The sequence below is a fragment of the Cedecea selenatireducens genome (assembly GCF_042138895.1).
Classification (GTDB): Bacteria; Pseudomonadota; Gammaproteobacteria; order Enterobacterales; family Enterobacteriaceae; genus Cedecea; species Cedecea selenatireducens.
Window position 1 is genome coordinate 1 of the sequence record NZ_JBHIKW010000011.1, and the last position, 54,069, is coordinate 54,069.

Below are 54,069 nucleotides of genomic sequence, written 5' to 3' on the forward strand. Positions count from 1 at the left end.
TTTTGTGGGCTTTTTATTTCCTTTAAATTAAAAAGAGTTCCGCTATACCCAAAAATAACGGTTTTGTTTATCGTTGATTAAGGTTTTCTTAATATTCCCGACATCAATAAATAGCCAAAATGATTACGTTTGAAATTAATTCCCGATTAATTATTTTGCTTTCAAAACAAGGATGTACAAACCGTTACACGAAAGTGCTGGGCATTATGTATGGGTAATCCGCTTTATTGAGGAAGCGTTTATTCTTACCCTTTTACTATGCTCGTGTTTTCACTCCTGAGGTTATAATAATGAATCATCTTTTGATTACCGGTGCGACAGGTTTCCTGGGCGGCGCGGTATTAGCTCGAGCCCTTTCCGAATCCTCTTTTAGTTCCGTATTGTTATTGGTGCGAGCGAACTCTCCTCAGGAGGGCGTGGCCAGAATCAGAAATAACCTTGCTAATTTTGGCTGTACTGATGCACAGATAGCCCAAATTAATCCGGAAAATATATTGCTGGGTGATTTAGCCGAGCCTGAACATTTTCTCGATGACGAAAGAATCTCCGGCGTTACGCACGTGATTAACTGTGCCGCGGTTGCGTCGTTTGGCGAGAATGCGCTGATCTGGAAGGTAAACGTTGAGGGAACCCTGCAGTTTGCGCGCCGCATGTCTCAGGTCAAAGGCCTGCAGCGTTTCCTGCACGTGGGCACCGCGATGTCCTGCGTGCCGGATGCGGGTACCCTGGTGACGGAAAGCATGTCCAGCAAGCCGGAAGAAGAGCACCTGGTGCAGTACACCTGGTCCAAATCGACCATCGAACGCATGATGTCCGAGCAGTTCCCGCAGCTGCCGCTGGTTATCGCTCGTCCGTCTATCGTGGTGGGCCATAGCGAGCAGGGCTGCCGCCCGTCCAGCAGCATTTTCTGGGTCTTCCGCATGGTGCTGATGCTCGGGAAATTCATGTGCTCGCTCGATGACAAAATCGACGTTATTCCGGTGGATTACTGTGCCGAAGCGCTGCTGCTGCTGGCGAAGAGCGACTCGCTGAAAGAGAAGATCTACCACATCTCTGCCGGGGACGTGAGCAGCATTCGCTTTGCTGATATCGACGAAGCGATGTCCAGCGCGCTGAACCAGACGCCTATCTTCTCCAATTACGAGCAGGTGGATTACAGCGAGCTGGTGAAGAGCCGCCGCAGCTTTAAGTCTATTTACGGGCCGTGCAATGAACGCCTGATGCTGCGTGCGATGCGCCTGTACGGAGAGTTCTCCATGCTGAACGTCCGCTTCTCTAACGAGAAGCTGTTAGATTTAGGCATGTCGCCGCCGCCGCGCTTTGTGGATTACATCAGCCGCTGCGTGGAAACCACCCGGGATTATTCAATTCCGGAGCTGATGAAGGTCGACTTCAAATAACAAAAAAGGGAGCTTAGGCTCCCTTTTTCACGTTTAGCGGATCACCACTTCATTTCGCCGGTATTCACTTTGGCGCTCATTTCCAGAGAGCTTTCATCGGCAAGGCCCGGATACTTTTGCTTCATCTCGGCAATGACCGGGGCACTTTTCCCTTTTTTCAGCGCCAGCTCGAAGTCGGCTAAATAGTCGCCGGTGAAGACCACCGGCGCCGCGCCTGGCTTAACTTCTCCGATGTAGTGCCCTGGGATCACGCGCTGCGGCTTGAGCGCGGCCATTTCATCCAGCACATCGCGCCATTCCTGACGCGCGGCTTTGGTCTGGGAATCGGCCGTCCAGATATGAATCCCTGAACTGACGCCTACGCCGCCGAGGATCGTTTTATTGGCCGGGATCCACAAATATGCCGCGTGTGAAGCCGGCTGGCGCAGCTCAATTTTTTCACCATCTACGGTGAAAGTGGTGTCGTGCGTAACCTGAGGCACGAAGACTTCCTTTGGCGCGCCATCTTTCAGAATCGGGCCCCAGTATTTGATCTTCTCTGCTTTGGTTTTGTTGATATGGTCGACGACCAGCGGCGTGGCCTCAATTTTTACCTGCGGATACGCCTTAACAATCGGCTCCAGGCCGAAGTAATAGTCCGGGTCACCGGCGGTGATGAGAATGCGGGTCAGCTTTTTGCCGCTGTGCTGGATCATCTTCACTAGCTCCTCACCGTCTTTGACGCTGAACTGGGCATCAACGAGCGTGGCTTCCGTCGGGCCGCTAATCAACGTTGAGGTGACCGGGAATACGCCTTTGTCCTGCGGGTTGTAGACGTCGAGCGTCAGTGGGGCAGCAAAGCTGGCGCTGCTGAACAAAAGGGTGGCGGTGGCCGCAGCCAGAGTATGTGTCTTCATCTTTTTCTATCCTGATCAACTGAATGAATAAGCCCGTTTGGGAATGAGAATCAGTGTAAATTGCATTTTGTGAATCGTAATGGCTTTATTAAGGTAAGATGAATTTCATAAATCGAGCAGATGGGCGAAGAAATGGACAGAATCATCGCGGCGAAAGTCTATATACGCATTTGTGAGCTGGGCAGCCTGAGCGCTGCGGCGCGGGCGCTGAATATGTCCCGCCCGATGGTCAGCCGTTACCTGGAGCAAATGGAACACTGGGCCGGAGAGCGCCTGCTGCATCGTTCCTCACGTAAGCTAACGTTAACGCCGACCGGTGAGCGGGTGCTGCAGCAGACCCGGGCGCTCAATGAGGTAGCAGAAAGCATAACCGCTCAGAATCAGCAGGATTTGCCCTCCGGCACCCTACGCGTAGCCTGTTCACAGTTTGGCGCCCGCTATTACATCGTGCCTTTTTTATCCGACTTCCTGCGTGAATACCCGGACCTCCGGGTTGAGCTGCACGTCAGCAGCCAGGCGGTGAACATGATTGAAGAGCGCATCGATCTGGCCATTCGCATCACTAACGATCTCGACCCGAATATTATTGCCCGCCGGTTAGGAGAGTGTGACTCCATGCTCTACGCTTCTCCTGCTTATATCGAGAAGCGGGGGATGCCGCGCTCGCCGGTCGACCTCGAACACCATAACTGCCTGCAGTACAGCTATTTTCTGCGTAACATCTGGCAAATGGTGGATGAGCAGGACGAGCCGCTAAACGTGGAGGTTGGCGGTAACTTTAGCGCCAATGATTCGGTGGTGCTGATGGATGCGGTAGCGGACGGCGTAGGGATTGCCATGCTGCCGGTAGAGGATGCGAAGTCGCGGTTTGAACGCGGGGATCTGGTTAAAGTGCTCGAGGATTATCCCCCCCGGTCGATGGGGATTTACGGCATTTATCGCAGCCGGAGCTATCTTCCCGCCGCGCTGAGGCTTTTTCTGGCGGCGCTGGCGAAAAGGCTCGCGAAATAAATTAAGAAAAATCTCAGTATCTGGCGGCTATACCGTTTACTTTTTGTGCCAGGAATGTTCTGATCTCGCGGCAAAAAAAGTGAGGGGAGCAGAGATGTTTCAATTAAAACCGGGCAGCCTGGCGATGGTCATCGGCGCCCGTACCGCAGCCGGGCGGGTGAATATTGGTAAGGCGGTCGAGCTGTTTGGTCTGTGCCAACCGGGCGAGCGTTTTGTTAACCCGGTGACGGGCGTGGTGACGCAGCTCCCGCTGGAGGCTAACTACCCGCTGTGGCTGGTGACCGGCGAAGTTATCGCCTTTGACGGCCGGCAGGGCTACGCATTTGTGCGCGCCGAGCATTTAATGCCGCTGGATAAAGATTTTTCCCCGCAGGAAGACGAGCTGCACCTCAGCTATTAATCCCGGCAGTGGCGTAAAAAGTCAGCCAGCACCAGCGCATGGTTCTGGTTGGTATTTTTTGAGCCGTATAGCAGCGTCAGGGTGCCGTCATCACCGTGTCGGGCAAGCGTTCTGGCGGCGTCCAGATTCTGTGCAAGCTCTTGCCTGTAGCTCTCGCTGAAGGCGGCGAAATCGATTGTTTCGCCGTGAAAGGCTTTACGCAGCTCATTTGAGGGCGCCAGTGCCTTCGGCCATTCGTCGTAGCGCAGGTCGCTTTTTTTCATCCCGCGCGGCCAAAGCCTGTCAACCAGCACCCGGTAGCCGTCATCCTTATCGGGGGCTTCATAAACTCGTTTACAGCGGATCATACCTGCTCCTTATCGACTTCCTCCAGCCGGCTCAACAGCAGCGGGATCTGATGCTCGGCAAAGACTTCGATACCGTGCTGACGCAACAGCGCTGCCGCTACCCCCTGACCCGGTATCGTTTTGCCTGCAAAGCGGCCATCGTAGATTTTCTGGCTGCCGCAGGTCGGGCTGCCGTCGGTAAGAATAGCAAAGCGACAGTTATTCTCCCTGGCGGTTTGCAGCGCGAGCCAGGCGGCAAGAAGATAAGGTTCGGTGACGTCTTTGCCGTCGCTTTCCAGAATGGCGGCACGGCCGAGAAATGCGGCTTCACCGTCGCCTCCGCTAAGCTCTGCGGGAAGACGCGGCGTTGGAAGCCCGGCCGCGAGTTCAGGGCAGTGGATAACCAGGCGGCCTTCATCCTGCAGGCGGGCGAGGGCCGCGACAGTCTGCGACTTTTCGCTGCCGTTATAGCGGACTTTGAACCCCATCAGGCAGGCGCTAACCAGTATTTTTGCTTTCATTGTTTTTTATCGACGAAGTGAACTCAACACGTTACTACATTGTTTGCCTTGCCGGATAGGGGCTAAGGCCTGCCAATTTTTGCGGTTGTCAGCGCGGAGTAAACAGCCTACTCTATCATTCCTTATGTTGTTCTCTCCCCTCAAACATAAGGCCAACCAAAGCATGTCAGACACACAGCTGAAGTCCACTTTACGTATTGCGCTTATCGGCGATTATAACCCGGCGGTGATTGCTCATCAGGCCATTCCTCAGGCGTTAGATAATGCGGCTGCTACCCTTGGCGTTAGCGCGGATTATGACTGGCTCTCCTCGCTGGAAGTGACCAGCGATGAAGATCTCGTGGGCTACGATGCTATCTGGTGCGTGCCGTCGAGCCCTTATCTGAATGAAGACGCGGCTTATCTTGCGATCCGCTTTGCGCGTGAAAACGGCGTGCCTTTCCTGGGCACCTGCGCCGGGTTCCAGTATGCGGTGGTTGAATATTCACGTAACGTACTGGGGTGGAAAGATGCGGGCCACGCGGAAACCGCCAGCGAAGGGCGCTTAGTGATTGGCCGCCTGAGCTGCTCGCTGGTGGAAGTTTCAGACAAGATCGCGCTGCTGGCCGACTCCATTGTCGGGCGTGCCTATGGTGAGACGGAAATTGAAGAGGGCTACCACTGCAATTACGGTATCGCGGAGCTGTTTGCCACCGCGCTTGCCGATGAGCCGCTGAAGCCGACCGGCTGGGATAAACAGGGCGAGATTCGCGCGGTTGAACTTCAGGGGCACCCGTTCTTTGTGGCCACGCTGTTCCAGCACGAACGCAATGCGCTCAAAGGTAAACCTTCCCCGCTGGTTGAGGCATTCCTCGCTGCTGCTGAGAGATAAAACAGAAAGGCCCCTCACCCCAACCCTCTCCCCAGAGGGGCGAGGGGGAAAACAAGAAGCTGCGGGTTAAGTCAGCGCCGGACATAAAGCGAGGCACGGTTCTGTCTTAAATCAGCACAGCGGGCCTTCTCTTTAACGAGGCTTTGTCGCCCGAAGAATTAAAAAGGCCGGGCGGCGCATCTCTTTTGCCAGCCGGGGATGCTGCGCCAGAGTTTCCTCTGTGGGCTTGGTTTCGAGCATTCGGGTGAGGGCAAACCCGCTGTCGAGCAGGGTATTCACATAGGTTTCCGTGGTGCGGTGATATTTCTGCACGTCCTCCACGAACCAGCTGGTATGCCGCAAACCTTGCTGATGGTAGTGGTTGACCGGCCAGATAACCTCTTCTTGATACGGCTGCCAGCCCACCGGGAAAGCGGTGCACATAGGGTGCTCAACGGAAAAGAGAAACTGCCCGCCGGGTTTTAAGGCGGCAAAGACACTGCTGCTCAGGCGGGCAAAATCTTCGATGTAGTGCAGCGCCAGCGACGAAATAGCCAGATCCGAGGATTCCTCAGCCGCCGTGAACTGCTCCAGCGGCAAGTGGTGGTAGCTAATGTTTTCGTCCTGGGTCGCGGCGCGCGCCTGCGCCAGCATCTTTTCCGAGATATCAAAACCGGTCACGCTTGCCGCGCCGTGCGTGCGCGCGAAGCGGGCAAAGTCGCCAAAGCCGCAGCCAAGGTCGAGGATCTTCAGGCCATCCAGCGCAGGCAGCAGGGAATATAGCTCGGGAATTTCCAGCAGCCCGTTAAGGCCTGAGTCCTGCTCGCGTAGCTGACGGTAATTTTCAAAGAATACCGGGTCATCAAAAATGTTCTGCGGTGCCGATGGTTTCATTCGATCCTCCCTTGTTTATCGCTTCAGGCGGGGGCTTTCTCCGCCACGCCAATCTCTTTCTGGCGACCAGCATAAGCCCCAAAGACGCCCATGACGACCGAAAGTAGCGCGCAGCCCAGCAGCGGGATCGCCCAACTGCCCGTAACATCATGGATTTTACCCATCACCGGCGGGCCGAAGGCGGCAAGAAGATAGCCCACGCACTGCGCCATACCGGACAGCGCCGCCGCCTGATGCGCGGAACCGGTGCGCATACCAATGAACGAGAGCCCCAGGATCATTGCCGCGCCGGAGCCAAAGCCGCCCAGCGACACCCAGAAGATAGAGAAGGCCGGCAGCAGCCACAGGCCGAGGGTGGCCATACACCAAAGCAGTGCCATCAGAGCGGCAATCCCACGCTGGTCTTTCAGGCGACTGAGGATCAGGCCGACAAACAGCCCCGGAATGGCGGTGGCGAGCTGCAAGATCCCGTGTATCGACCCGGCTTCGGCTTCGTTGTAGCCGTGGCTGATCAGAATTGAAGGCAGCCAGCCGATAATCACGTAATACACCAGCGAGTTAATGCCCAGATACAGCGTAACCTGCCAGGCCAGCGGCGAGGACCAGATGCCGCGGCTGTGCAGCGCGGGGTTGCCGGAAAGGTTCATCACGGTACTGCTGCCCAACTGAGGCAGCCAGACAATCAGCGCCAGCAGTGGGAAAACCATCAGCGACAGCATCGCGCCGGACCAGCCAAAACCGTGCAGGGCAATCGGCACCACCATCACGGAACCCAGCGCGGCGGCAACGCCCATCGTCAGCGAATAGGCGCCGGTGAGTTTGGCGACCTGGCCGGGGAAGTCGCGCTTAAGCAGGCTGGGCAGCAGCACGTTGCCCATGGCTATCCCGCAGCCGATGATGGCCGTGCCGATATACAGAAACGCGGCGTGGCCGGCGGAACGCAAAGCGATACCGGCGCAGATGATCAGCAACGCACCAAACAGGCTGCGCTCGGTGCCGAAGCGGCGGGCAATCCCGGCGGCAAGCGGGGAAACAACCGCAAAGGCCAGCAGGGGCAGAGTGGTCAGAATACCAATTTGCGCGGTGGACAGCGAAAGTGCATCTCGCACCATGTCCAGCAGAGGTGCTGCACCGGTAAAGGTTACGCGCAGGGTGGTGGCAATCATCAGAATGCCGAGCAGAAGCAGAATGCGGCTCTTCTTGCTCGCTGAAGTCGTGGAGGTCATATGTCTGTGTCCTGAAAAACGGTAAGGCAAAGATACACGCTTCTGCCTTTTTGCGAATCAAGCTAAAATGACAGATTATCGCTAAATTCGGACATGCTATGGAACGTGACCTGGATCTCGAAGGCTTTGACCCGGACAGCATCGTGACGCCCGCGCTGGCCTTTCGCATTCGCGCCGCGCAAACCTATGACGAAAAGCCCATCCATACCCACCGCAAAGGGCAGCTTATTCTGGCGCTGCACGGCGGCATTACCAGCGAAGTGACCAACTCAATGTGGATGGTGCCGCCGCAGTATGCGGTTTGGGTACCGGGGCAAATGCCGCACAGCAACCGGGTAACGGCGGACGCGCGGCTGTGCTTTTTATTTATTGAGCCGGACGCGGTCAAGATGCCGCAGGAGTGTTGCGCGCTGAAAATTTCCCCGCTGGTGCGGGAGCTTATCCTGCGCCTGTCCAACGTTCCTCACGAAAATCTCGGCTGCGCGGCTATTCAGCGTCTGGTTCAGGTGCTGTTCGATGAACTGCCTCATCAGCCGGTCGAGCAGCTGCAGCTGCCGATTTCTTCGCACCCGAAAATCCGCGCGATGGCGGACAGCATGGCGAAGGATATGAAGGAGAAAAAGACGCTTGCGCAGTGGGCCGGGGACATGGCGATGAGCGAGCGCAACCTCGCGAGGCTGGTGGTGAAAGAGACGGGGCTGAGTTTTTTACGCTGGCGGCAGCAGATGCAGCTTATCGTTGCCCTGCGCCTGTTAATTGGCGGAATGACGGTGCAAAACGTGGCGGAGTCGCTGGGCTATGACTCCACCACGGCGTTTATCACCATGTTTAAAAAGGCGCTCGGCACCACGCCAGGGCGCTATCTGAGCACCCTGGCCGGCGACGATTTTACAGACTAGCCAGCTTAAACTGGGAAACAGCTGTATTCAGTTCGTAGGTTTGTGCCAATAGCGACTCGGCGGCTTCTGAAGCCTGATTCACCATCGCCGCGTTTTGCTGGGTGGTGACATCCATCTGGCTGATGGCGGTGCTTACCTGCTCAATGCCGCTGCTTTGCTCGTCGCTGGCGTGGGTGATTTCGACCATCAGGGCCGCCACGCGCTTCACGTCCTGCACCACGGTATTGATGGTTTTGCCCGCCTCGTTGACTAGCTTACTGCCGCTGGCTACCTGATTCACCGAATCTTCAATCAGGCCTTTGATCTCTTTGGCCGCGCTGGCGCTACGCTGGGCGAGGCTACGAACCTCGCCTGCAACGACTGCAAAACCGCGTCCCTGGTCACCGGCTCTGGCGGCTTCCACCGCCGCGTTCAGCGCCAGGATGTTGGTCTGGAAGGCGATGCTGTCGATGACGCCAATAATGTCGGTTATCTTGTTGGCCGAGCTTGAAATGCCGTCCATGGTTTCTACTACCTGCGCCACAACCGCGCCGCCTTGTTCCGCGCTTCTTGAGGCGGTATTAGCCAGCTGGCTGGCGCTCTGGGCATTTTCGGCGTTCTGCTTAACCGTGGCGGTCATCTCTTCCATTGATGAAGCCGTTTGCTCCAGCGCGCTGGCCTGCTCTTCGGTGCGGGAGGCGAGGTCAATATTGCCGCTGGCGATTTCGCTGGAGCGGCTGGAGATCTGATTGCTGCTCTCGTGAACCAGGTGGATGACCATGGTTAACTGCTGGCACATGGTTTCCATCGCCGCCATCACGCTGGTTCTGTCGCCGTCGCGGACTTTCACTTCGCAGGTGAGATCCCCGCAGGCTACGGCATTGGCAATTTCGGCCACTTCACTCGGTTCTCCGCCGAGGGAACGGAAAATGGTGCGGTGTACCCACCAGCCGACAACCAGCAGCAGTAACACGGCGGTGCCTGAGCCAATCAGCTGCCATTGCGTCGAGTTGGCGCTGCTGTGCTGCGCTTTTTCGACCGCGTTATCGGCATACTCTGCGGAAGCTTTGACAAAGGATTCAATGCCTTTCTGATGGGCGAAGAAGTCTTTATCGGCCGCTTTCAGCTTTTCAAACAGCGGGGTCGGCGCGCCCGAGCGGATAAGCTCGACCAGGTCATTGGCATCTTTAATCATCGCCATACCCGCCTTGTACTGTTCTCCGAGCAGGTTAGCCTGAAGTTCTGGTGGCAGAGTGCTTTTCCAGTAATCGACACGCTGGTGCCATTGCGTGCTCAGGCGTTTGATCTCCGCATCGGCCTGGTCGACGCTGAGCGTGCCTTCTACCACGCGAGAGAGCACCAGGCGCAGCTCAATCAGGTAAACCGGCGCGGGCTTGATGTCAGACATCAAATCCTTTGCCAGCAGGCCGCTTTCGGTACTTTGGGCACTTCGGTGGCTGCCGTAGAGTGAAATGGCGGTGACCAGGGCGGACATCAAAATCGAACAGCAAATTAATAGCAACAAATTGTGAGCCAGTGATTTCATTTTGCCTCTCCTATTATTTGAAAAGCTTATCGGCGAGAGGGAGGGGAACTTTTCCACCGGATCTGAAAACTACCGCCTCAGTCACAAATTTATGCCTGAAACGGGTCATTTTTTATTTTTAAAATAATCACTTAACTTAATTATTTGTTAAATCTATAAGTAAAAGATTTAACCCTGTTTTAACTAATATGTTTTCTGCATATGCAATGCAGGATTAAGCATTGGCGAGGTGACGGCGCTTGTGCGAGCGTAAAGACATAGCTCGCTCACAGACGGGATAACAAGGAAAATCAATGGCACAGGTTAAGGCTTTCACGCACACAGCTTCACACAGTACAACGCAGCGTAAATTAACGCTCTCCGCTTTGGTTCTGGCCCTGTCCGGCCTGGCCTCCGCCGTGGTTCACGCAGACCAGCTGGCGGATATTCAAAAAGCCGGGGTCGTTAAAGTTGCCACTTTTGACGCTAATCCACCTTTTGGCTCCATAGATGCTAAAACGCACGATATCGTGGGCTATGACGTTGATTTCGCGAAAGCGCTGGCAAAATCCCTGGGCGTTAAGCTTGAGCTGGTGGCGACCAACCCGGCGAACCGCATTCCGCTGCTGCAGTCCGGGAAGGTCGATTTAATCGTCGCGGACATCACCATTACGCCGGAACGTGCCCAGGTGGTGGATTTCTCTACCCCGTATTTTGTGACCGGGCAGCAGTTCCTGGTCCCGGCTTCCGGGCCGGATAAGCTTGATGACTACGCGAAAGGACGCGTGGGTGCGGTAAAAGGCACCACCGGAGAACAGGCGCTGGTGCAGCGTTTCCCGTCAATTCGAGTGCTTTCTTATGATGATATTCCGCTGGCCTTTACCGCGCTGCGCAACGGTAACGTCCAGGCTATCACCCAGGACAGCACTATTCTTGCCGGGCTGCTGGCCGAAGCGCCGGATAAGGCGAAGTTTAAAATCCTGCCGGACTTGTTGAGTAAGGAAGAGATTGGCGTTGGCGTGAAAAAAGGGGAGGCTTCCCTTTTGAAAGCGGTTAACGACGAGCTGGTGAAGCTGGAGCAAAACGGCCAGGCGGAGCAAATTTATAACGCCTGGTTTGGCCCTGAGAGCAAAACCCCGCAGCCGCGCAGCTTTAAAATTGTAGCCAAATAATATGTTTAAAAGACCGCCTCATTTGTCCGCAGCTTCGGCTGCGGATTTTTTGCATCTGCAGTCCGCCAGCGTGGAATTTCGCAAAGCGAGCAAAAGCTACGCTGATACTTCCGTCCTGCACGACATCGACCTGACTATCCCGGCCGGGGAAGTGGTGGCGATTTGCGGCCCCTCCGGTTCGGGTAAGTCTACGTTAATAAGGTTAATCAACCAGCTCGAAACCCTCAGCGACGGCGATATTTATATCGACGGGAAACCCACCCGACGGTTAAGCAGCAGCGCACTTCGCCGCCTGCGAAGCCGGATCGGTTTTGTTTTCCAGCAGTTCAACCTTTACGCCCATTTGACGGCCGAGCAAAACATTACGCTGTCGCTTACCCACGTTCACGGCTGGAAGCGTGAGGAAGCACATCAGCAGGCTCTGGCGCTTCTGGCTCGGGTTGGCCTGGCTGAAAAAGCTCAGCATTATCCGGCGCAGCTTTCCGGCGGGCAGCAGCAGCGCGTCGCCATTGCCAGGGCGCTGGCATCTTCACCGCAAATAATCCTGTTTGATGAGCCGACCTCGGCGCTCGACCCGGAGATGATCGGCGAAGTTCTGCAGGTGATGAAGGATCTCGCCCACAGCGGTATTACCATGATTGTGGTGACGCATGAGATGCAGTTCGCGCGTGAAATAGCCGATCGCGTGGTGTTTATTGACGGCGGGGCCATTCTCGAACAGGCCCCGCCGGAGCAGTTTTTCCGCTCGCCGCAGCATCCGCGCGCGCGCCGTTTTCTGCAAAAGGTGCTCGACCCGCTGCATGCCGACGCCAGGGACGAGCCATGAACAGCTATTTTGACTGGGCGGGCGTGCTGACAGGTGCCCCGCGTGCATGGCTTATCTCCGGTTTACTCACAACCGCGTGGGTGACGCTTGCCGGGATAATTATCGCGACGCTGTTTGCCGTGCTGCTGCTGGGGCTGCGGCTTGCCGGTGGCCGGGCGGGGCGTTACATCACCGCAAGCTGGGTCTCAGTTTTTCGCAATACGCCTTTGCTGGTGCAACTGTTGTTCTGGTATTTCGCTGCCTGGAACGCGCTCCCGCAAAGCTGGCGCGGGTTTATTAACGACGATCACAGCTGGTCGCAGCTACCCGGCGGTGTCTGGTGGCTTACGCCGGAGTTTCTTTGTGCGGCGTGGGGGCTGGGGTTGTTCACCTCGGCCTTTTTAGTCGAAGAGATTCGCAGCGGGCTGCAGGCGGTGCCGAAAGGGCAAACCGAAGCGGCGCTTTCTCAGGGCTTTTCCGACTGGCAGCTTTTCCGCAGCGTGTTATTGCCGCAGGGGGTGGTTAACGCCTGGCAGCCGGTGGTCGGGCAGTATCTCAATCTAATGAAGCTCTCCTCGCTGGCAACGGGCATTGGCTTTGCCGAGCTCACCAGTCAGGTTCGCCGGATTGAAAGCTATAACGCGCATGCGCTGGCGGCTTTTGCCGTCGGTACGGTGCTTTATCTGCTGCTAGGTCTGGCGATGAGCGGGCTGTTTACGCTCTTTGCTCCGGGGCGGCGTGGGCAGCGAAAACCTGCGGGGATGAGGCAGGAGGCGCAGCATGATAGCTAACGTGACGGTGATTACGGATAACCTCGACTATTTGCTGTGGGGGAGAATGGCGCAGGGCGAACCGGGCGGGGTGCTGCTAACCCTGATGATGGCCGTGGGCGCCGGTGCCCTGGCGCTTGTACTTGGGTTAGGGCTGGCCTGTGTGGCATGGCGCTACGGCGGCATTGTGCGCCGCGTGCTTTTTATCTGGGCTGACCTGATACGCGGCATTCCGCTGATTTTTGTTATTTTCTGGCTCTATTTTCTGCTGCCCGCCGTGACCGGACGCGACCTGCCGGGGCCGCTGACCGTGACGCTGGCGCTGGCCTGGTTTACCTCGGCGGCGGTGATGTACACCACGCTGGCGGCGCTGAATTCGCTGGCGAAGGGGCAAAATGAAGCAGCGATTGCTGGCGGCTTTTCGCCGTGGCAAACGCTGAGGTTAGTGCTGCTGCCTCAGGCGCTGCGCAACGCTTTGCCGTCGTTTGCCGGGCTGTTTATTTCGCTTATCAAAGACACTTCGCTGGCGTTTATCGTCAACGTCCCGGAGCTGACGACCGTGGCCGGACAGGTCAACAGCCGGGTGCAAATTTACCCGGCGGCCATTTTTATCTTTACCGGCCTGGTGTATTACCTGCTGTGCAGCGCGCTGGCCTGGCGTATTCACCGCTGGCAGCGGCAGGGGGCTACTGCTTACCCACAATAAGGGAAACCAGGCCAGCAGCAATCAGCGGCCCAACGGGGACGCCACGGAACAGGGCGACGCCAATAACGGTGCCGACAAGCAGGCCGCCCACCAGGCCAGGCTGGCTTCCCATCAGCGTAACGCCGCGCCCGCCAAGCCACGAGACGGCAATACCGACGACGATCGCTACCAGCGATTTCCAGTGGGTGAAAGAGTGGATGAGGCTGCTGGCGGGCAGGGTGCCGCTGGCAATGGGAGCCATCACGCCGATGGTCAGAATGATGATCCCGACCGTCAGGCCCTGTTTTTCGATCCACGGAAAGAAGGTGCTAAGTGGGGTCACGCGCACAATTATCAGTACCAGGATTGAAACGGCGACGGTGGTGTTGTGACTGACAAAACCTAATCCAGCGAGGGCCAGAAGTATTAATAGCGTGGGGTCAAAAATCATGATATTTCCTTGCAAAACAAGAGGGAAGTAACTTTTTATTGTTGTTCTTGATCGCCGGCTAGCTGCGTTCATCATTCTGTCATTTATGCGGTCAATAATTAACCTTCATAACGGGCGCGCGATGGCTTGCAGGAGAGACGGATGAGCGATCCAGCATTATTCGATACGATGTGCATTACCGCAGTGTTCCTCGGCATAGCTTCGTTGCTGGTGCTGTCGGTCCTGTATCTCGAACGCCACGGTTAGCTACTCCGGGCGGTGGAAATTTACCAGCTCCGGGCGCGCAATGCGTAAATAATCCTGCGTATTCATCACCACCGACTTTTCCAGCAATCCCGCGTTAAACGCGATTTCCGAAAAACGTTCAAAAATACACGGATCTGCCACCAGCTTGAGCTGAGCATGAAAGCTAAAAGGTGGGATCGCGCCGAAGACACACCTCGTTAACTCATCGACTTCCGCCGGGCTTGCCAGCGAGGCTTTCAGGCCGCCAAGATGCTGCGCCAGCTGGCTCAGATCCGCCTGTTTGTCCGCCGCCAGAATCGCCAGCACGTGCAGCTTTACGCCGTTTCCTTTGACCTTGCAGACCAGCGCCTTTGCGCCCTGACCCAGTTCTGTCCCGCGAATGGCCGAAACCTCTTCACATTTCCCCGCCGCCACGTGGTTTACCACGCGGTAGCGAGCCTGCTGCTGCTCCAGTAACTCAATGAGTTGTTGATGGACGTCTTCGCCTTTTGCATGGGGTGTCATTGCGCTGCCTCTTGTCGCTTTTCTAAGTGTCCGTTTTGAATTTTTATCGTATCGCGATAATAGTTATCTGACATGCAAAAAAATCAGAGAATAAAATGGCGAATAACTTACTGACGCAGATGGGAAGCGCCAGCGTGCGCGAATGTTGTTTTCAGGATGAACTCGCCATTGAAAAGCAAAACGCCTCTGATGTTGAGCTCGTTTTTTATCAGCATCATGCTCCGGCACTGAGGGCGCAAGGGTTGGGTATTCCTGAAGTGTATATCCTCTGTCGACAGGAGCGACGGCTCGTTATCGAGTTCATTCCGCAGCACTTAACGCTGGAAGCACTACTTGCAGCAAGCGAACTTTGTGAAAAGCTGGCGATAATTCATCACAGCCCCCCGAAACCTTCTGCGGCATTCAGGCAGCATTCCTGGAGTGACGAGCAAACCGACCTGGCGCTTACCATGCTTCAGTTGCCAACAGATCAAGAAGCCGTATTGCTGAACTTCCAGACGTGCAGCGATGAGCTGTTTGAGCCGCAGCAACGTGTGTCGGGTGATACAAATGCGGGGAACTGGGGGCGTCGTGCAAAGGGGGAATTGGTCTTGTTTGACTGGGAGCGTTTTGGCTCCGGCAGCCCGGCAATAGACCTTGCACCGTTGATTAAAGGCATGGGCGATCCCGCCAGCATCAACCAGATGGTGGAGCGCTATCGACAAGCCGCACCTCAGTGGTCAGTACCTGTTCTGGTACGGCATGTCGTTGTGGCAAAAGCCTGGTTGATTACGGAGGTGCTGAGTATTTTGCACCATCGTCATCCGCAGTTATTACCCAAATATCTCAGCTGGTATCGAGCAACATTGCCAGGCTGGTTACCGATGGCGCAGCATCTGTGGGCACACCCTTAGGGATAGCGTCACCAGCCGTATTCGGAATAAATCTCGCCGTTGATAATAGCGCTGATGGCCTGCTTAACATAGGGCACGGTATTTTCCGGCAGCTGCCTGATATTGACCCATAGCAACTCAGAATGCTTATCTGGTTCGGCGACGTAAGGCTGCCCCAGCCAGTCTGAACAGAGAAAGAAGTGGCCCATCCACGAGCGATCTTCGGTTTTAACGTGCATCGAATGGCCGAGCTTTAACTGTTCGGTCTTGATAGTAACGCCCGTTTCCTCCTTTGCCTCTCTTGCCGCGGCGCTGAGCAGCGTTTCCCCACTCTCAAGCCCGCCCGCAGGCAGGCTATAGAAGCCATCCATCCAGCCGGTGTTCGCCCTGCGAATTATGCAAATTTCATCGTTGCGGCGCAGCACAACAAATACCGCGACGGAAAGCTGATAGCGTTCTCTTCTCATCATCTTTGCCCCTTGTTTTTTTGGTCTGTAAATATATACAGTGTTAGCGGCCGGGCTCAACGCAAAAATTGGTAGGGTGGCAAAGGGGAGAATCAGTGGAGAACGCAATGTCGGGTTTCAAACTAGAGATTTCTGATTACATCAGCGAGGAGCATTCGCTGCCGATCGAAGCGGGGCTTAGCGAGTTTAATGCCGCCATGAGCGGGCTAAACGATCGCCAGCCGCTGGCGGTTGTGGTGCGTAGTCCCGAGAGTGGGAAAGTCGTGGGTGGAATGCTGGGGCGTTCTTCATTGGGCGTGCTGTTTATCGATCTTTTTTACCTGCCGCCGGCGCTAAGAGCCCACGGGCTGGGAAGCGAGATCCTGAGGGTGTTTGAAGCGGAAGGGCGCAAGCGCGGCTGCGTGGCGGCCTTTTTATATACCATCAGTTTTCAGGCGCCGGATTTCTACCGGAAGCATGGTTGGGAAGAGTTTGGCAAAATCGACTGTTTGCCCGAAGGCACCAGCAGGTATTTTATGAAGAAGGCGCTTTAGGTTAACAATAATAAAGGCCGGTCAATGCCGGCCTCTTATGCGTTGTACGCTTTTTAAATATCGTCCATGGTGTGGCCGACAACAATTTCCAGCGCGTTGCGGTAGACATCGCACATTACCACATCGTCGGTGGTCTCCAGGGCGTCAACCAGCCAGAGAATAATGGCTTTGTTGGAGACGGATTTATTGGCAGACAGAATGGCCGTGATTGCCTGAGAAATGGCCGCGTTCTCTTCGGCATGCCTGTCTCCGGAGCTTCTGATGTAGTCGGATAATGCCTGGCTGGCATGCCCGGTATGTATTTCAGAGGTATTGGAAATTAGCTGTGTCATAGTCACTCACCGTTTTTCAGTTATTGGCCATGGGCCGCTAGTGGACGTTTTTTGCGTTACGCTGGTTAGTCTCTACCGCTTTTGTACGCGCTTCTTTTTCTGTCTTTCCCGCTGAGGCCTGGGAAATATTGCCCTCGATTTCACCGATAATTTTCTGCAGCACTCTACGCCGCCGTAAGTCCTGTTCTGTTATGAGCATCGCTTCTAATCTGGCCACTAAGGCGCGGGTGTTTATTGCGCTGTTGCCGTTGAGCAGCGATAGCGCTGCTTCACCGATAATCTCATCCGTTAATTGTTCATCGTCGCTTCTCTGCATGTCGTTACTCCTGATTTCCCCGCCAGTGTTTGAACAAGTGCTGGCATGAAGTCATTAGCCGGAGCCTGAGAATGAGGAAGGATTCAGCATTTACAACTCTGTGGCTTCACTCCCGAGAGGGAGCGCAGGCCGTTAATCTTCTGGCACTCCGGTTCGGCTATCACGTTAGCGGGCAAAAAGCATGCCCAGCAGCGCCTGATAATGTTTTTCCTCTTCTGGCTCGGAAACCCTGTCCAGACGAGAGAGCAATTTTGTACAGATCGCCTTTCGATTCAGGTTGCGGCCATCGCTAAGAATTTCGAGTACGATTTGCCCCATAGTTTCCTGCTGGGAGAGCGGTGTAGCGCCGCTGAAGTAGCGGGCAATATCGTTTTCTGCGGTGTTCTGGCCGGACGTAAAAGTGTTCTGTCGCATAAATCGCTCCTGTAAGTTCACACTTTGCAAGATGTTAACTAAGTTATGCAATTGCTATAAAAACTGTACATAAAGGTGTATTACTTCGCTTGCTATTTTTTGATTAAAAATGCTAATTGTTATTTATCAATAAGTTATATTTGTATGTTTTCAACTCGCTGATGCAGCAAGTTGTACATACGCATTCCGATGAAACGACGTCGAAAACGTCGGATGTTGTTCAGTTGTTTAGGTTTTGTTGAGTTTGTGGCGACGTCAGAGCGTCGATCTGTTAAGTTATGGCCTTAAACTTCCGCAGGGAACGACCATGCTCACCACTGTCATCTATCGCAGCCACATTCATACCGGCACTCCTTTTGAGGATTTGCAGGCAATGGTTTGCGCGGCAAACGCGAAAAATATTGCAGCGGATGTGACGGGAATACTGCTTTTCAACGGCACGCATTTCTTTCAGCTGCTGGAAGGCCCGGAAGAAGGCGTGCAGAAGATATATCGCGCTATCTGTAAAGACGACCGCCATTACAACATTGTTGAGCTGCTTTGTGATAACGCGCCGGCCCGCCGCTTCGGGCGGGTGGGAATGGAGCTTTTTGATTTAAGAGAGCACGATAAAAACGATGTATTACAGGTTGTGCTTGAGAAGGGCACCAGCCGTTATCAGCTGGCTTACGATGACCGCGCTTTAAGTTTTTTCCGTACTTTTATCGAGTCGACGGAAAAAGAGAACTATTTTGAAATCCCTCCGCGTGGTTCATGGGAATTTATCATCGATGCGCCGGCTCATCAGGCATCCGGCAAGCATGTTCCACGTGGACATATAACCTTTCAGCCTATTGTTGACCCGATGGCCTGTTCTGTCGCGGCTATCGAGGCGTTAGCAGCGGATCCTGTTTCAGCTGAAGTGCCGGATGGCGATGTTTACCAACTCGATCTGCTGCACGCGAAGGCGGCTTTTGCCGCCGCTCAGGCCGCTAACATTGGCCGGCAAACGCTATGCATCAATCTGCTGCCAATGACGCTGGTGATGATTCCTGGCGCCGTAGAACAACTGCTGGCGGATATTGAGACAAACAGACTTGTCCCAGAGCAGGTGGTGATTGAATTCACCGAAAGCGAGATCATTCCTCATATGGCGGCGTTTACCGACGCCATCAGGCAGCTTAAATCGGCAGGTATTAAGCTGGCGATTGACGATTTTGGCGCAGGGTTTGCGGGCCTGCAGCTGCTGGCGCAGTTTCAGCCTGAGAGACTCAAGATTAACCGTGAGCTGATTCGGGACATCCATAAAAGCGGGCCACGACAGGCCATTATTCTGGCGATCATCAGGTGCTGCGCCTCGCTTGAAATTGCGGTCTCAGCCACCGGTATTGAACAACCGGAAGAGTGGATGTGGCTGGAGGCGGCGGGTATCTCGCACTTCCAGGGCAACCTGTTCGCCAAACCCTGTGTGGGAGGCTCTTTTAGCATTGCCTGGCCAGAACGTAAGGCCGAACTGTAACTTCTGTGCTGGTGACCTCCCCAAAAGCTTTTAGGTTTCACTTGTACAACCCGGAAAAAAATTGTACACATTGAACAGATTGACTAGTGTTTTAATGGAAGCGTGAGATCTGTGTACGGGGAGGGACACTATGGCCTATTACACTATCGGTGATGTAGCAGAGCGATGTGGCATCAACCCGGTCACCCTGCGGGCATGGCAGCGCCGCTACGGTTTACTGAAACCTCAGCGCAGCGAGGGCGGCCATCGGCAGTTTGATGATGCGGACGTTCAGCGCATTGAAGAAATTAAGTACTGGATGAGCAAAGGCGTTTCCGTGGGCAAAGTAAAAGCCCTGCTGGAGCGTAGCCACGTGCCGGAAGAGCAGCTGTGGGTGACGTTGCAGGAAGAAATGATGCTTCTGCTCAGGAAGGTTAACCCTGCCAAGCTGCGCGAGAAAATTGTGGCCCTGAGCCGGGAACACAGCGCCGACCTGCTTATCGACAATCTCTTGTTACCCGTGAGAAACAAACTCGCTCAGGATGAATCTACGGCTTCGTTGATGCGTAGCTTGCTAGATGGCGTACTGATCCGCCACTGCGCTCAATGTCTGGCAGAAGCGCAGAGCCAAAGTGGGGAAGAGATCCTGCTTATTGGCTGGCAAACGGACGATCGAACAGCCTTGTGGCTGGAGGCGTGGCGTCTATCCCGCCGGGACAAGAATGTTAACGTGCTTGCCGAGCCGGTTGAAACGTTACGCCCGGAGCTTTTCCCCGGTCAGCATATTTTTTTATGGACGGGAACAGCGCTGTCGGAAGCGCAGCAAGAACAGCTTGCTCACTGGAAGCATTGGGGATACGACATTGAGCTTCATCGATAAGAGGGCGCAAGCCTGATTCACATTACTCTTTTGCTTTCTTTGCAATCGAGAAGAGAAAAAGCCGGTGAAGCACCGGCTTTTGATTTTACGTTACCCGTGGGTATCGCTGGTCTGCTTCTGAAACAGTTCCCGGAACACCGGATAAATATCATCCTGATCCCGAATGTGCTGTATCGCGAAGTTATCGAAGGTGGCCTGCAGGTTTTCGTATTCACGCCACAGGGTCTGGTGCGCCCTGCGGGTGATTTCGATGTAGCTGTAGTAGCGCACTACCGGCAGCAGTTTTTTCGCCAGAATGTCGTGGCACAGCGGGGAGTCGTCTGCCCAGTTGTCACCGTCCGAGGCCTGTGCGGCATAAATATTCCATTGCGCCGGATCGTAGCGTTCCTGCACCACCTCATCCATTAATTTCAGGGCGCTGGAGACAATAGTGCCGCCGGTTTCCTGCGAGTAGAAGAACTCGTGTTCGTCCACTTCTTTGGCCTGGGTGTGGTGACGAATATAAACCACTTCCACGTTTTTATAGGTCCGGCTCAGGAACAGATAGAGCAGAATATAAAAACGTTTTGCCATGTCTTTGGTGGCCTGGTCCATTGAACCGGAGACGTCCATCAGGCAGAACATCACCGCCTGGCTGGAAGGTTCCGGGCGCTTTTCGTAGTTCTTGTAGCGTAAATCGAAGGTGTCGATAAACGGCACGCGGGCGATTTTTTCCCGCAGCTCCGCTATCTCTTTGCGCAGGCGCTCCTCTTCCAGCAGCTGCGCGGGTTCGCTGCGGCTCACGGCCTCGAGGCTCTCTTCAAGTTCGTGCAGCAGGCGACGTTTACCGGCGCTCATTGCCGTGCGGCGCGCCAGCGAGTTTTGCAGCGAGCGAACAACGCTGATATTGGCCGGAACGCCGTTAGAGGTAAAACCCGCGCGGTGGGATTTAAACTCGGTTATCTGCCGGTGCTGGTTACGCTTCAGGTTAGGTAGCGCCAGATCCTCGAACAGTAAATCGAGGTATTCGTCTTTGGATATCTGGAACACGAACTCATCCTGGCCTTCGCCGTCCTGGCTCGCCTGACCCTGGCCGCTTCCGCCGCCACCGCCGCCGCCCTGAGGACGTTCGATGCGATCGTTTTGCACGAAGTGGTCGTTGCCGGGATGGACGCGGTGACGCAGGCCGCCGCGGCCCTGATGAAACATCGGCTCGTTGATATCCTCATTTGGGATGGAAACGGACTCGCCGCTGTCCACGTCGGTGACCGAACGCTTGTTAATGGCCCCGGATATCGACTGTTTTATTTGCGCCTTATAACGACGCAAGAAGCGCTGGCGGTTCACCGCGCTCTTGTTTTTGCCGTTAAGCCGCCTGTCTATGAAGTAGGCCATAGTTCCCCCAACTGCTTATGCCAGGTGCGCAAACGGGCCACGCCGCCCGGCGTGACCCGCAGGAAACTCCCTTAAGAAGACTTACGAACCCGCAGATACCATTCACACAGCAGGCGAACCTGCTTGCGGGTGTAGCCTTTCTCCATCATCCGATCGACAAAATCATCGTGTTTCTTCTGCTCGTCGGTGGAGGTTTTGGCGTTGAACGAGATAACGGGCAGCAGCTCTTCGGTGTTCGAGAACATTTTCTTCTCGATAACCGTGCGCAGCTTCTCGTAGCTGGTCCAGTTTGGGTTACGACCGTTATTATGGGCGCGGGCACGCAGCACGAAGTTGACGATTTCGTTACGGAAATCTTTCGGGTTACTGATGCCTGCCGGTTTTTCAATTTTCTCCAGTTCCGCGTTCAGGGATTCACGGTCAAACAGCTGGCCGGTGTCCGGATCGCGGTATTCCTGATCCTGAATCCAGAAGTCAGCGTAGGTGACATAACGGTCGAAAATGTTCTGCCCATATTCTGAATAAGATTCAAGGTAGGCCGTCTGGATCTCTTTCCCGATAAATTCCGCGTATTTAGGGATCAGGTAACCTTTCAGGTATTCCAGATATTTCTCTGACTGTTCCTGCGGGAACTGCTCGCGCTCGATTTGCTGTTCCAGCACGTAGAACAGGTGAACCGGGTTCGCAGCCACTTCAGCATGGTCAAAGTTGAACACGCGAGAAAGGATTTTAAAGGCGAAGCGCGTTGAGAGCCCGTTCATGCCTTCATCAACCCCGGCGTAGTCCCGGTACTCCTGGTAGGACTTGGCTTTCGGGTCGGTGTCTTTCAGGCTTTCACCATCATAGACGCGCATTTTTGAGTAGATGCTGGAGTTTTCCGGCTCTTTCAGGCGCGACAGGATAGAGAAGCGAGAAAGCGTTTCCAGGGTGCCGGGGGCACATGGCGCATGGGACAGTTCGCTGTGGTTAAGCAGCTTCTCGTAGATTTTCATCTCTTCCGAGATGCGCAGGCAGTAAGGCACCTTGACGATGTAAACGCGGTCAAGGAAGGCCTCGTTGTTTTTGTTATTGCGGAAGGTGACCCACTCGGATTCGTTTGAGTGCGCAAGGATAATGCCGTTAAACGGCAGGGCAGAGATGCCCTCGGTGCCGTTGTAGTTTCCTTCCTGAGTCGCGGTCAGCAGCGGGTGCAGCACCTTGATTGGCGCTTTAAACATCTCAACGAATTCCATGATGCCCTGGTTCGCGCGGCACAGTGCACCGGAATAGCCGTAAGCATCCGGGTCGTTTTGCGCGTGGTGTTCCAGTTTGCGGATGTCCACTTTACCGACCAGCGCGGAGATATCCTGGTTGTTCTCGTCACCCGGTTCGGTTTTCGCTATCGCGATTTGCGCCAGAATAGACGGCCAGACTTTCACCACGCGGAATTTGGTGATGTCGCCGCCAAACTCGTGCAGGCGTTTCGCCGCCCACGGCGACATGATCATGCCGAGATAGCGGTCAGGAATGCCATACTCTTTTTCCAGAATATTGGCGTCTTCCTGCGGGTTAAACAGGCACAGCGGATGATCGTTGACCGGGCTACGCTCGCCGTTGGCGCTCAGCGCATAAATAGGCACGCGCTGCATTAATGCTTTCAGGCGTTCTGCCAGCGACGATTTACCGCCGCCTACCGGGCCCAGCAGATAGAGGATTTGTTTCTTCTCTTCCAACCCTTGAGCAGCGTGTTTCAGGTAAGCCACGATCTGCTCGATAGCTTCTTCCATGCCATAAAACTCTTCAAACGCCGGGTAGCGTGCCACCACACGGTTTGAAAAGAGACGGGACAGCCGGGGCTCTGTGGCAGTGTCAACCATCACTGGTTCACCAATGGCCGTCAATAGCCGTTCTGCCGCATTCGCGTAGGCACTGCGATCTTGTTTACAGATAGCAAGAAATTCCTGCAGTGTGAACTCTTCGTCCTTGGCAGCTTCATAACGCTGGCGATAGTGATCGAATATATTCATGGCATGCCGTCCTTTCGTTTTTAGCACAGGTTAAAGAGCCGTTGGTATGTGTAGTGGGGGCTCCCCGGAAGACGTCTGCTAAATAAACAGCAACCCTTGTGCCAGGTTGATACCCGGCGCCAATGCTGCCGTACAGCGGTTCATCTTCCTAAAATAAAGCGTAGATGGCATTTGCAAAACTTGCATACGGCCAGAACTCAATTTCAATGACATATCAATAACTCATCCTAAAAATTTCGCTTTTGAGATAAGCGGCAGAGTTCGCTTTCACATGGCTGACATAAAGATGAAAATCCGTCGTCATCTGGCGGCGGGATGCTAATGAGTTGGCTGAAGGTTGTGATTAAGTAAATTATTTGGGATGAGAGCCAAGGGCGGTTACACTTCTTGCGCTGATTATTTGATTAAAGGACTGAAAGGATTGTGACCAAATTCAAACTTCTCGCATTAGGCGTACTGCTTGCCTCCTCCGTTACTGCCGTACACGCGGAGGGCCCATGGTCTATTGGGGCCGGTGCGTTGGTCTCGCCAAACCCTTATAAAGGCGACCAGAACCGCGTTTATCCGGCTCCTCTGCTTGGCTATGAAGGTGACAATTTCTACTTCCGCGGCTTCAACGCCGGTTACTACCTGTGGAATGACGAAGCCGACAAGCTCTCCGTGACCGCCTATTACTCGCCGCTGCATTTCAGGCCGAAAGACAGCAACTACGACAGTATGCGCGCGCTGGATTACCGCCATTCTACCGTGATGGCTGGTCTTTCCTGGGTGCATAACACGGAATATGGTTTCCTGCGTACCGTGCTGGCCGGGGATATCCTCGACAACAGCAACGGCATTACCTGGGACACCGCCTGGCTGTACCGCTACAACGCCGATAGCCTGACGCTGACGCCGGGCGTGGGTGTTGTCTGGGACAGCAAGAAACAGAACGACTATTACTACGGCGTAAGCGGCAAGGAAGCAAACCGCAGCGGCCTGAACGAGTACGACGCGGGCAACAGCTGGTCGCCATACGTTGAGCTGTCCGTTAACTACAAGCTGAACGCAGACTGGAACGTATTCGGTATGGGTCGCTATATGCGCCTGTCGAAAGAAGTGACCGACAGCCCAATGGTCGACAGCAACTGGACCGGCGTGCTGCTGACGGGTGTGAACTACAGCTTCTGATTGGTGCAACACACGCACTAAAAAGGGGCGCTGGCGCCCCTTTTGCTTATCTGTGGTGCAGTGACTTATCGTTTTGCACCTGGCGGGTGAAACTCGCTTAGCCTTTTTTCGCCACGCTGATGGTCTGGCTCAGGCGGGTTGGTTTCTCCGCGCTGGCTTTCTGCTTTTTAGACGCGCAGGCGGTTTCCACACAGACGAAGGTTTTGTAGCCGTCATCCGGCATATCGCCCATCGAAACGGACAGGGCAGGGCCCGGGTTCCAGCCCACGACGTTGAAATGGTGATGATGAACCACATTTAGCGTGCGTTTCAGGCTGCTTGCATCGTGAATGACGCTGCACTCTTCCGGCTCCAGGTAGAGGCGATCGGTCCGGTCCGGGAAGGTCTGCACGCCGTCGGTAAGCTGGCCCGCCGCTTCATTCAGCACTTTGTCGATGTACGGATTGCCGAGGCCGCTGACTTTCACCTCCGCGATGTCGCCGACGTTGAAATAGGTGTGCAGGGCAGACGTGGTTTCGAACTCACCGTGGGCTTCCAGCTCAATCTCGCAGGTTTTCCCCAGCTTGAAGCGGGCATACAGCGTGAACTCATGCGGCCACAGCTTCAGCGTTTCTTCGTTGTTATGCAGCTCAAAGGTCAGGACCACGCCGTTGGCGTCTTCGTTGTGAGCGCTCAGCGTCCACGGCAGGTTACGGGCAAAGCCGTGAGCCGGAAGGCCAGCCTGTTCCGCCGGGCCAAACCATGGCCAGCAAATCGGTACGCCGCCGCGCAGCGCTTTTCCTTTATGGAAAGGCGTAATGTCGCTCAGCCACAGCACTTCATCTTCACCGGCGGGCTGCCAGGAGAGCAGGTGAGCACCCTGGAGCGCGAAAGAAGCACGCACCTGCGGGTGATCGACCACGATGACGTCCAGCTCATCGTTTACGCGGCGGGTCAGGGAAGGGGTAATTTGTTCGACGACCGGAAGTGCAAAAATTTTATTAATCATTTCTTATTTCCTCAGTCCTGGGTCTTTAAGGCAAAAAAAAGAGCGACCGAAGTCGCCCTTTCAGATTGATGACAGGCAGCCAAAAAACGTGGTTTTCGGCTGCCTGGGGCAAACCAGAGAACATCATTTGTTTTTATATCAATGCTCAGACTTTTTTTAAGGATAATGACGCTTTGTCAGCAGCCTTAAAAAAAGGGCGACCGAAGTCGCCCTTTAGGATCAGGTTCTCATCTCAACTTATTTGGAGATGTGAGCAATCAGATCCAGTACTTTGTTGGAGTAGCCAGTTTCGTTGTCGTACCAGGAAACCAGTTTCACAAAGTTGTCGTTCAGTGCGATACCAGCTTTAGCATCGAACACGGAAGTGCAGATTTCGCCGTTGAAGTCGGTAGAAACTACGTCATCTTCGGTGTAGCCCAGAACACCTTTCATGGTGGTTTCTGAAGCAGTTTTGATTGCTGCTTTGATCTGCTCGTAAGTTGCTGGTTTTTCCAGACGAACGGTCAGGTCAACAACGGATACGTTAGGGGTAGGAACGCGGAACGCCATACCGGTAATTTTACCGTTCAGCTCTGGCAGAACAACGCCTACTGCTTTAGCAGCACCGGTAGAAGAAGGGATGATGTTCTGAGCTGCGCCGCGGCCGCCGCGCCAGTCTTTGTGAGACGGGCCATCAACGGTTTTCTGAGTAGCGGTGGTAGCGTGAACGGTGGTCATCAGGCCTTCAACGATACCGAAGTTGTCGTTGATAACTTTAGCCAGTGGTGCCAGGCAGTTGGTGGTGCAGGATGCGTTGGAAACGATGTCCTGGCCAGCATATTTTTCAAAGTTAGCGCCTTTAACGAACATAGGCGTTTTGTCTTTGGATGGACCAGTCAGAACCACTTTTTTCGCGCCAGCAGCGATGTGCTTACGAGCGGTTTCGTCAGTCAGGAACAGACCTGTTGCTTCAGCAACAACGTCAACGTTCACTTCGTTCCACTTCAGGTTAGCCGGGTCACGTTCTGCGGTAACACGGATAGTTTTACCGTTAACAACCAGGTGGCCGTCTTTAACTTCTACAGTACCGTTGAAACGACCGTGAGTTGAGTCGTACTTCAGCATGTAAGCCATATAGTCAGCGTCTAACAGGTCGTTGATTGCAACGATTTCGATGTCAGAACGTTCCTGAGCAGCACGGAAAACGATACGGCCGATACGACCAAAACCGTTGATACCTACTTTGATAGTCATAGTATTCCACCAGCTATTTTTTAGTGAATAAAAGGTTGGCTGTAAAATTACAAAAACCTTACGCAGCGTCAAGCGGAATCGTGTCAATCATTGCGACAAATCAATCCTGTGAACAGGGTTTGTACGACTGAACGCCTCACGCTTCCTTTTGGGCTTAAATCCAAATGGGGACGATGCGGGGGATTTTAAACGCCAGTTCAAGCAATAATGTGATTCACGTCACGCTTTGTGCCGTGCCAGAATTTCAGGGCTAAGTTTAGAACAAAAACCAGCACGGTGTTGTTAATTTTTTGTTAGAATGGTGCCGTGAGCTGTCCCAATTGAACTGACCGAGATGTACGCCTATGTCTAATCAATTACCCCCTGATTCAAATAAGAAAAACCTCAGCGAAATGCAATATTATGTGACCCAGAAGCACGGTACTGAACCGCCGTATTCCGGGCGTCTGCTGCATAACAAGCGCGACGGGATTTATCACTGCCTGGTGTGCGACGCGCCGCTGTTTCTTTCGGAAAGCAAATACGACTCAGGCTGCGGCTGGCCTAGCTTCTACGAGCCTGTCGGCCCCGACGCCATTCGCTATCTGACCGACAATTCCCACGGTATGGAACGCGTTGAAATTCGCTGCGGCAGCTGTGATGCGCACCTGGGACATGTGTTCCCGGACGGCCCTCAGCCCACCGGCGAGCGTTATTGCGTCAACTCGGCTTCCCTGAGCTTCACCGACGGGCAAAATGGCGATCAGGTTGATGGTTGAAAAATCGATTCAGCTAATTATTCCTCGACGGAGCGTAACATGAGCAATCTGGATGAGATGTTGAGCGTGATGACGCCTGAGATTTATCAGCGTCTGGCGACGGCTGTCGAACTGGGGAAATGGCCCGACGGCGTGGCGTTAACCCCGGAGCAGAAGGACAATAGCCTGCAGCTGGTGATGCTGTGGCAGGCGCGCCACAACACGGATGCGCAGCACATGACCATCGACACCAACGGCCAGATGGTGATGAAGAGCAAGCAGCAGCTGAAAGCGGAGTTTGGCATCGAACCCGCGCCGTTTGTGACCATGAAGCTGCAGTAAGTAAAAAGGGAGACTCGCTGGTCTCCCTTATTTTTTATCGTGTTACTGATTATTTAGCGTGGTCAATGCCCAGCGACTCGGCGAGCTGCTTCGCCAGCTGATTGTTGTCATCCGCGCCATACTCCCAGAACATCGCGCCGCCCAGGCCTTTCTCCTTGATGTACTCGGCTTTGATCTTCACCGAGCGCGGGTTCTCGTAAGAAATCGCGAACAGCGGTTTACCTTCAGCAGACTTCAGCGTCAGGTAAGGCACCTTCGCGTCCTCATCCCACTCTTCGGTAAAGCGCTTCTGCGGATCGTTCAGCATTTTCTTCACAAGGTCGTTGTATTTGACGTAGGTGTCTTTGGTCAGATCTACGCCCAGCGCGGTTTTAAACAGCGCCAGCTCACGTTCGCCGAAGTACGGCTGCGTCACCGGGTTTTTCTGTGCGTCAGGTTTTGACCAGTCGATACCTGGCTCAACGGCGCGCTTAGGCACGCGGCCATAGAAGCCGATGCCGAGGTTCATCTGCTGCGGCTTCAGCCCGGCGGCGAGATAGTTATTCACCACGAAGTCAGCGCTGTACTTGTCGGCTTCGGCCACGGTAGGCCATTTTTTCGAATCGTACAGGTTGGCGTTGAAGTACTGAGTGCCGTACGCCATGTCGTAGGTCATCAGGTTGATGTAGTTCAGCACCGGCGCGATGGCCTTCACGTCAACCCAGCTTTTCGGGCTTTCGGCGTTGGCCCCGACGGCGATGGTCACCAGTTTTTTATCGCCGACGGCTTTACGCAGCTCTTTCAGCAGGGCGGTGAAGTTGTCGCGGTCAGCGTCCAGCTTATCTACCAGCCCCCATGCGCCGTTCACCGGGAACTCCCAGTCGAGATCGATCCCGTCCAGGCCATATTTATCCATCACTTCCTGCACGGAGCGGATAAACACCGCGCGATTCTCTGGCGTTGCCGCTGCGGCAGAGAAACCACGCGCACCCCAGCCGCCCACGGACAGCAAAATTTTCAGCTGCGGGTTCTGTTTGCGCAGCGTCGGGAGGGTTTCGAGGTCAGAGATGACTTTCGGAGAAAGGTAGATCTGGTGAAGTTTTGACGAGTCCTTCAGGGCTTCGTTGGTTTCGGCTTTTTCGTCGTTATAAATCAGGCCAAAGGAGTAGTTGAGGTGGGTTATCTGGCGGACATCAAGCTTATTGATATCCCCACCGGGCCCGGCTGTGACGTCGCCGCCGCCGTTGAAGTAACCCACGGAAAGCAAAGATTCAGCCTGCGCAACGCCGCTGCAGGCTAGCGTCACCGCGGCCACCAGCGGTAACATTTTACGTGTGAATGACATAATGATTCCTCTTTGACGGGCACAACATAAAAGCTCCCCGGCCACGCATAACTGACGAAAACGGCGGAAAGCGAAATCAGCTAAAGTGCTGAATAAATTCATTGAATGTGATTATGAGAGCGCTCCCAGGCGAGGGCGAGCAAAAAAAGCGTAGATTGTGAGCGGAATCGATACAAAAGTGCGGGGCGGGTGGCCGCCCCTACAATTATTGGCAGGTAAAATCTACTGGCAGGTAAAGTCGGCGAGGGTCACCGGCGTGGCGCCGGCGACGGCCATCTCCTGAAACGCCAGCAGGCTGTTCTGCGGCTGCAGGTTTACGCCGCGACAGCCGTCGGTGATAACGGTCACCTCATAACCCAGCTGAAGGGCATCCAGCACGGTAAACTTCACGCAGTAATCCGTGGCCAGCCCCAGCACAACAAGGTGATGAATGCCGTGTTCGTGCAGCCAGCCATCAAGGTCGGTCTTTTGCCGGTGCTCGTTGTCAAAAAACGCGCTGTAGCTGTCGATAGCCGGATTCTGGCCTTTGTAGACGATTTTATCGATGCCTGAGGCATTCAGCAGCGGATGAAGTTTTGCGCCTTCGCTGTCCTGCACGCAGTGATCGGGCCACAAGGTTTGCGCCAACCCGTCGAGAGTCCCTTGTGAAAAAGGTTCTGCGCCCTGCACGCTGGCGAAGCTGCCGTGCCCGGCCGGGTGCCAGTCCTGGCTCGCTATCACGCTCTCACCACGCGCTTTAAACAGCCCGATAAGCTCATTCGCCACGTCAACCGTGCTGTCGCCCTCCGGGACGGCAAGCGTGCCACCGGCACAAAAATCGTTCTGCAAATCAATCAACAGCAAAGCACGTTGCGCCATTGGCGTTTCCTTATTCGTCGGGAGTGAGTTCACCACGCAGGTTATGCGACATCGCATCACGAATCGCCTGGGCGTCCAGGCCCTGGCTCAGCAGATAGTGAAGCTTGGTTAGCGTGGCTTCCACCGTCATATCGAACCCGCTGATAACGCCGGCCTGTGCCAGCGCGTTGCCCGTGGCGTAACCACCCATGTTCACTTTGCCGGACATGCACTGCGTGAGGTTAACCACCACGATGCCGCGCGCGCTCGCTTCCTGCAACTCTTTAATGAACGCGCCCTGCTGTGGGGCATTGCCCACGCCGTAGGATCGCAGGATCAGGGCTTTTACCGGCTGGCGCAGGAAGTTGCCTACCACATCGGCAGAAATTCCAGGATAGATAGTCACCACGCCAATCGGCTGCGGTGTGATCGGGTGGACAATCAGCTCGCCTTCACCGTGCGGGGCGGGTGGCGTGTTCAGCTTGCGGATGTGGATCCCGGCTTCCAGCAGCGGCGCAAGGTTAGGGGAAGCAAAGGCGTCAAAGCCGTCGGCATGGGCCTTGGTGGTGCGGTTCCCACGGTACAGACGGTTGTTGAAGAACAGCGTGACTTCGTTGATGGGGTAATTGGCCGCCACGTACAGCGAATTGAGCAGATTTATTTGCCCGTCAGAGCGTAGCTCCGCCAGCGGGATCTGAGAGCCGGTGACGATAACCGGTTTGCTGAGGTTCTCCAGCATGAAGGAGAGGGCCGAGGCGGTAAACGCCATGGTATCCGTGCCGTGCAGGATCACAAAGCCGTCGTATTCGTCGTAATGGGCCTTAATGTCGTCGGCAATGTGCTGCCAGTCTTCGGGCGTCATGTCCGAAGAGTCCATCAGCGGCTCGTACTCGTGGATCGTGAAGTCCGGCATTTCCGGGCGATGGAACTCGGGCATCAGTGCCAGCTGGCGCTGCAGGTGGCCGGAAACGGGAATATAGCCGTGCTCGGAACGCTGCATCCCGATGGTACCGCCGGTGTAGGCAACGTAGATGGATTTCTTTGGCATAGTTTTGCTCAACGCTTACTGTATTTGCGGCAGAGTATAGAGAGGATGACGGAAAAAAAAAGCCCGGTTTAACCGGGCTTTGCTTCATTGGAGTAAATTAACGCACGTCGCCGCAGGTCAGGCAGAAGGCGTAACGGTTTTGCGGATCGTTCATGGTGCCGAACTTGTCATTCTGAGCTTTGACCGCCAGCGCGGCGTCGGCCAGCGGGGCTGGCAGATAAGCCTGAATAGCCTGCGGCAGCGCAGCGCGGACGGAACCGGTCATGGCGTTAAAGACCATGTCGGTGAAGGTCGCGTCATCCTGCCAGAACGCCAGGTGCCAGCTCTTTAGCTTCGCCAGCTCGGCGGCTTTGGCGACGGCATCGTCAAAGTCACCCAGGCTGTCTACCAGGCCGTTAGCCTTCGCATCTTCGCCGGTCCAGACGTGGCCCTGGGCAATCTGGTCGATTTGCTCAGGCGTCTTGTTACGGGACGCTGCCACCAGGCCGATAAAACGCTTGTAGCCGTTGTCGATGCTGAGCTGCATCATCTGCTGAACTTCCGGCGGCAGCTTTTTGGTCACGGCCACGTCAGCCAGCGGCGACGTTGACACGCCGTCGGTATGTACGCCAATCGCATCAAGCGTATTTTCTACGGTGTTAATGACGCCGAAAATACCAATCGAGCCGGTCAGGGTGCTTGGGTTGGCGATGATGTAGTTCGCCGGGGTGGAAATCCAGTAGCCGCCGGATGCCGCCATGCCGCCCATCGACACCACGATAGGTTTCCCGGCCTCACGTGCGGCAACCAGCTCTTCACGAATCGTTTCCGAAGCGGTCACGCTGCCGCCAGGGCTGTTCACGCGCAAGACGATAGCTTTCACCTTCGGATCCAGACGCGCTTCACGAATCTGCATCGCCGTAGTGTCGCCGCCGACCTGGCCCGGGGTTTCTTCGCCGTCCATGATGGCGCCGTTGGCGAAGATAACCGCGATGGCGTCACCTTGTTCAGCCGGTTTTTTCACGCTGTAGTCGTAGATACTGGTGTAGCTGAAATCTTTGTTCGCCTTGCTCCAGCCGAACTGTTTCACCAGCGCCTTATCTACCACCGCGCTGCTTGCCAGCTCGTCGACCAGCTTGTTGTCCAGGGCATATTTCGCGGTATCGCCACCCAGTTTTTGCAGGTTATCCAACAGCGCCTGAGCGCCAGGGAACGCCTGCTGAGCGGTTATCTGGCGGTTGGCCGCGATGGTATTCAGGTAGTTTTGCCACAGCTCGCCAATCCAGCGGCCGTCCGCATCGCGCGCGGCAGGGGACATATCGTCGCGGATATACGGCTCGACGGCAGACTTATAGGTGCCGACGCGGAAGACGTGAGTAGAAACCTTCAGCTTATCCAGCAGGGTTTTGTAATACAGGGCGTTGGTGGCGAAACCGTGCAGGTCAACCATGCCCTGCGGCGAGAGCCAAATCTTGTTGGCAAAGCTCGCCAGATAGTACTGGCTCTGGTTGTAGCTGTCGCCCATGGCATAAACCGGCTTGCCGCCGTCGCGGAACTCGCGCAGCGCTTTGCCGATGTACTGCATGGACGGCTGATCGCCCCCGGCGAAATCTTTCAGGTCCAGCACGATGCCGGTGATATTGCGGTCCTCCTTCGCCTGACGAATAGCGTCGACGATATCAAACAGCGAGTTTTCCTGCAGGCGATCGGAGCTGGCGCCCACCAGCTGACGGCCAATCACGCCCAGCTTATTGCTGACCGACGGTTTGTCGACCACCACGCCGGTGATGTCCAACAGCAGCGCACCGCGCACAGGCTCTGCTGGCGTGCTTTTTACCTGCATCCAGATACCAACCCCGACCAGGATCAGCAGGATCAGGAACAAGTTGAGAATGAATTCCCGAATAAAGTTAAGCAGACGCCAGGTCCACTTAAAAAAGCCGCTAATAAATCGCCCAATGGTGCGCATGTTTTCTCCATAACCTTCAATAGGGGTATTACCCGCACGCCGCAATGAGCTGGCTAAAGCGGCGAAAGTAAAGGCTATCCTAAAGAGAGGGCGAGGAAATGTCAGCAGGAAATCGGGGCGACGCTGTAACAAAAACTACGGCTGTGTTAATTTTGTGAATGAAAATCATTTAACGGGCTGGGGCAACCTCCGCGCTTCGCCAGCTATTTCCTGTAAGTAAGGGGCTTTAAAATGGATGCACTTGAACTTTTGATTAACCGCCGCAGCGCGTCCCGCCTGGCCGAACCCGCCCCGGCAGGTGAAGTGCTGGAGAATATCCTGCGCGCCGGTATGCGCGCCCCGGACCACGGTACGCTCCAGCCGTGGCGCTTCATCGTTATCGAAGGCGAAGGCCGTGAGCGCTTTGCCCAACTGCTGGAAAAAGCGGCACTTGCCGCCGGCATGGATGAAAAGAGCGTTGAGAAGGCGCGAACTTCACCGTTCCGCGCCCCGCAAATCATCGCCGTCGTCGCGCATTGCGATGTTAATCACAAAGTGCCTGTGTGGGAGCAGGTGGTTTCCGCAGGCTGTGCGGTGATGGCAATGCAGATGGCGGCGGTTGCCCAGGGTTTTAACGGCATCTGGCGCAGCGGCGCATGGACCGAAAACGACATGGTTCGTGAAGGGCTGGGCGGCCGTGAGCAGGATAAAGTGGTGGGCTTCCTTTATCTCGGTACCCCGCAGCTTAAAGCTTCCACGACCATTAGTACCCCGGACACGTCAGCGTTCGTGTCTCGCTTCTGATTGAGCGTTATCCTGCCGGGCATCTACCCGGCAGGGATTTCACTTCTTATTTCTTCTGCTGTGTCGCAAACTCGTCTTTAGCTTTCTGCAGCTGCTGCTGGAAAGCCGCGTTGGTATGCAGCGTGGCCACTACGGCGGAGCCCACGACGCGCGCGGCGTCAATATCGCTCTGCCAGTGGTAGCCGCAAATCACCCGGCTTTGGCCCAGCTCGAACCCACGCTTCAGGATGTCGTTCTGACGCTGCGGGTTGATCTCAGCCAGCACCAGCGCGGTTGCCCAGCCAATTGAAGTATGCCCGGAAGGATAAGAGCCGTTTTTCGACAGCTTGTCCTGCTCTTTGGTATTGCAGGTCGGCACGCCGTAGAAGGCAAACGGGCGAATTCGCATGTACTTTTCTTTCGCGCCGCGAGTGGCGAGGTCACCTGCATCCTCAATCATGTTGGTCAGCAGCTTATGCAGCTCGGGCGAATCTTTTTCGGTAATCGGCGACCCAAACGCGCCGGAGAAGGCGTTAGCCACGCCGCCGCCGCTCAGGTTGGCATCTTCCTCGGCTAACTTGCCGCGTTCGGTCGAGCGCAGCAGGCGGCCTTTCTCATACATCGCCTGGTCATTTAAGAACGCAATGCTGCCGATTTCCGGCGGAGGTGGCAGCAGCGCCAGGCTGTCGATGGCCTGAGCGTTGGTCAGGTAATAGAGATCGGGTTTAGTGGTGGAATCATTTCCTGGCGGAGCGAGGGCAAAGGCCGCAGAGGAGAACAGGCCGGCAATACAGAAAGCCATTACGCGTTTTTTCATTGTTATTCCTTACAGGCGTGGGTTGTCCAGATAGTTGCCTGATGGTTGTAACATTTCTGTCATATTCGAGTAAAAGAGCGCATCGGCAAAATGCCGCCTGGCTTCACAAAACTTCCGCTTTGCCTGCATAGTGAGCAACGACACGCGATTTAGGACAGTCAGACTTACTACCGGGGCGTTTGAGCGCTACCATATACTCGTCATAGTTCAGGCTGCAGCTTGAATTATTTAGAGTAGAAATGCCTAACGACAGGAGATGTCCATGAAGCAAACCGTTCGTTTGACCCAGTACAGCCACGGCGCAGGATGCGGCTGCAAAATTTCCCCGAAGGTTTTAGAAACCATCTTGCACAGCGAGCAGGCGAAGTTTGTCGATCCGAATCTGCTGGTGGGGAACGAAACGCGCGATGACGCGGCGGTTTACGACCTGGGCAACGGCACCGGTATCATCAGCACCACCGACTTCTTCATGCCGATTGTGGACGATCCTTTCGACTTTGGCCGCATCGCGGCGACAAACGCCATCAGCGACATCTACGCGATGGGCGGCAAACCGATCATGGCGATCGCTATTCTCGGCTGGCCGATTAATACGCTGGCGCCGGAAATCGCCCGTGAAGTGATTGAGGGCGGGCGTTACGTCTGCCAGCAGGCTGGTATTTCGCTGGCCGGAGGCCACTCGATTGACGCCCCTGAACCTATTTTTGGCCTTGCCGTGACCGGCGTGGTGCCTACTGAGCGAGTGAAGAAAAACAGCTCCGCCGAAGCTGGCTGTAAGCTGTTCCTCACCAAACCACTCGGCATTGGCGTGCTGACCACCGCCGAGAAAAAATCATTGCTGAAGCCTGAGCACAAAGGCCTGGCGGCAGAAACCATGTGCCAGTTGAACAAAGTCGGCGCGGAATTTGCCGATATTACCGGCGTGACGGCGATGACCGACGTGACCGGTTTTGGCCTGCTTGGCCACCTGAGCGAAATGTGTGAAGGCGCGGGCGTTCAGGCGGAAGTGTGGTACGAATGCGTGCCGAAACTGCCGGGCGTTGAAAGCTACATTGAGCAGGGCTGCGTGCCGGGCGGCACCTCGCGCAACTTTGCAAGCTACGGCCAGCTTGTGGGCGAGATGCCGGAGGCATGGCGCAATCTGCTGTGCGATCCGCAAACTTCCGGCGGCCTGCTGCTGGCGGTGCGCGCTGACGCAGAAGCCGAAGTCTTCGCGGCTGCCGAGCGGAACGGGATTCAGCTCAGCCCAATCGGGGAACTCAGAGACGCTCGCGCGGGTCGCCCAATGATTGAGATTCGTTAAGTCGATGCGGCTGTTTATTGCGGAAAAACCAAGCCTCGCACGAGCGATTGCCGACGTGCTGCCTAAACCTCATCGCAGAGGCGACGGGTTCATTGAATGCGGCAACGGCCAGGTGGTGACCTGGTGTATAGGCCACCTGCTCGAGCAGGCGCAGCCGGACGCCTACGACGGGCGTTACGCCCGTTGGAACCTGGCGGACTTGCCCATTGTGCCGGAAAAATGGCAGCTACAGCCGCGCCCTTCGGTGACAAAACAGCTTAACGCCATTAAAAAGCTGCTGACTCAGGCCACCGAAGTAGTTCACGCCGGTGACCCGGATCGTGAAGGGCAACTGCTAGTGGATGAGGTGCTGGACTATCTCCAACTGGCACCTGAAAAACGCCAGCAGGTGCAGCGCTGCCTGATAAACGATCTCAACCCGCAGGCGGTGGAGCGGGCGATTTCCCGCCTCCGTGCCAACAGTGAATTTATTCCGCTTTGCGTTTCAGCCCTGGCCCGCGCCCGCGCCGACTGGCTTTACGGGATTAACATGACCCGCGCCTACACCATTCTCGGGCGCAATGCGGGCTACCAGGGCGTGCTCTCCGTTGGCCGCGTACAGACGCCGGTACTGGGCCTGGTGGTACGCCGCGATGAAGAGATCGAGAACTTCGTCGCCAAAGATTATTTTGAAGTGAAAGCTCATATCGTGACGCCTGCCGACGAGCGATTTGTCGCCGTATGGCAACCCAGCGAATCCTGCGAGCCGCATCAGGACGAAGAAGGACGCCTGCTGAACCGCAAGCTGGCAGAGCACGTGGTGGCGCGTATCAACGGCCACCCTGCGCTGGTGACCGCCTATAACGATAAACGGGAATCGGAAATCGCACCGCTGCCGTTTTCGCTGTCGAGCCTGCAAATTGAAGCGGCAAAACGCTTTGGGCTGAGCGCCCAGAACGTGCTGGATATCTGCCAGAAGCTGTACGAAACCCACAAGCTGATTACCTACCCGCGTTCCGACTGCCGCTACCTGCCCGAAGAGCATTTTGCCGGGCGCCATGCGGTTTTGAACGCTATCAGCGTGCATCAGCCGGATTTACTGCCGCAGCCCGCGGTAGATGCCGACCTGCGTAATCGCTGCTGGGATGACAAAAAAGTCGACGCGCACCACGCCATAATTCCTACCGCCCGCAGCTCTTCTATTTCATTAAGTGAAAATGAGGCTAAAGTTTATGGCCTGATCGCCCGTCAATACTTAATGCAGTTCTGCGCCGATGCGGTGTTCCGCAAATGCACCATCGATCTGGATATCGCCGGAGGCAAATTTATTGCCAAAGCGCGTTTCCTTGCGGAAGCAGGCTGGCGCACGCTGCTGGGCAACAAAGAGCGTGATGAAGAGAACGACGGCACCCCGCTGCCGGTGGTGGCGAAGGGTGACGAACTGCTGTGTGAGCACGGTGAAGTCGTGGAACGACAAACTCAGCCGCCGCGCCATTTTACGGACGCGACTTTGCTGTCGGCGATGACCGGGATTGCGCGCTTTGTGCAGGATAAAGATCTGAAAAAGATCCTGCGCGCGACGGACGGATTAGGCACCGAAGCAACGCGAGCCGGGATCATCGAACTGTTATTTAAACGCGCCTTCCTGGTCAAGAAAGGGCGCTATATTCATTCTACGGACGCCGGGCGGGCGCTGATCCACTCGCTGCCGGAACTGGCCGCAAGGCCGGATATGACCGCGCACTGGGAGTCGACGCTGACGCAAATCAGCGAAAAGCAGTGCCGCTATCAGGACTTTATGCAGCCGCTGGTGCAAACGCTTTATGACCTGATTCATCAGGCGCGAACCACGCCGGTGCGCCACGCCTTTAAGGGCATCAAAGCCCAGGATGACGGAAAAAAAGCGAAACGTTGGGCCAAAAAAGAGGGAAGTGATGATGCCAGTAAAAAGCCTGCTCGCCGCCGCCGCCGCGATGCTAATGATGAGTCTGCCGGCGATGGCGGTTCAGCACCGTCAGCCTGACGTTGACGTGATGGTGCCGCCGGAAGTGTTTACCAACAGCAATCAGCCGCAGACGCCGCCCTGCAACCAGTGCTGTATTTATGAGAATAAAAACTACTCGGAAGGGGCGGTAGTGAAAAGCGAAGGTATTCTGCTGCAGTGCCAGCGCGATGAAAAAGTCTTAGGGACTAATCCGCTGGTCTGGCGTCGCGTGAAGCCATAAACGCTTCAAGCAGCGGGATATCCGCCGGGGCGAGGGCATAGCCAAACGCTTCCGGCGGCTCGCACCACGCCAGCTCGCTGTGGCAATGGGCGGTTAACTCGCCTTGAAATGTTGTGACGTGCCAGGCGTGCAAATTAATCATCCTGGCGGAAACCTCGCGCCGATGGCTGGCAACGTAGCCGCCGATTTGCGCCGTAATCCCCAGTTCTTCCCGTAACTCTCGCGCCAGCGCTTCCGGCTGCGTTTCTCCCGCTTCCACTTTCCCACCGGGAAACTCCCACAGGCCGGGCTGATCGCCTTCTTCCGGGCGGCGGGCCAGCAAAATTTTTCCTTCGCGCTCGATAATAGCCGCGACAACATCAAGGTTTTTTAGCATCGGTGTCCATTCTCCGTGGGGCAGGCGTGGCATAATAACCGCCATCACAGCCGATCAGAAGAGTGACTGAACAATGGAAACGAAACGCGCGCCCTGGATTGCGCCTTTGAAAACTTTGCCCAAAAGCCTGCGTCCGATTGTGGCGATGCAGGAAAAGCATTTTGGCGCTGTGCTGAACCCGACCCGCTGGTGGGGCAGGCTGCCCTATTTATTCTGGCTGGTGGCGCTATTTGTCGGTTTTCTGGAAAGACGTCGGGCAAAAATCGACCCGGTAACCCGCTCGCTGGTGATGACCAGGGTGTCGCAGCAGTGCAGCTGTGAATTTTGTATCGACGCGAACAGCCTGCGCCTGGCTGAACGCAGCGGGTCGATGGCGAAAGTTCTGGCGGTAGCCAACTGGCGCAGCGAACCGGGTTTCAGTGAGAAAGAGCAGGCCGCGCTGGCCTACGCCGAAGCGATGACCGCCACGCCGCCGCAGGTATCTGACGAACTCAAACAGACGCTTAAGCAGCATTTCAATGACCAGGCGATGACCGAGCTTACCGCCCTGATTGCTTTTCAAAATCTTTCTGCCCGCTTTAACGCCGCGCTGGATATCCCCTCTCAGGGGCTGTGCCCGACGAACGGGAAAAAATAAATGTTCGACAGCTATCTTCACCCGCGTATCAAACCCGCTCTTAACTGCCTCGCCGCCGCGCTGGACAAACCTGCCATCACGCCGGATCGCCTGACGCTGGCGGGCTTTGCCCTGGGCGTGCTGGCGCTGCCTTTTTTGGCGCTGCAGTGGTATAACCTGGCGCTGGTCGCGATTGTGCTTAACCGCCTGCTTGATGGCCTGGACGGCGCGCTGGCAAGGCGAAGAGGGTTAACCGATGCGGGCGGTTTTCTCGATATCGCGCTGGATTTTCTGTTTTACGCCCTCGTGCCGTTTGGTTTTATTCTCGCTGACCCCGCGCAAAATGCGCTCGCCGGCGCGTGGCTGCTGTTTTCGTTTATCGGCACCGGCAGCAGTTTTCTGGCGTTCGCTGCCCTGGCGCAGAAGCACGACATCGCCAACCCGGGCTATGCCCATAAGTCGTTTTACTACCTGGGCGGGCTGACCGAAGGTACCGAGACTATTCTGCTGTTTGTGTTGGGCTGCCTGTTCCCCGGCTGGTTTGCCTGGCTGGCGTGGATCTTCGGCGGGCTGTGCTGGCTGACGACGCTGAACCGCATCTGGGGCGGGTATAAGACGTTAAAACGGCTGGGGAAATCCGCAGATTAAGCCCCCTCACCCTAACCCTCTCCACTTTGGGGAGAGGGGCAGGGTGAGGGGCGTAATCCTCAATCCGGGATCAGTTTGGCTTGCGCTCGCCGCTCACCACAGGGTTCTTCGGATCGGCGCTCCATTCATACCAGCCGCCGTCGTACAGGCCGACGTTCTTCCAGCCCATGGCCCGCGCATACATCAGCGTTTCTGAGGCGCGCCAGCCTGTGCCACAGTAAAAGGCAACCTGCTGATCGGGAGTGATATTCCAGCTTTTCCACATGGCGGCGATATCGTCCCCGGTGCGCATGGTGCCGTCCGGGTTGTGGAAGTCTTCCATATGCGTGGAGTCAGATCCCGCGTGGCCCCAGCGAGCGCCCGCAATTTCGCCTTTGGGCTTGATGTAGCTGTAGCCGCTGGTGGTGCCGATAAACTCTGGCCAGGAACGAATGCTGACCAGAGAAGCATCTTTGCGGTGCAGCAGCGCCCGGGCCTGTTCCATGTCCAGCATCAGCTGCGGCCGGCCGGGGATTGTTGCGCCAAAATCGTCAGCCGGAGCAGGCTGTGGCGGCAGGCCACGCTCCACGGGCAGCTCAGACGCGCTCCAGGTTGCCCAGCCGCCGTCCAGCAGGCGTACATCTTTCACTCCGGCATACAGCATAATCGCCGCCACACGTGCCGCAGCATAGACGTCACGACCATACAAAATGACCGTAGTATCGTGCCGGATGCCGTGCTTCGCCAGCATGGCTTTCAGCTTGTCGTCGGACACTTTATTCCACAGCGGCTCGCTTTCAACTTCTTCGGTGTTGATGTAGCCCGCGCCGGGAATGTGGCTGAGAAGATATTTCTTCGGCGCGCCCCAGCCGGCTTCGATGACCTTCCAGTCGCCGGCAGGCGCGGCGGTAACCGGCTTTTTATTCTGTAAATCGTGGATCCACTGCGGGTAAACCAGCTGCTCAAAATGCGCCAGTTTCTGTAGACGGGAAGGATCCTGCAGCCCGTCTTTAAGCATTGAAACCTGAGTAAAGCCCAGCTTTTCTAAACGAGTCTTAACGGCCTGAGCGTCGTCGCCGTAGAGCGCAATCAGCCCGGTTTTATTTAATTGATGTTGTTTAGCCCACTCGCCAAGCTGCTCGTCGCTCATCAGCGTCAGCCACGAGGCAGAAAGGTTCAGCGCGGCGGGCTCATGGCCGCCGACGGTGTTCACGGCCTGCGGCCAGCCGTTGTAAAACGCGCTCGGACGGGTGTCGATCACCACGCCATTTTCGGCTTTTACGCTAGAAAGGTTCATTTCAGCAGGCATCGCGGCGGCAAAGGTGGCATGGGACAGCCCGGCAAGCAGCAGGGCGGTGGTTAACGGAGAAACACGTTTCATCTAATAACCTGAAGGATAGCAAAAGAGCCGCCAGTTTAGTCACCGTAGGTTCTGGCTTCTTTGCGATATCTCATGTTCGGTGGGCTAAAGCCAAATAACCTGGCTGCCAGCGGGAATATCCTGTTCATCGTGGGTTACCATGACCACCGGCAGCCCGAGCTGGTGGGTTTTTTGCCAGACAAATTCCCGGAAACTCTGGCGTAGCGGCAGATCCAGCCTGGAAAAAGGCTCATCCAGCAGTAAGGCTTCAGGCTCGGCAACCAGGGCGCGGAGCACGCTGATTCGCGCGCGCTCGCCGCCGGAAAGCGTCGCAGGATCTCTGCGTTCATAGTTTGCCAGCCCTGCATTTTTCAGCACCTCTGCGACAAGCCGCTGCCGCTGCGAGCGCCCCTTGATGTTGGCCGGAGCGGCCATCAGCAGGTTTTGCCCCACGTCGAGATGCGGGAACAGCAGGGCATCCTGAAACAGCATGCCGATGCGGCGCTGTTCAACGGGCAGCGATTCCAGACGGCGTTGGTTAAGCTCCAGCGTTCCGCCTGCGGTGAACGCTTCCGGCAAATCACCGATCGTCCAGTTCAAAAATGTTGATTTTCCCGCGCCAGATGGCCCCATCAGCGTCACTACGCCTCCGGGCGGAACGTCGAAGCTGATATTTTCCAGCAGCGGCTTGCCGTCGCGCAGTATTGAACAGTTCCTCACGCTGAGCATTAACATAATCCTTTTCTGTAGGCACCGGCCAGGCGGCTAAGCCAGGTCGTGATGATAAACATCCCCATCGGCAGCAGCGTTTGCAGCAGCGCCTGGAGGGCAAACTGCTGTGCATCTCCGCCGCTGCTGAGCGCTACGGCTTCCGTGGTCACGGTCGCAAAGCGGCCCGCTCCGGCATAAAGCGTAGGCAAATATTGCGCAATGCTCACCGAAAAACCAACCGCCATCGCCGCCAGCAGCGGGCGCACAAGCAGTGGGACTTTGGTGAGGCAGAGAATTTTTCCAGACGACCAGCCGAAAGTTTGCGCCGTGAGCACCAGGCGCGGATCGATTTGCTGCCAGGCGGGCTTCAGGATCAGCAGCGTATAGGGCACGACCCATAAAAGATGGCTCCAGATAAGCGCGAGCCATGTTCCTTCCAGCTCCAGCCTGAGCAGCAGCTGATACTGCCCGGCGGCCAGCGGTAGCGCGGGAAGCAAAAGCGGAAGAAAAAGCCAGCCATCGTAGCGGCGAGGGCAGCCCTGCAGCCAAAGCAGCACAATGGGCAGCGCGAGAAAGGCGCTGATAAGCCCCGCAATAAGGCCTGTCCAAAGCGGCGCAAGTTCTGCCTGCCGCCAGCCGCTAAGGGTAAAATTTTCCGGAAGCAGGGCGGGATAGAACCAGCCTTCAGCGAAGGACCAGATGGCGAGCATCAGGATAGCCGCGAGAGCAAGCAGTGAGAGCGCGCGGCTTATCCCTTCGCCCATAAAGATAATGCTCAGTTGATGACGTTTGCCTGAAAATTTTATGCTGCGCGGCTCGATCAGTTTCCACGTTACACGCCCGCCAATAACAATGCCTCCGAGCATCAGCAACAAGACGCCGGATGCGGCAAGCCCCATGTGCTGGCGGGAGATATCGCTGTCGGTTAGCCACTGCCAGGCCAGCACGGCAAACGTTGGTGGGTTACCGGGGCCCAGTATCAGCGCGGCGTCCACCACGGACAGGCTGTAGGCAACTATCGCCACCAGCGCCCAGCCCAGGCGAGGCAGAAGCTGCGGCACGAGCACAAACAGGCGAGATTGAAGCTCGCCGTAGCCGAGCGTTCTGGCGAGCGTTAGCTGTTGGCTCAGCCGTTCGCTTTGCAGCTGCGCGGCCGAGAACCACAGCAAGAACCAGGCTTCCTTCAACGCCAGCATAATCCCGAGGGCTACGCCGTAGCTATCCGGCGGCAGCGAGAGGTTAAGCAGGCGAGCCAGCCAGCCGCTGTCTGAAAATAGAAAGAAAAAGCCGCTGGCAAAGGCGACGTGCGGCAGAGCCAGCAGCAGCGGCAGACGCCGAAGATAGCGCTGCCAGCGCTCGCCGGGAAACAGGCCGCAGATAATTATCAACGTCAGCAGCAATGCGCCGCCGGCGCTGATAAGGGTTGATACCAGCGTGGCAAGTAAGGCTTCGGGCCACTGCGAGTCCTGCCAGAGGGCAAGCCAGGTTTCTCCGCTCAATAAGGGCGGAATCATCAGGGCGAGCCCCGGCAGCACGGGGATAAACACCAGGCCTGCCGCCAGCCATCCGGCTAGCGCAAAGCTGCGGCTCATCGGGAACCGTAGCGTTGCAGCCAGGCCTGTTCAATGGCGGTGACCCAGGCGGCGTGCGGTTCGGCAAGGAAGGGTACAGGGCGCTGACTTTTGGGCATCAGTTTCTGCAGCTGTACTTTTTGACGCTGGGGCAGCGCATCGCCGTTCAGCACGCTTGCATCTCCCCATACCGCCGGGTCAGCTTTGCGAATTTGCGCTGCCGGGGATATCAGGAAGTTGGCTACCACCTGCGCACCGGCTTTGGCGCTGCTGTTCGCCGGGATAGCCACAAAATGCACGTTACCCAGCATACCTTCCCGGAAGCCAAAGGAGATTGCCGACGCAGGAAGCTGGCGGCGGGCAATCAGATTGTCCACGTGCGCCGGATTGAACGTCATGGAAGCTAAGAGCTCGCCGTCGGCCAGCATGCGATCCATTCTCGCTGGCGTCGGCGGGAAGGCTTTGCCTTTCTGCCAAAGGTAAGGCTGCAGCTGGTCGAGATAGCGCCAGAGCGGGGCGGTAACCTGTTCAAAGCTCGCCGGGTTAGGCGCGGTTTTCAACGCCTCCGGCCGTTCGGTCAGCACAATCAGCAACTGCTCCAGAAACGCCGTGCCGGTAAAATCCGGCGGGCGCGGGTAGCTGAGCTTGCCGGGATTAGCCCTGGCGAACTCCAGTAGCTGCTGTGCATTCTGCGGGAACCCGGGCGTGCGTTGCTTATCGCCGATAAACATCAGCTGCGCGCTCCCCCAGGGCGCTTCCGCGCCGTTAACCGGCACCGAAAAATCCTCGCGCACCGGTTTATTAAGGTCGACATACCGCCAGTTTGGCAGGCTTTCGGCCCAACTTTCGCTGAGTAAACCCGCCTGCTTGAGCACGCTAAAGTTTTCGCCGTTGACCCAAAGCAGGTCTACCGAGCCGCCATTTTTTCGGCCCGCTGTCGCTTCGTTTTGAATACGCCTGACCGCATCGGCTGCGTCCGCCAGCTTCACAAGCTTGAGCGTCACGCCGTAGTGGGTTTTTACCTCCTGGCTGACCCAGGCAAGGTATGCGTTGACGGCTGGGTCGCCGCCCCAGGCGTTGAAGTAAACCGTCTGGCCGTTCGCCTGCTGGCGAATCTCCTGCCAGCTTTGGGCTTGTGCGACGGCGCTAAAGCCGACCAGCGACAGGGCAAACATCAGCGCCCGCATACCAGGAATAAAGCGTTGCAAGAGAGTGTCCTTAAAGCGTTATTTAGCGGTGAGCCTGACCAGCCAGCGCGAGGCCAGCGGCAGCAGCCCCAGCAGGGCAAACATCAGCATCATGCCGGGCGAGAGAATATCGCTCAGGCTTTGCAGCTGGCTCAACTGCCTGCCGGTGTTGATGTACACCACGATGGCGGGCAGCATGCCCAACAGGCTAATTACGGCATAGCGAACCACGCCCATCGGCGTCAGCCCCATTAATAAATTCACCAGCACGAACGGGAAGACCGGCGCGAGCCGCAGGGCAAAAAGGTAATGACCGCCGTCTCGCTGTACGCCCTGGTTCACCTTCTCCATCATGCGCGAGAAGCGGCGCTGCACCCAGTCCCGAAGCAGATAACGGCTGATGAGCATGGCCACAGTGGCGCCTCCGGTGGCAGCGACAGCAACCAGCAGCGTGCCCTGCACAAGACCAAACATCGCGCCGCCCAACAGCGTCAGCAATGTGGCACCCGGAATGGAAAAAGCCGCAGTAAGAAAATAGCAGAAGAAAAAAGCGCCTGCCGCCAACATGGGATGCTGTGCGTGCCAGTGAACAAGCTGTGCCTGAGAATGCTGAAGCGCCTGCAGGCTCAGGGTTCCCGGTGGCAGCAGGAAAAGAAAGAGCGCCACGGCTATCACCAGCAGGGCGAAGATTATCTTACGCACGCGTAATCCTTTTCTTTTGCTTGCCCATCGTCATGTCGATCCCACTTCCGTAAAGGCGTGGAGTATAGCGGAGGGGCAGCGACAGCGTGCTTGAGCCAGGTCATGAAGTGGATACAGGCTTATACATTTTGGCCCGAAGCTGGACACATGGCAGATACACGGCAGCGGTTAAATGGCGGCTCTTGCCACCCACGATTGAGGAATCACCATGACCGCCAGACTCGAAAAGGTGCTGTATACCGCCCATACCACCACCGTTGGCGCCCGCAGCGGGCACGGGCGTTCGGACGACGGCAGCCTGGACGTGCAGCTCAGCACGCCGGGCTCCGGGAAACCAGGCACCAACCCGGAGCAGCTTTTTGCCGTCGGCTATTCGGCCTGTTTTATGGGGGCGATAGGTCTGGCGGGGAAAAAACTGGCGATCCGTGTGCCGGAGGAGACCGCTGTCGAGGCCAGCGTCTCGCTGGGTAAAGTGGATAACGACAGCCACTTTGCTCTCGCCGTCACGCTGACCGTTAAGCTGCCGGGGCTAAACGAAGCCCAGCGCGAAACTTTACTGGCAACTGCCCATGCAACCTGCCCCTATTCGCGGGCGATTACCGGCAATATCGAGGTGACGTTGCTTTCGCAAGGGTAATGACAAAACGCCTTCGCTCGCCGGGGGCGTTTAGTTTTTGAGCCGGGCTCTTTTTATCAGCCAGTGGGAAACCAGCGGCAGCAGGCCAATCAGCGCAAACAGCAGCAGCATGGTGGGAGAAATAATGTCCCGCAGGCTTTCTATCTGACTAAGCTGGCGGCCGGTGCTGATGTACAGCACGATGGACGGCAGCAGGCCGAGTAGCGTTATCACCGCAAAACGAAGGGTGGAAATGGACGTCAGGCCCATGAGCAGGTTGATGATGGAGAAGGGCAATACGGGCACAAGGCGCAGGGCAAACAGGCACTGCGTGATATTGTTCTTAATGCTTTCGTTAATTTTCGCCATTCTCGCGGCAAAGCGCCGCTGCACCCAGTCGTGCAGCAGATAGCGGCTGAGCAGCATCGCCACAGTTGCGCCACTGGCGGCCGCGGTAGCGACCAGAAGTGTGCCTTCAATCAGCCCAAACAGCGCGCCGCCCATCAGCGTCATGATGCGCGTGCCGGGAATAGAAAGGGCGGAAATCAGGAAATAGCCGATGAAAAAAGCCCCCATTACCTGCAGCGGGCGCTCGGCGTGCCAGAGCGAGAGCTGGGCATGGTATTTCTGCAGCGTCGCCAGGCTAAGGGTGCCCGGCGGCAGCAGTATTAACAGCGAGATGACCAGCGTGGCCAGCAGCAAAAACAGGATCTTACGCATTCTGTTTGCTCCTCGTCAGGGGGAAAAACCGCATCTCGCCGTCCTTTTCTGAAGATATGTCGACCTTCAGTATTTCTCTTAGCGCTTAAACTGCGCCCAAACAGGTGCGTGGTCGGACGGTTTTTCCATGCCGCGGATCTCATAGTCGATCCCTGTTGCCACGCAGTGCGGCGCCAGCCCCTGGCTTGCCAGCAGCAGATCTATACGCAGGCCGCGGTTATCGTCGAAGCCTTTTGAACGGTAGTCAAACCACGAGAATTTGTCCTGCGCTTCCGGGTTGGCGTGGCGCCAGGTGTCTACCAGGCCCCAGCCGAGCAGGCGAGCCATCCATTCGCGCTCTTCCGGCAGGAACGAGCATTTCCCGGTACGCAGCCAGCGCTTGCGGTTTTCTTCCCCAATGCCGATGTCCAGATCGGTCGGGCTGATGTTCATGTCACCCATGATCAGTACCGGGTTTTCCGGGCGCAGCTCACCCTGCAGGAAGTCCTGCAGATCCTGGTAAAACTTGGTTTTAGCCGGGAACTTGGTTTCATGATCGCGGCTTTCGCCCTGCGGGAAGTAGCCGTTGATCACCGTGAGGTTGCCGAACTCCGAAGGGATTTCCGCCATGATAATGCGGCGCTGGGCGTCTTCGTCGTCGCCAGGGAAGCCCTTACGTACCGTAATCGGCTTCTCTTTGGTCAGCAGCGCCACGCCGTAGTGGCCCTTCTGGCCGTGATAAAACACGTGATAGCCGAGTTTCGCCACATCTTCGAGCGGGAACATATCGTCATGCACTTTGGTTTCCTGCAGACCGATAACGTCCGGCTGATGCTGTTCTACGATGGCTTCCAGCTGGTGAGGACGGGCGCGCAGGCCGTTGATATTAAAAGAGACAAATTTCATAGTCGCTGCCAGGTTGTCAGGTTAATTGTTGCAGGATGGTAGCAGAAAACGGCGCAGGTTGCTGCGCCGAAGCTAATCGCTGCCATAGGCGCGCCTGACGGGCAGAAATAAAGCAACATTTGCACCAAAATTGATCTCAATGCGCAAAAAGGGGGCGAAAACGGCAGGCAAATCCCGAAGGCGATCACAATTCCAGCATTATATTTTACCACTGCATAATATTTCTTGTTTTCGTGTCGCGAATCAGGCGCTACGTTAAAACTATGCACTTATTATTCACTTTTAGTGAATGAGAAGTGTTTTTAAGTTATTGATTTTTCGTTTCCCTCACCGGTTTATGCATTTTTATCGCTGGCTGGCACGATGTCTGCAATCTACATTTACAGCGCAAACACTCAATTATTTAACATTTAATAAACTTTTTGTTTACCGTGAGGGGTCACTATGTCGCAGTCAATTACACGCCAACATTTCGACGAATGGATGATGCCGGTTTATGCCCCTGCGCCTTTTATTCCGGTTCGCGGCGAGGGTTCCACCCTGTGGGACCAGCAGGGAAAAGACTATATCGACTTTGCCGGCGGCATCGCGGTTAACGCTCTGGGGCACGCCCATCCTGAAATGCGCAAAGCGCTGGAAGAGCAGGCTGCAAAATTTTGGCATACCGGTAACGGCTACACCAACGAGCCGGTGCTGAAGCTGGCAAAGCAGCTGATTGACGCCACCTTTGCCGAGAAAGTGTTCTTCTGTAACTCGGGCGCAGAAGCAAACGAAGCTGCGCTGAAGCTGGCTCGTAAATACGCTCATGATAATTTTGGCGCGCAGAAAAGCGGTATTGTGGCGTTCAAGAATGCGTTTCACGGCCGTACGCTGTTTACCGTCACGGCCGGTGGCCAGCCTGCCTATTCCCAGGATTTTGCGCCGCTGCCTCCGCAAATCAACCACGCGGTATTTAACGATTTGCCGTCCGCCCGTGAGCTGATCAACGATGAAACCTGCGCGGTCATTGTTGAGCCAATGCAGGGGGAAGGCGGCGTAGTGCCCGCCACGCCTGAGTTCCTGCAGGGGCTGCGCGAGCTGTGTGACAAACACAACGCGGTGCTGATTTTTGATGAAGTGCAAACCGGCGTGGGCCGCACCGGCTCGCTGTATGCCTATATGCATTATGGCGTGACGCCGGACGTTCTTTCTACGGCCAAAGCGCTGGGCGGTGGCTTCCCTATCGGCGCGCTGCTGACCACCGATCGCTTTGCCAAAGTGATGGTTGTCGGCACCCATGGCACTACCTACGGCGGTAACCCGCTGGCCTCAGCGGTTGCCGGGCGAGTGCTGGAAATTATCAATACGCCAGAAGTCCTGAACGGCGTGAAGCAGCGCCATGAATGGTTCGTTGAGCGCCTGAACCACATCAACCAGAAACATCAGCTGTTCAGCGAAATTCGTGGCTTAGGGCTGCTCATCGGCTGTGCGCTGCGCCCGGAACATGCAGGTAAAGCTAAACTTATTCTGCAGGCCGCCGCGCAGGAAGGCCTGATGATGCTGATTGCCGGGGCTAACGTGCTGCGTTTTGCGCCCGCGCTCATCGTCAGCGAGGCGGAAGTTCAGCTCGGTCTGGATCGCTTTGAACGCGCCTGTGAACGCTTCCTCGCTGGAGTCTCATCATGATGGTTATCCGCCCGGTTGAACGAGGCGATCTGTCGGGGCTGCTCGCGCTTGCCGGGAAAACCGGCGGCGGGCTGACCTCGCTGCCCGCCGATGAAAAAACGCTGGCCGACCGCATCGAACGCTCGCTGCAAACCTGGCAGGGTGGGCTGCCGAAAGGCGACCAGGGCTATGTATTTGTGCTGGAGGATTCCAGCTGTGGCCAGGTGGTGGGGATTTGCGCCATCGAAGTGGCGGTGGGGCTGAACGATCCCTGGTACAACTACCGGGTTGGCACGCTGGTTCACGCCTCCAAAGAGTTAAATATCTACAACGCGCTGCCGACGCTGTTTTTGAGCCACGACCATACCGGGAGCAGCGAGCTTTGTACGTTGTTCCTCGATCCGGCCTGGCGTAAAGAGGGGAACGGTTACCTGCTGTCGAAATCCCGCTTCCTGTTTATGGCGGCCTTCCGCGAGCGCTTTAACGACAAAGTGGTTGCCGAGATGCGCGGCGTGATCGACGAGCACGGGCATTCTCCGTTCTGGGAAAGCCTCGGCAATCGTTTCTTCTCGATGGAGTTTGCCCGCGCCGACTATTTGTGCGGCACCGGGCAGAAAGCTTTTATTGCCGAACTGATGCCAAAACACCCGATTTATACCGACTTCCTCTCCAAAGAGGCACAGGCGGTTATCGGCCAGGTGCATCCGCAAACGGCGCCTGCGCGCACCGTGCTTGAAGCAGAAGGGTTCCGCTACCGGAACTATGTCGACATTTTCGACGGCGGCCCTACGCTGGAATGTGATATCGACCGCGTGCGTGCGATTCGCAAGAGCCGCCTGCAAACCGTCGCGGTAGGCCAGCCCGCAACCGACGAGCTGCCGGTCTGCCTGGTCGCCAATGAAAATTACCACCAGTTCCGCGTCATGCTGATCAAAGCCGACCCGAAAGGCGAGAAACTGGTTCTTGATGCCGCCACCGCCGACGCGCTGAAGTGCGCCAGCGGCGACACCGTGCGCGTGGTGCGCCTGTGCCCCGAGGAGAAAAAAGTATGACTAACTGGATTAACGGACAATGGGTTCCAGGGCGCGGCGAAGCGCTGTTAAAGCATAACCCGGTGAACGGCTCGCTGCTGTGGGAAGGGCTGGTGGCGGATAAAGATCAGGTAGATGAGGCCTGCCGTGCGGCACGCGCGGCGTTTCCTGGCTGGGCGAAGCGCCCGTTTGCCGAGCGCCAGGAGATTGTCGAGCGTTTTGCCGGGCTGCTGGAAGCGAATAAAGCCGCACTCACCGAGACTATCGCCCAGGAAACCGGGAAACCGCGCTGGGAGGCCGCGACCGAAGCGGCCGCGATGGTCAACAAGATTGCCATCTCAATCAAGTCTTACCACACCAGAACCGGTGAAACGAAGACCGCGATGCCGGACGGCGCGGCAACTTTACGCCATCGTCCTCACGGCGTGCTGGCGGTCTTCGGCCCTTATAATCTGCCGGGCCATTTACCTAACGGCCATATCGTGCCGGGGCTGCTGGCCGGGAACACCATCATTTTTAAGCCGAGCGAGCTCACGCCGCGCATCGGTGAACAGGTGATGAAACTGTGGGAAGAGGCCGGTATTCCTGCCGGCGTGCTTAACCTGGTACAGGGCGGGCGCGAAACCGGGCAGGCGCTGTCGCAGCAGTCAGATCTCGACGGCCTGTTGTTTACCGGCAGTGCGGGCACCGGTTACCACCTTCACCGCCAGTTCGCCGGGCAGCCGGAGAAGATCCTCGCCCTCGAAATGGGGGGCAACAACCCGCTGATCGTCGAAGATCCGCAGGATATCGACGGGGCCGTTCACGTGGCGATCCAGTCTGCGTTTATCACCGCCGGGCAGCGCTGTACCTGCGCCCGCCGCCTGCTGGTGAAGCAGGGCGAGCAGGGGGATGAATTTATTCGCCGCCTGGTTGAAGTTTCTGCTCGCCTGCAGCCGGGCGAATGGGATGCCATTCCACAGCCGTTCATCGGCGGGCTTATTTCTGTGCAGGCCGCCGAGCGTGTGCTGACCGCGTTTCAGGAGCACGTCGCGCGCGGCGGTAAGCCACTGCTGGAACCGAAAATGATTCGCCCTGGAACGTCATTACTGACGCCGGGGATCGTCGAGCTTAGCGGCGTGGCCGACGTGCCGGATGAAGAAGTGTTTGGCCCGCTGCTGGCTATCTACCGCTATAACAGCTTTGACGACGCTATCCGTATGGCCAACGACACGCGTTATGGCCTGGCAAGCGGGCTTATCTCGCCGTCCCGCGAGCAGTTTGACCAGCTGCTGCTGGAAGCGCGGGCCGGGATCGTGAACTGGAATAAACCGTTAACCGGTGCCGCCAGTACCGCGCCTTTTGGCGGCGTGGGCGCTTCGGGCAACCACCGCGCGAGCGCCTGGTATGCGGCTGACTATTGCGCCTGGCCGATGGCCTCGCTGGAAAGCACGAGCTTTGCGCTGCCGCAAACGTTAAGTCCGGGCCTTGATTTTAGCCGCGAGGAGCAGCCATGAAGCGAGCTCGTGAAGCCAACTTCGACGGACTGGTGGGGCTGACCCACCATTACGCCGGCCTGTCGTTTGGCAATGAAGCGTCGACTAAGCACCAGTTTCGCGTGTCTAACCCGAAGCTGGCGGCGAAGCAGGGGCTGCTGAAAATGAAAGCGCTGGCGGATGCGGGTTATCCGCAGGGCGTCATTGCTCCGCAGGAGCGCCCTAATATCGGCGTTTTGCGGCAGATAGGCTTCAGCGGCAGCGATGAGCAGGTTATTGAGCATGCGGCTCGCCAGGCTCCGCAGCTGTTGTCTGCCGCCAGCTCGGCTTCATCTATGTGGGTGGCGAACGCGGCAACGGTGGCGCCTTCGGCCGATACGCTGGACGGGAAAGTGCACCTCACCGTCGCCAACCTGAATAATAAATTTCATCGCGCCAGCGAAGCGCCGACGACGGAAAACGTGCTGCGGGCGATGTTCCGTGATACCGGGCGTTTTGCCGTACACGGCGCGCTACCGCAGGTGGCGTTATTCGGCGACGAGGGCGCGGCAAACCACAATCGTCTGGGCGGCGAATACGGCGATCCCGGCGTGCAGCTGTTTGTGTACGGGCGTGAAGATTCAAAAAGCGGCCAGGCACCCGCTCGCTATCCTGCCCGGCAGACGCTGGAAGCCAGCCAGGCCGTGGCGCGTTTGAATCAGGTACGGCCTGAACAGGTGATTTACGCTCAGCAGAACCCGGCGGTTATCGACCAGGGTGTGTTTCACAACGATGTGATCGCGGTGTCTAACCGTGAGGTGCTGTTTTGCCATCAGCATGCGTTTGTTGACCAGCCGGGGCTTTATCAGCAATTGGGTAAACATGTCCCCGGTTTCAAGGCTATTGAAGTGCCGGACAACCTGGTTTCGGTTGCCGATGCCGTCTCAACCTATCTGTTTAACAGCCAGCTGCTGAGCCGCGCTGACGGCGGCATGACGCTGGTGCTGCCGGACGAATCTCGTCAGCATCCCGGCGTCTGGCGTTACCTTAATCAGCTGCTGGAGGCGGATAACCCTATCAGCGAACTGCAGGTCTTTGACCTGCGGGAAAGCATGGCCAACGGCGGCGGCCCGGCGTGCCTGCGCCTGCGGGTGGTGCTGACGGACGAAGAGTTAAAGGCGGTTAACCCGGCGGTGATGATGAACGATACGCTGTTTATGACGTTAAATGGCTGGGTCGATCGCTGGTATCGCGACCGCCTGACGCAGGCGGATTTAGCCGACCCGCTGCTGCTGCGCGAGGGGCGAGAAGCGCTTGATGAACTGACGCGTATTCTGGATTTAGGCTCGGTGTACCCGTTCCAGCAATAGAGGAGAAAGAATGATGGATTTTCTGGCGCAGACGCTGGCCGGCAAGGCGCCTGAACAAACTTCCGGCAAAAATGTTCACCTCAGCTGGCGCTGGTGGGATGAGGGCATTCTGACCCTGACGCCGCACGAGGCGACGGGCAAGGCGCTGGTGATTTCCGCCGGGATCCACGGCAACGAAACGGCGCCGGTGGAGATCCTCAGCCAGTTGACCGACAGGCTGATCGCGGGGCAGTTGCCGCTGCAGTGGCGCACGATGATTATCTTCGGTAATCCGGCGGCCCTGCGGGCCGGTAAGCGTTATACCCACAGCGACATGAACCGCATGTTTGGCGGGCGCTGGCAGCAGTTCCCGGAAAGCGTTGAGACACAGCGAGCGGCAAGGCTTGAGCATGCCCTCGAGCAATTTTGGTCGCGAAGTGAAGAGCAAACCCGCTGGCACCTGGATATGCACACCGCGATTCGCAGTTCTTATCATCCACGGTTTGGGGTGCTTCCGGCGAGGCCTCTGCCATATAGCGAGACGTTTTTAAGGTGGCTGGGCTGTGCCGGGCTACAGGCGCTGGTGTTCCATCAAAAACCGGGCGGGACTTTTAGCCACTTCAGCAGCGAGCATTTTGGCGCCCTGAGCTGCACGCTGGAGCTGGGAAAAGCGCAGCCGTTTGGCCAGAACGATTTGAGCCAGTTTGCGGTAACCCAGGAGGCGATTTCAGCTTTGCTAAGCGGCGCAGAATCGCCCGCCACGGAGGCCGAGCCGCTGCGCTACCGGGTGGCGCAGCAAATCACCCGACAGTCAGAGAAGTTTGTGCTGCATATGTCCGGGCAGACGCAGAATTTTACCGCATTTCCAAAGGGGACTCTGCTGGCTGAAGATGGCGACAAACGTTATGTCGTCGCGGGGGAAAAAGAGTACGTTTTATTCCCCAACCCGGACGTTGCGCTGGGGCTGCGGGCGGGATTAATGCTGGAAGTCATTTAAATTTTAAGCAGCTCTGAATAATTGAGCTGCTTAATCATTTCGTGTTGTGCATTTATTTACAGACAATTCCTGGAAACAGGGTTCCTTCACCAGAGTGATTACTGTACACTCTCCATATTATCTTTTAAATCATCGTGTTGTTATATTTTGTTGCACTCTTTCCAGCCTTAATTCTTATTTCCTCCATAATTGACGCATTATTGTTTTATACCCTTTCAATGATTTACCAATGCCACCGCCACCTTGACGATAAGGCTCGTAAACTCATTCTCGTCAACA

58 protein-coding genes are annotated in these 54,069 nt (G+C 56.3%); 29 read left to right on the forward strand and 29 right to left on the reverse strand.

Features of this window, described 5'->3' with window-relative positions; translation table 11 throughout:
- Window positions 1-290: 290 nt before the first annotated feature.
- Window positions 291-1,400 carry an SDR family oxidoreductase gene (locus ACE38U_RS16935; RefSeq protein WP_038473507.1) on the forward strand — a complete coding sequence of 370 codons (1,110 nt, stop codon included), beginning with the start codon at window positions 291-293 and terminating at the stop codon, window positions 1,398-1,400.
- 41 nt (window positions 1,401-1,441) lie between these two features.
- Here ACE38U_RS16935 and ACE38U_RS16940 read toward each other — a convergent pair whose 3' ends face one another.
- Window positions 1,442-2,296 (reverse strand): Vmh family MBL fold metallo-hydrolase, encoded by an 855-nt coding sequence (locus ACE38U_RS16940; protein WP_375530181.1) that lies wholly within the window; start codon window positions 2,294-2,296, stop codon window positions 1,442-1,444.
- A 132-nt stretch (window positions 2,297-2,428) separates the two neighbouring features.
- Between ACE38U_RS16940 and ACE38U_RS16945 the strand changes: the two genes are divergently transcribed.
- Window positions 2,429-3,307 (forward strand): LysR family transcriptional regulator, encoded by an 879-nt coding sequence (locus tag ACE38U_RS16945; protein ID WP_176982377.1) that lies wholly within the window; start codon window positions 2,429-2,431, stop codon window positions 3,305-3,307.
- 94 nt (window positions 3,308-3,401) lie between these two features.
- The gene (locus tag ACE38U_RS16950; RefSeq protein WP_038473502.1) at window positions 3,402-3,707 is read left to right on the forward strand and encodes a hypothetical protein; all 306 of its coding nucleotides are present in this window, start codon (window positions 3,402-3,404) and stop codon (window positions 3,705-3,707) included.
- Here ACE38U_RS16950 and ACE38U_RS16955 read toward each other — a convergent pair.
- Window positions 3,704-4,054, reverse strand: coding sequence for a DUF488 domain-containing protein (locus tag ACE38U_RS16955; protein WP_038473500.1), 351 nt, complete (start codon window positions 4,052-4,054; stop codon window positions 3,704-3,706). The genes ACE38U_RS16950 and ACE38U_RS16955 overlap by 4 nt on opposite strands.
- Window positions 4,051-4,554 (reverse strand): 2-thiouracil desulfurase family protein, encoded by a 504-nt coding sequence (locus tag ACE38U_RS16960; RefSeq protein WP_375530182.1) that lies wholly within the window; start codon window positions 4,552-4,554, stop codon window positions 4,051-4,053. Before ACE38U_RS16960 ends, ACE38U_RS16955 begins: the two co-directional genes overlap by 4 nt.
- 163 nt (window positions 4,555-4,717) lie before the next feature.
- Between ACE38U_RS16960 and ACE38U_RS16965 the strand changes: the two genes are divergently transcribed.
- Window positions 4,718-5,425: a CTP synthase C-terminal region-related (seleno)protein gene (locus ACE38U_RS16965; RefSeq protein ID WP_375530183.1), complete on the forward strand. Its 708-nt coding sequence runs from the start codon at window positions 4,718-4,720 to the stop codon at window positions 5,423-5,425.
- Window positions 5,426-5,557: 132 nt separating this feature from the next.
- Here the strand turns inward: ACE38U_RS16965 and ACE38U_RS16970 are convergent, their stop codons facing one another.
- Window positions 5,558-6,298, reverse strand: a complete 741-nt coding sequence (locus tag ACE38U_RS16970; RefSeq protein WP_375530184.1) for a class I SAM-dependent methyltransferase — start codon at window positions 6,296-6,298, stop codon at window positions 5,558-5,560.
- 23 nt (window positions 6,299-6,321) lie between these two features.
- A complete protein-coding gene (locus ACE38U_RS16975; RefSeq protein ID WP_038473489.1) occupies window positions 6,322-7,524 on the reverse strand; it encodes an MFS transporter in 1,203 nt (400 codons plus the stop codon).
- Window positions 7,525-7,622: 98 nt separating this feature from the next.
- Between ACE38U_RS16975 and ACE38U_RS16980 the strand changes: the two genes are divergently transcribed.
- Window positions 7,623-8,423, forward strand: coding sequence for an AraC family transcriptional regulator (locus ACE38U_RS16980; RefSeq protein WP_176982380.1), 801 nt, complete (start codon window positions 7,623-7,625; stop codon window positions 8,421-8,423).
- Here ACE38U_RS16980 and ACE38U_RS16985 read toward each other — a convergent pair.
- The gene (locus ACE38U_RS16985; protein ID WP_038473485.1) at window positions 8,413-9,948 is read right to left on the reverse strand and encodes a methyl-accepting chemotaxis protein; all 1,536 of its coding nucleotides are present in this window, start codon (window positions 9,946-9,948) and stop codon (window positions 8,413-8,415) included. The genes ACE38U_RS16980 and ACE38U_RS16985 overlap by 11 nt on opposite strands.
- A gap of 293 nt (window positions 9,949-10,241) precedes the next feature.
- Between ACE38U_RS16985 and ACE38U_RS16990 the strand changes: the two genes are divergently transcribed.
- The 4 genes from ACE38U_RS16990 to ACE38U_RS17005 are packed head-to-tail and all read left to right on the forward strand — an operon-like array spanning window position 10,242 to window position 13,380.
- Window positions 10,242-11,099: an ABC transporter substrate-binding protein gene (locus ACE38U_RS16990; protein WP_375530185.1), complete on the forward strand. Its 858-nt coding sequence runs from the start codon at window positions 10,242-10,244 to the stop codon at window positions 11,097-11,099.
- A gap of 1 nt (window position 11,100) precedes the next feature.
- Window positions 11,101-11,925 carry an amino acid ABC transporter ATP-binding protein gene (locus ACE38U_RS16995; protein WP_375530186.1) on the forward strand — a complete coding sequence of 275 codons (825 nt, stop codon included), beginning with the start codon at window positions 11,101-11,103 and terminating at the stop codon, window positions 11,923-11,925.
- Entirely contained in the window at window positions 11,922-12,695 is a 774-nt protein-coding gene (locus tag ACE38U_RS17000; protein ID WP_176982383.1) for an amino acid ABC transporter permease, read from the forward strand. The genes ACE38U_RS16995 and ACE38U_RS17000 overlap by 4 nt, the downstream gene beginning before the upstream one ends.
- Entirely contained in the window at window positions 12,685-13,380 is a 696-nt protein-coding gene (locus tag ACE38U_RS17005) for an amino acid ABC transporter permease (protein WP_375530187.1), read from the forward strand. Before ACE38U_RS17000 ends, ACE38U_RS17005 begins: the two co-directional genes overlap by 11 nt.
- Here ACE38U_RS17005 and ACE38U_RS17010 read toward each other — a convergent pair.
- A complete protein-coding gene (locus tag ACE38U_RS17010; protein WP_176982418.1) occupies window positions 13,361-13,807 on the reverse strand; it encodes a DUF441 domain-containing protein in 447 nt (148 codons plus the stop codon). The genes ACE38U_RS17005 and ACE38U_RS17010 overlap by 20 nt on opposite strands.
- Before the next feature lie 144 nt (window positions 13,808-13,951).
- Between ACE38U_RS17010 and yoaI the strand changes: the two genes are divergently transcribed.
- On the forward strand, window positions 13,952-14,056 hold the full coding sequence (gene yoaI / locus ACE38U_RS17015) for a small membrane protein YoaI (protein ID WP_304515775.1): 105 nt from the start codon (window positions 13,952-13,954) through the stop codon (window positions 14,054-14,056).
- On the opposite strand, the gene ACE38U_RS17020 is transcribed toward yoaI, so the two are convergent.
- Window positions 14,057-14,560 carry a YbaK/prolyl-tRNA synthetase associated domain-containing protein gene (locus ACE38U_RS17020; RefSeq protein ID WP_375530188.1) on the reverse strand — a complete coding sequence of 168 codons (504 nt, stop codon included), beginning with the start codon at window positions 14,558-14,560 and terminating at the stop codon, window positions 14,057-14,059.
- Window positions 14,561-14,655: 95 nt separating this feature from the next.
- Between ACE38U_RS17020 and ACE38U_RS17025 the strand changes: the two genes are divergently transcribed.
- Window positions 14,656-15,453, forward strand: coding sequence for a phosphotransferase (locus ACE38U_RS17025; protein ID WP_375530189.1), 798 nt, complete (start codon window positions 14,656-14,658; stop codon window positions 15,451-15,453).
- 8 nt (window positions 15,454-15,461) lie between these two features.
- On the opposite strand, the gene ACE38U_RS17030 is transcribed toward ACE38U_RS17025, so the two are convergent.
- Window positions 15,462-15,902 (reverse strand): NUDIX hydrolase, encoded by a 441-nt coding sequence (locus ACE38U_RS17030; RefSeq protein WP_375530190.1) that lies wholly within the window; start codon window positions 15,900-15,902, stop codon window positions 15,462-15,464.
- Window positions 15,903-16,006: 104 nt separating this feature from the next.
- Between ACE38U_RS17030 and ACE38U_RS17035 the strand changes: the two genes are divergently transcribed.
- Complete coding sequence (locus ACE38U_RS17035) at window positions 16,007-16,432, forward strand: GNAT family N-acetyltransferase (RefSeq protein WP_375530191.1); 426 nt, start codon at window positions 16,007-16,009, stop codon at window positions 16,430-16,432.
- Window positions 16,433-16,485: 53 nt separating this feature from the next.
- Here the strand turns inward: ACE38U_RS17035 and ACE38U_RS17040 are convergent, their stop codons facing one another.
- The 3 genes from ACE38U_RS17040 to ycgZ all read right to left on the reverse strand — a co-directional run bounded on the left by ACE38U_RS17040 (window position 16,486) and on the right by ycgZ (window position 17,494).
- A complete protein-coding gene (locus ACE38U_RS17040; RefSeq protein ID WP_370527395.1) occupies window positions 16,486-16,752 on the reverse strand; it encodes a biofilm development regulator YmgB/AriR family protein in 267 nt (88 codons plus the stop codon).
- Between the two features lie 49 nt (window positions 16,753-16,801).
- Window positions 16,802-17,080 (reverse strand): hypothetical protein, encoded by a 279-nt coding sequence (locus ACE38U_RS17045; protein WP_375530192.1) that lies wholly within the window; start codon window positions 17,078-17,080, stop codon window positions 16,802-16,804.
- 165 nt (window positions 17,081-17,245) lie between these two features.
- Window positions 17,246-17,494 (reverse strand): regulatory protein YcgZ, encoded by a 249-nt coding sequence (gene ycgZ / locus ACE38U_RS17050; protein WP_375530193.1) that lies wholly within the window; start codon window positions 17,492-17,494, stop codon window positions 17,246-17,248.
- 307 nt (window positions 17,495-17,801) lie between these two features.
- Between ycgZ and ACE38U_RS17055 the strand changes: the two genes are divergently transcribed.
- Window positions 17,802-18,992, forward strand: coding sequence for a diguanylate phosphodiesterase (locus tag ACE38U_RS17055; protein WP_375530194.1), 1,191 nt, complete (start codon window positions 17,802-17,804; stop codon window positions 18,990-18,992).
- 130 nt (window positions 18,993-19,122) lie between these two features.
- Window positions 19,123-19,851, forward strand: coding sequence for a MerR family transcriptional regulator (locus ACE38U_RS17060; protein ID WP_375530195.1), 729 nt, complete (start codon window positions 19,123-19,125; stop codon window positions 19,849-19,851).
- Window positions 19,852-19,941: 90 nt separating this feature from the next.
- On the opposite strand, the gene ACE38U_RS17065 is transcribed toward ACE38U_RS17060, so the two are convergent.
- Together ACE38U_RS17065 and yeaG are read right to left on the reverse strand one after the other, a co-directional pair.
- The gene (locus ACE38U_RS17065) at window positions 19,942-21,225 is read right to left on the reverse strand and encodes a YeaH/YhbH family protein (RefSeq protein ID WP_375530196.1); all 1,284 of its coding nucleotides are present in this window, start codon (window positions 21,223-21,225) and stop codon (window positions 19,942-19,944) included.
- Between the two features lie 71 nt (window positions 21,226-21,296).
- Window positions 21,297-23,231, reverse strand: coding sequence for a protein kinase YeaG (yeaG, locus tag ACE38U_RS17070; protein ID WP_375530197.1), 1,935 nt, complete (start codon window positions 23,229-23,231; stop codon window positions 21,297-21,299).
- A gap of 423 nt (window positions 23,232-23,654) precedes the next feature.
- Between yeaG and ACE38U_RS17075 the strand changes: the two genes are divergently transcribed.
- A complete protein-coding gene (locus ACE38U_RS17075) occupies window positions 23,655-24,401 on the forward strand; it encodes a MipA/OmpV family protein (RefSeq protein WP_038473451.1) in 747 nt (248 codons plus the stop codon).
- Window positions 24,402-24,498: 97 nt separating this feature from the next.
- On the opposite strand, the gene ACE38U_RS17080 is transcribed toward ACE38U_RS17075, so the two are convergent.
- Together ACE38U_RS17080 and gapA are read right to left on the reverse strand one after the other, a co-directional pair.
- On the reverse strand, window positions 24,499-25,389 hold the full coding sequence (locus ACE38U_RS17080) for a D-hexose-6-phosphate mutarotase (RefSeq protein WP_375530198.1): 891 nt from the start codon (window positions 25,387-25,389) through the stop codon (window positions 24,499-24,501).
- A gap of 237 nt (window positions 25,390-25,626) precedes the next feature.
- Window positions 25,627-26,622 carry a glyceraldehyde-3-phosphate dehydrogenase gene (gapA, locus tag ACE38U_RS17085; RefSeq protein WP_016535960.1) on the reverse strand — a complete coding sequence of 332 codons (996 nt, stop codon included), beginning with the start codon at window positions 26,620-26,622 and terminating at the stop codon, window positions 25,627-25,629.
- A gap of 344 nt (window positions 26,623-26,966) precedes the next feature.
- On the opposite strand from gapA, the gene msrB reads away from it, so the two are divergent.
- Both msrB and ACE38U_RS17095 read left to right on the forward strand, forming a co-directional pair.
- On the forward strand, window positions 26,967-27,380 hold the full coding sequence (gene msrB / locus ACE38U_RS17090; protein ID WP_038473445.1) for a peptide-methionine (R)-S-oxide reductase MsrB: 414 nt from the start codon (window positions 26,967-26,969) through the stop codon (window positions 27,378-27,380).
- Between the two features lie 39 nt (window positions 27,381-27,419).
- The gene (locus tag ACE38U_RS17095) at window positions 27,420-27,701 is read left to right on the forward strand and encodes a YeaC family protein (protein WP_375530199.1); all 282 of its coding nucleotides are present in this window, start codon (window positions 27,420-27,422) and stop codon (window positions 27,699-27,701) included.
- 49 nt (window positions 27,702-27,750) lie between these two features.
- On the opposite strand, the gene chiD is transcribed toward ACE38U_RS17095, so the two are convergent.
- From chiD to sppA, 4 genes are all read right to left on the reverse strand, one after another.
- Entirely contained in the window at window positions 27,751-29,025 is a 1,275-nt protein-coding gene (chiD, locus tag ACE38U_RS17100; RefSeq protein WP_375530200.1) for a chitinase ChiD, read from the reverse strand.
- Between the two features lie 222 nt (window positions 29,026-29,247).
- Entirely contained in the window at window positions 29,248-29,883 is a 636-nt protein-coding gene (gene pncA / locus ACE38U_RS17105) for a bifunctional nicotinamidase/pyrazinamidase (RefSeq protein WP_375530201.1), read from the reverse strand.
- Between the two features lie 10 nt (window positions 29,884-29,893).
- Complete coding sequence (gene ansA, locus ACE38U_RS17110; RefSeq protein WP_038473434.1) at window positions 29,894-30,910, reverse strand: asparaginase; 1,017 nt, start codon at window positions 30,908-30,910, stop codon at window positions 29,894-29,896.
- Between the two features lie 97 nt (window positions 30,911-31,007).
- Window positions 31,008-32,858, reverse strand: a complete 1,851-nt coding sequence (sppA, locus tag ACE38U_RS17115; RefSeq protein WP_176982392.1) for a signal peptide peptidase SppA — start codon at window positions 32,856-32,858, stop codon at window positions 31,008-31,010.
- A gap of 231 nt (window positions 32,859-33,089) precedes the next feature.
- Between sppA and ACE38U_RS17120 the strand changes: the two genes are divergently transcribed.
- Window positions 33,090-33,641 carry an NAD(P)H nitroreductase gene (locus ACE38U_RS17120; RefSeq protein ID WP_176982393.1) on the forward strand — a complete coding sequence of 184 codons (552 nt, stop codon included), beginning with the start codon at window positions 33,090-33,092 and terminating at the stop codon, window positions 33,639-33,641.
- A gap of 46 nt (window positions 33,642-33,687) precedes the next feature.
- Here ACE38U_RS17120 and phoC read toward each other — a convergent pair whose 3' ends face one another.
- Window positions 33,688-34,437: an acid phosphatase PhoC gene (phoC, locus tag ACE38U_RS17125; protein WP_375530202.1), complete on the reverse strand. Its 750-nt coding sequence runs from the start codon at window positions 34,435-34,437 to the stop codon at window positions 33,688-33,690.
- A gap of 262 nt (window positions 34,438-34,699) precedes the next feature.
- Here phoC and selD point away from each other — a divergent pair, with 262 nt between their 5' ends.
- The 3 genes from selD to ACE38U_RS17140 are packed head-to-tail and all read left to right on the forward strand — an operon-like array spanning window position 34,700 to window position 37,944.
- On the forward strand, window positions 34,700-35,740 hold the full coding sequence (selD, locus tag ACE38U_RS17130) for a selenide, water dikinase SelD (protein ID WP_176982395.1): 1,041 nt from the start codon (window positions 34,700-34,702) through the stop codon (window positions 35,738-35,740).
- A 4-nt stretch (window positions 35,741-35,744) separates the two neighbouring features.
- Window positions 35,745-37,742 (forward strand): DNA topoisomerase III, encoded by a 1,998-nt coding sequence (locus ACE38U_RS17135; RefSeq protein ID WP_038473424.1) that lies wholly within the window; start codon window positions 35,745-35,747, stop codon window positions 37,740-37,742.
- Entirely contained in the window at window positions 37,657-37,944 is a 288-nt protein-coding gene (locus ACE38U_RS17140; RefSeq protein WP_375530245.1) for a YnjH family protein, read from the forward strand. Before ACE38U_RS17135 ends, ACE38U_RS17140 begins: the two co-directional genes overlap by 86 nt.
- Here ACE38U_RS17140 and ACE38U_RS17145 read toward each other — a convergent pair.
- Window positions 37,910-38,320 carry a pyrimidine (deoxy)nucleoside triphosphate diphosphatase gene (locus ACE38U_RS17145; RefSeq protein WP_375530203.1) on the reverse strand — a complete coding sequence of 137 codons (411 nt, stop codon included), beginning with the start codon at window positions 38,318-38,320 and terminating at the stop codon, window positions 37,910-37,912. The two genes, ACE38U_RS17140 and ACE38U_RS17145, sit on opposite strands and share 35 nt — an antisense overlap.
- A gap of 73 nt (window positions 38,321-38,393) precedes the next feature.
- Between ACE38U_RS17145 and ACE38U_RS17150 the strand changes: the two genes are divergently transcribed.
- Complete coding sequence (locus tag ACE38U_RS17150; protein WP_375530204.1) at window positions 38,394-38,957, forward strand: carboxymuconolactone decarboxylase family protein; 564 nt, start codon at window positions 38,394-38,396, stop codon at window positions 38,955-38,957.
- Window positions 38,958-39,584: a CDP-alcohol phosphatidyltransferase family protein gene (locus ACE38U_RS17155; protein WP_375530205.1), complete on the forward strand. Its 627-nt coding sequence runs from the start codon at window positions 38,958-38,960 to the stop codon at window positions 39,582-39,584.
- A gap of 70 nt (window positions 39,585-39,654) precedes the next feature.
- On the opposite strand, the gene ACE38U_RS17160 is transcribed toward ACE38U_RS17155, so the two are convergent.
- The 5 genes from ACE38U_RS17160 to ACE38U_RS17180 all read right to left on the reverse strand — a co-directional run bounded on the left by ACE38U_RS17160 (window position 39,655) and on the right by ACE38U_RS17180 (window position 45,094).
- A complete protein-coding gene (locus ACE38U_RS17160) occupies window positions 39,655-40,944 on the reverse strand; it encodes a rhodanese-like domain-containing protein (protein ID WP_375530206.1) in 1,290 nt (429 codons plus the stop codon).
- 84 nt (window positions 40,945-41,028) lie between these two features.
- A complete protein-coding gene (locus ACE38U_RS17165; RefSeq protein WP_375530207.1) occupies window positions 41,029-41,652 on the reverse strand; it encodes an ATP-binding cassette domain-containing protein in 624 nt (207 codons plus the stop codon).
- On the reverse strand, window positions 41,652-43,226 hold the full coding sequence (locus ACE38U_RS17170; protein WP_375530208.1) for an ABC transporter permease: 1,575 nt from the start codon (window positions 43,224-43,226) through the stop codon (window positions 41,652-41,654). The genes ACE38U_RS17165 and ACE38U_RS17170 overlap by 1 nt, the downstream gene beginning before the upstream one ends.
- On the reverse strand, window positions 43,223-44,392 hold the full coding sequence (locus ACE38U_RS17175) for an ABC transporter substrate-binding protein (RefSeq protein ID WP_375530246.1): 1,170 nt from the start codon (window positions 44,390-44,392) through the stop codon (window positions 43,223-43,225). Before ACE38U_RS17175 ends, ACE38U_RS17170 begins: the two co-directional genes overlap by 4 nt.
- A gap of 39 nt (window positions 44,393-44,431) precedes the next feature.
- A complete protein-coding gene (locus tag ACE38U_RS17180) occupies window positions 44,432-45,094 on the reverse strand; it encodes a TVP38/TMEM64 family protein (RefSeq protein WP_038473402.1) in 663 nt (220 codons plus the stop codon).
- Window positions 45,095-45,302: 208 nt separating this feature from the next.
- Here ACE38U_RS17180 and ACE38U_RS17185 point away from each other — a divergent pair, with 208 nt between their 5' ends.
- Window positions 45,303-45,731, forward strand: a complete 429-nt coding sequence (locus tag ACE38U_RS17185) for an organic hydroperoxide resistance protein (protein WP_375530209.1) — start codon at window positions 45,303-45,305, stop codon at window positions 45,729-45,731.
- Between the two features lie 30 nt (window positions 45,732-45,761).
- On the opposite strand, the gene ACE38U_RS17190 is transcribed toward ACE38U_RS17185, so the two are convergent.
- Both ACE38U_RS17190 and xthA read right to left on the reverse strand, forming a co-directional pair.
- The gene (locus tag ACE38U_RS17190; protein ID WP_375530210.1) at window positions 45,762-46,430 is read right to left on the reverse strand and encodes a TVP38/TMEM64 family protein; all 669 of its coding nucleotides are present in this window, start codon (window positions 46,428-46,430) and stop codon (window positions 45,762-45,764) included.
- A 78-nt stretch (window positions 46,431-46,508) separates the two neighbouring features.
- Window positions 46,509-47,315 (reverse strand): exodeoxyribonuclease III, encoded by an 807-nt coding sequence (gene xthA / locus ACE38U_RS17195; protein ID WP_038473396.1) that lies wholly within the window; start codon window positions 47,313-47,315, stop codon window positions 46,509-46,511.
- Window positions 47,316-47,759: 444 nt separating this feature from the next.
- Here xthA and ACE38U_RS17200 point away from each other — a divergent pair, with 444 nt between their 5' ends.
- From ACE38U_RS17200 to astE, 5 genes are read left to right on the forward strand one after another with little or no spacing between them, the layout of a single operon-like run.
- Entirely contained in the window at window positions 47,760-48,980 is a 1,221-nt protein-coding gene (locus tag ACE38U_RS17200; RefSeq protein ID WP_375530211.1) for an aspartate aminotransferase family protein, read from the forward strand.
- Window positions 48,977-50,011, forward strand: a complete 1,035-nt coding sequence (gene astA / locus ACE38U_RS17205; protein WP_375530212.1) for an arginine N-succinyltransferase — start codon at window positions 48,977-48,979, stop codon at window positions 50,009-50,011. Before ACE38U_RS17200 ends, astA begins: the two co-directional genes overlap by 4 nt.
- Window positions 50,008-51,486: a succinylglutamate-semialdehyde dehydrogenase gene (astD, locus tag ACE38U_RS17210; RefSeq protein ID WP_375530213.1), complete on the forward strand. Its 1,479-nt coding sequence runs from the start codon at window positions 50,008-50,010 to the stop codon at window positions 51,484-51,486. The genes astA and astD overlap by 4 nt, the downstream gene beginning before the upstream one ends.
- A complete protein-coding gene (gene astB, locus ACE38U_RS17215) occupies window positions 51,483-52,814 on the forward strand; it encodes an N-succinylarginine dihydrolase (RefSeq protein ID WP_375530214.1) in 1,332 nt (443 codons plus the stop codon). Before astD ends, astB begins: the two co-directional genes overlap by 4 nt.
- Before the next feature lie 10 nt (window positions 52,815-52,824).
- Complete coding sequence (gene astE, locus ACE38U_RS17220) at window positions 52,825-53,790, forward strand: succinylglutamate desuccinylase (protein WP_038473383.1); 966 nt, start codon at window positions 52,825-52,827, stop codon at window positions 53,788-53,790.
- Window positions 53,791-54,069 lie beyond the last annotated feature (279 nt).

Excerpts from the sequence above, each read along its gene's own strand:
- ACE38U_RS16935 (WP_038473507.1), top strand. The coding sequence starts at position 291 with ATGAATCATCTTTTGATTACCGGTGCGACAGGTTTCCTGGGCGGCGCG.
- ACE38U_RS16940 (WP_375530181.1), bottom strand. The coding sequence starts at position 2,296 with ATGAAGACACATACTCTGGCTGCGGCCACCGCCACCCTTTTGTTCAGC.
- ACE38U_RS16945 (WP_176982377.1), top strand. The coding sequence starts at position 2,429 with ATGGACAGAATCATCGCGGCGAAAGTCTATATACGCATTTGTGAGCTG.
- ACE38U_RS16950 (WP_038473502.1), top strand. The coding sequence starts at position 3,402 with ATGTTTCAATTAAAACCGGGCAGCCTGGCGATGGTCATCGGCGCCCGT.
- ACE38U_RS16955 (WP_038473500.1), bottom strand. The coding sequence starts at position 4,054 with ATGATCCGCTGTAAACGAGTTTATGAAGCCCCCGATAAGGATGACGGC.
- ACE38U_RS16960 (WP_375530182.1), bottom strand. The coding sequence starts at position 4,554 with ATGAAAGCAAAAATACTGGTTAGCGCCTGCCTGATGGGGTTCAAAGTC.
- ACE38U_RS16965 (WP_375530183.1), top strand. The coding sequence starts at position 4,718 with ATGTCAGACACACAGCTGAAGTCCACTTTACGTATTGCGCTTATCGGC.
- ACE38U_RS16970 (WP_375530184.1), bottom strand. The coding sequence starts at position 6,298 with ATGAAACCATCGGCACCGCAGAACATTTTTGATGACCCGGTATTCTTT.
- ACE38U_RS16975 (WP_038473489.1), bottom strand. The coding sequence starts at position 7,524 with ATGACCTCCACGACTTCAGCGAGCAAGAAGAGCCGCATTCTGCTTCTG.
- ACE38U_RS16980 (WP_176982380.1), top strand. The coding sequence starts at position 7,623 with ATGGAACGTGACCTGGATCTCGAAGGCTTTGACCCGGACAGCATCGTG.
- ACE38U_RS16985 (WP_038473485.1), bottom strand. The coding sequence starts at position 9,948 with ATGAAATCACTGGCTCACAATTTGTTGCTATTAATTTGCTGTTCGATT.
- ACE38U_RS16990 (WP_375530185.1), top strand. The coding sequence starts at position 10,242 with ATGGCACAGGTTAAGGCTTTCACGCACACAGCTTCACACAGTACAACG.
- ACE38U_RS16995 (WP_375530186.1), top strand. The coding sequence starts at position 11,101 with ATGTTTAAAAGACCGCCTCATTTGTCCGCAGCTTCGGCTGCGGATTTT.
- ACE38U_RS17000 (WP_176982383.1), top strand. The coding sequence starts at position 11,922 with ATGAACAGCTATTTTGACTGGGCGGGCGTGCTGACAGGTGCCCCGCGT.
- ACE38U_RS17005 (WP_375530187.1), top strand. The coding sequence starts at position 12,685 with ATGATAGCTAACGTGACGGTGATTACGGATAACCTCGACTATTTGCTG.
- yoaI (WP_304515775.1), top strand. The coding sequence starts at position 13,952 with ATGAGCGATCCAGCATTATTCGATACGATGTGCATTACCGCAGTGTTC.
- ACE38U_RS17020 (WP_375530188.1), bottom strand. The coding sequence starts at position 14,560 with ATGACACCCCATGCAAAAGGCGAAGACGTCCATCAACAACTCATTGAG.
- ACE38U_RS17025 (WP_375530189.1), top strand. The coding sequence starts at position 14,656 with ATGGCGAATAACTTACTGACGCAGATGGGAAGCGCCAGCGTGCGCGAA.
- ACE38U_RS17030 (WP_375530190.1), bottom strand. The coding sequence starts at position 15,902 with ATGATGAGAAGAGAACGCTATCAGCTTTCCGTCGCGGTATTTGTTGTG.
- ACE38U_RS17035 (WP_375530191.1), top strand. The coding sequence starts at position 16,007 with ATGTCGGGTTTCAAACTAGAGATTTCTGATTACATCAGCGAGGAGCAT.
- ACE38U_RS17045 (WP_375530192.1), bottom strand. The coding sequence starts at position 17,080 with ATGCAGAGAAGCGACGATGAACAATTAACGGATGAGATTATCGGTGAA.
- ycgZ (WP_375530193.1), bottom strand. The coding sequence starts at position 17,494 with ATGCGACAGAACACTTTTACGTCCGGCCAGAACACCGCAGAAAACGAT.
- ACE38U_RS17055 (WP_375530194.1), top strand. The coding sequence starts at position 17,802 with ATGCTCACCACTGTCATCTATCGCAGCCACATTCATACCGGCACTCCT.
- ACE38U_RS17060 (WP_375530195.1), top strand. The coding sequence starts at position 19,123 with ATGGCCTATTACACTATCGGTGATGTAGCAGAGCGATGTGGCATCAAC.
- ACE38U_RS17065 (WP_375530196.1), bottom strand. The coding sequence starts at position 21,225 with ATGGCCTACTTCATAGACAGGCGGCTTAACGGCAAAAACAAGAGCGCG.
- yeaG (WP_375530197.1), bottom strand. The coding sequence starts at position 23,231 with ATGAATATATTCGATCACTATCGCCAGCGTTATGAAGCTGCCAAGGAC.
- ACE38U_RS17080 (WP_375530198.1), bottom strand. The coding sequence starts at position 25,389 with ATGATTAATAAAATTTTTGCACTTCCGGTCGTCGAACAAATTACCCCT.
- gapA (WP_016535960.1), bottom strand. The coding sequence starts at position 26,622 with ATGACTATCAAAGTAGGTATCAACGGTTTTGGTCGTATCGGCCGTATC.
- msrB (WP_038473445.1), top strand. The coding sequence starts at position 26,967 with ATGTCTAATCAATTACCCCCTGATTCAAATAAGAAAAACCTCAGCGAA.
- ACE38U_RS17095 (WP_375530199.1), top strand. The coding sequence starts at position 27,420 with ATGAGCAATCTGGATGAGATGTTGAGCGTGATGACGCCTGAGATTTAT.
- chiD (WP_375530200.1), bottom strand. The coding sequence starts at position 29,025 with ATGTCATTCACACGTAAAATGTTACCGCTGGTGGCCGCGGTGACGCTA.
- pncA (WP_375530201.1), bottom strand. The coding sequence starts at position 29,883 with ATGGCGCAACGTGCTTTGCTGTTGATTGATTTGCAGAACGATTTTTGT.
- ansA (WP_038473434.1), bottom strand. The coding sequence starts at position 30,910 with ATGCCAAAGAAATCCATCTACGTTGCCTACACCGGCGGTACCATCGGG.
- sppA (WP_176982392.1), bottom strand. The coding sequence starts at position 32,858 with ATGCGCACCATTGGGCGATTTATTAGCGGCTTTTTTAAGTGGACCTGG.
- ACE38U_RS17120 (WP_176982393.1), top strand. The coding sequence starts at position 33,090 with ATGGATGCACTTGAACTTTTGATTAACCGCCGCAGCGCGTCCCGCCTG.
- phoC (WP_375530202.1), bottom strand. The coding sequence starts at position 34,437 with ATGAAAAAACGCGTAATGGCTTTCTGTATTGCCGGCCTGTTCTCCTCT.
- selD (WP_176982395.1), top strand. The coding sequence starts at position 34,700 with ATGAAGCAAACCGTTCGTTTGACCCAGTACAGCCACGGCGCAGGATGC.
- ACE38U_RS17135 (WP_038473424.1), top strand. The coding sequence starts at position 35,745 with ATGCGGCTGTTTATTGCGGAAAAACCAAGCCTCGCACGAGCGATTGCC.
- ACE38U_RS17140 (WP_375530245.1), top strand. The coding sequence starts at position 37,657 with ATGCCAGTAAAAAGCCTGCTCGCCGCCGCCGCCGCGATGCTAATGATG.
- ACE38U_RS17145 (WP_375530203.1), bottom strand. The coding sequence starts at position 38,320 with ATGCTAAAAAACCTTGATGTTGTCGCGGCTATTATCGAGCGCGAAGGA.
- ACE38U_RS17150 (WP_375530204.1), top strand. The coding sequence starts at position 38,394 with ATGGAAACGAAACGCGCGCCCTGGATTGCGCCTTTGAAAACTTTGCCC.
- ACE38U_RS17155 (WP_375530205.1), top strand. The coding sequence starts at position 38,958 with ATGTTCGACAGCTATCTTCACCCGCGTATCAAACCCGCTCTTAACTGC.
- ACE38U_RS17160 (WP_375530206.1), bottom strand. The coding sequence starts at position 40,944 with ATGAAACGTGTTTCTCCGTTAACCACCGCCCTGCTGCTTGCCGGGCTG.
- ACE38U_RS17165 (WP_375530207.1), bottom strand. The coding sequence starts at position 41,652 with ATGCTCAGCGTGAGGAACTGTTCAATACTGCGCGACGGCAAGCCGCTG.
- ACE38U_RS17170 (WP_375530208.1), bottom strand. The coding sequence starts at position 43,226 with ATGAGCCGCAGCTTTGCGCTAGCCGGATGGCTGGCGGCAGGCCTGGTG.
- ACE38U_RS17175 (WP_375530246.1), bottom strand. The coding sequence starts at position 44,392 with ATGCGGGCGCTGATGTTTGCCCTGTCGCTGGTCGGCTTTAGCGCCGTC.
- ACE38U_RS17185 (WP_375530209.1), top strand. The coding sequence starts at position 45,303 with ATGACCGCCAGACTCGAAAAGGTGCTGTATACCGCCCATACCACCACC.
- ACE38U_RS17190 (WP_375530210.1), bottom strand. The coding sequence starts at position 46,430 with ATGCGTAAGATCCTGTTTTTGCTGCTGGCCACGCTGGTCATCTCGCTG.
- xthA (WP_038473396.1), bottom strand. The coding sequence starts at position 47,315 with ATGAAATTTGTCTCTTTTAATATCAACGGCCTGCGCGCCCGTCCTCAC.
- ACE38U_RS17200 (WP_375530211.1), top strand. The coding sequence starts at position 47,760 with ATGTCGCAGTCAATTACACGCCAACATTTCGACGAATGGATGATGCCG.
- astA (WP_375530212.1), top strand. The coding sequence starts at position 48,977 with ATGATGGTTATCCGCCCGGTTGAACGAGGCGATCTGTCGGGGCTGCTC.
- astD (WP_375530213.1), top strand. The coding sequence starts at position 50,008 with ATGACTAACTGGATTAACGGACAATGGGTTCCAGGGCGCGGCGAAGCG.
- astB (WP_375530214.1), top strand. The coding sequence starts at position 51,483 with ATGAAGCGAGCTCGTGAAGCCAACTTCGACGGACTGGTGGGGCTGACC.
- astE (WP_038473383.1), top strand. The coding sequence starts at position 52,825 with ATGATGGATTTTCTGGCGCAGACGCTGGCCGGCAAGGCGCCTGAACAA.